Raw genomic sequence first — 57,671 nt, 5'->3', positions numbered from 1 at the left:
AAACGCCGGACCCCCGCGCTGTAGCCGCGGCAGCCAAGCGTGGTTATGACCTTTCCGAGCTGATTTCACGTCAGGTTACCGCCGAAGACTTCCGCGACAGCGACATGATTCTGGCGATGGACTGGGACAACATGAGCCTGCTGCAACAGCAGTGCCCACGCCAGTACGCGCACAAAATCCAGTTGATGATGCGCTACGCCACTGAACACGACGAAGCCACGGTACCCGACCCTTACTACGGCGGTCCAGATGGCTTTGACACCGTGCTGAACTACATCGAAGACAGCTGCACCGGCTTGTTGGAAGTGTTGCGCAAACGCGTGTTTCAGTTTGCTGCTGCATAACTAATTCAAATCGCTTGCGCCAGCCTTGTGCGGGTGTGGACTGCAAAAACCGCTGGCCTTGGCTGGCGGTTTTTGTTTGCAGCCCACTTCTCACCACTGCTCCATCAAGGTTTTCCCTATTGCCCCGATTAGTTTGAATACTTGAGTAAAACAGTCAACTTTGCTATACTTGACTGAAATACTAGGAATTAAAAAGGGGTGCCATGCGTTTGACCACCAAAGGCAGATTTGCCGTAACAGCCATGATCGATCTTGCCTTGCAGCAAGACACGGGGCCTGTGTCGCTTGCCGGTATCAGCCAGCGGCAAAATATTTCCCTGTCCTATCTTGAACAATTGTTTTCCAAATTGCGCCGCCACGAGTTGGTGGAAAGTGTTCGCGGCCCCGGTGGCGGTTATCATATCGTCCGCTCCCTCAAAGAGGTGAGTGTTGCGGATGTGATTTTGGCAGTTGACGAACCCCTGGATGCAACCCAGTGCGGTGGAAAAGAAAACTGTACCGATGAAGGCCAATGCATGACGCACGACCTGTGGAGCAGCCTGAACACCAAGATGCTGGAATACCTGGGCTCAGTCAGCCTTCAGTGCCTGGTTGAAAAGCATCGAAAAAAAGACGCAGAAAAGACAATTCAGTTTCGTGAAAGGCCAGCGGCTCTTAATACCGCAGCCTCACAGCACACACATTAAACAATGCAGTTGATTGGAGTACACAGATGAACAAGATGCCGATTTATCTCGATTACAGCGCCACCACTCCGGTGGACCCGCGTGTAGCCGATGCCATGATCCCTTTCCTGCGCGAAAGCTTTGGCAACCCGGCATCCCGCAGCCACGCGTATGGCTGGACGGCGGAAGAGGCAGTTGAGAAGGCCCGTGAAGACGTGGCTGCACTGGTGAATGCCGACCCACGCGAGATCGTCTGGACCTCTGGCGCAACCGAGTCAAACAACTTGGCCATCAAAGGCGCAGCACTGTTTTACGGTGAAACCAAGGGCAAGCACATTATTACGGTGAAAACCGAACACAAGGCAGTGCTGGACACCTTCCGCGACCTGGAACGCCATGGCTTTGAAGCCACTTACCTGGACGTACAGGAAAACGGCCTGGTGAACATGGACGCATTGAAAGCCGCCATTCGCCCAGACACCGTGCTGATTTCAATCATGTACGTGAACAACGAAATTGGCGTGATTCAAGACATTCCAGCAATTGGTGAGCTGTGCCGCGAAAAAGGCATCATTTTTCACGTGGATGCAGCTCAAGCCACTGGCAAGGTTGAAATCGACCTGCAAAAGCTGAAAGTGGATTTGATGAGTTTCTGTGCCCACAAAACCTACGGCCCCAAAGGCATTGGTGCTTTGTATGTGCGCCGCAAGCCACGCATTCGCATTGACGCACAAATGCACGGTGGCGGCCACGAGCGCGGCATGCGTTCAGGCACTTTGGCAACCCATCAAATTGTGGGCATGGGTGAAGCATTCCGCATCGCCAAGGAAGAAATGGCAAGTGAGTTGCCCCGCATGAAAGCCCTGCGTGACCGCCTGCTCAATGGCCTGAAAGCGATTGACGAAATTTATGTCAACGGTGACCTGGAACAGCGCGTACCGCACAACCTGAACGTCAGCTTCAACTTTGTGGAAGGTGAATCCCTGATCATGGCTGTGAAAGACATTGCCGTGTCCTCAGGTTCTGCCTGTACATCGGCCTCGCTCGAGCCCTCGTACGTGTTGCGCGCCTTGGGCCGCAGCGATGAATTGGCGCACAGCTCAATCCGTTTCTCGATTGGTCGTTTCACGACTGAAGCGGACGTGGATTTCACCATTGAACTGATGAAAGCCAAAGTGGCAAAACTGCGCGAATTGTCCCCATTGTGGGAAATGCACCTGGACGGCGTTGACCTCAGCACCGTTCAATGGGCAGAGCACTAAAATATTTGAATATTCAGGAGAAGTACCATGGCATACAGCGACAAAGTTCTAGACCATTATGAAAACCCCCGCAACGTGGGCTCCTTTGAAAAAGGCGACGACGAAGTAGGTACCGGCATGGTGGGTGCACCCGCTTGTGGCGACGTGATGAAGTTGCAAATCAAGGTGGGCTCAGACGGCTTGATCACCGATGCAAAGTTCAAAACCTACGGTTGCGGCTCGGCCATTGCGTCGTCTTCACTGGTGACCGAGTGGGTCAAGGGCAAAACCCTGGACCAGGCTTTGGAAATCAAGAACACCGCCATTGCAGAAGAACTGGCTTTGCCACCCGTGAAAATTCACTGTTCCATTTTGGCCGAAGACGCCATCAAGGCCGCAGTGGAAGATTACAAAAAGAAGCATGCCTGATCAGGCTGTTTCGTTGACAAGTTGTTGAATAGGAATTGAACACCATGGCGATTACATTGACAGAGCGCGCCGCCGATCACATCAGCAAGTTCCTGACCAAACGTGGCAAGGGAATAGGCTTGCGCATCGGTGTGCGCACCACCGGTTGTTCTGGCATGGCGTACAAGCTCGAGTTTGTAGACGTTGTTGCAGATGAAGACAATGTATTCGAGGCCCATGGTGTGAAGCTGTTTGTTGACCCAAAAAGCATGCCCTACCTTGAAGGCATTGAATTGGACTTCGCTCGCGAGGGCCTGAACGAAGGCTTCAAATTCAACAACCCCAACGAGAAGGCACGCTGTGGCTGTGGTGAAAGCTTCACCGTTTAATGGTCAACCCAGTGATCAACTCAGTATTTCAGTTAAGCGACAGCGATTTCGACATTTTTGGGTTGCCCTGCCAGTTTGAACTGGACAGCGCAGCCCTTTCTGCATCTTATTTGCGCCTTCAAAGCCAAACCCATCCAGACCGTTTTGCGAACGCCAGTTCACAGGAAAAACGGCTGGCTGTGCAATGGGCCACGCGAATCAACGAGGCGTACAAGCGCCTTCAGAAGCCGATGGAGCGTGCCATTTACTGGTGCGAACTGAACGGGGAAAATCCGCGCGGGCAACAAAGCAACTTGCCCCCAGCCCTGTTGACGCAGCAAATGGATTGGCGTGAACAGCTTGAAGAGATTGAATCAGCGCATGAACTGGAAGACCTGATTGACTTGGTGGCAGCCGAGAAGAAACGCTGCCTGCGCGTGATCGCGGACCAGATCGATCAGGACAAAGATGCGAAAGCCGCCTGCAACACGGCGCAAGCGCTTCTTTTTATCGACAAATTCATGTCCCAGCTCAACAAGAAGCTGGAACAGATGGAGGACGCCAGCTAATGGCCTTGTTACAAATTGCCGAACCCGGCATGTCCACTGCGCCGCATGAACACAGGCTCGCAGTGGGTATCGACCTGGGCACCACGCATTCCTTGGTGGCCAGTGTGCGAAGTGGCAGTGCGGAATGTTTGCCTGATGCATCAGGCCGGGTGATTCTGCCCAGCGTGGTGCGTTACGGTGAAACCGGTGTGAAAAATATGGGCGAGGATGCCTTGGCGTGTGCCGACACCGACCCGTTCAACACCGTGTTCTCGGTCAAGCGCCTGATGGGTCGTGGCTACAAAGATGTTCAAGGGTTGAACCTGCCCTACCGTGTGAAAGATTCCGGTGGCATGGTGGAAGTTGAAACTGATTTTGGCGTCAAAAGCCCGGTTGAAGTGTCTGCCGATATTTTGCGCGCCTTGCGCAAGCGGGCCGAAGCAACCTTGGGTGGCGAACTGGTGGGTGCGGTGATTACCGTGCCGGCCTATTTTGACGATGCACAACGTCAAGCCACCAAAGACGCTGCTCAACTGGCAGGCCTGAATGTACTGCGCCTGATCAACGAGCCCACAGCCGCTGCTGTGGCGTATGGCCTGGACCAGAAGGTGCAGGGCCAGTTCGTGGTGTTCGACCTGGGTGGCGGTACCTTCGATGTATCGATCCTGCGTTTGCAGGCAGGCGTGTTTGAAGTGCTGGCCACGGGTGGCGATTCTGCACTGGGTGGCGATGACTTTGACCGCGCGATGGCAGACCACTTCATTGCCACACACGGCTTTGAAGAATTGAATCCGCAACAGCGTTCACGCCTGGTGATGGCGTGTCGCCGTGTGAAAGAACAGATTTCGCATGAACACACGGCCTTTCTCAGCGTTGAATTCAAAAGCGGCGAGACCATTGCTGAAACCGTGACTGCTGAACAATTTGAAGCCATCGTTGAACCCTTGGTGAAGCGAACAATTCAGGCTGCCCGCAAAACATTGCGGGATGCAGGCTTGAGCATTGATGACATTGAAGGTGTGGTGATGGTGGGCGGTTCAACCCGCATGCCAGTTATTCGCAAAGCCGTGAAAGCGTTTTTCGGCAAAGACCCCCTGGTGAATTTGAACCCGGATGAAGTCGTTGCCATTGGCGCCGCCATTCAAGCGGACACACTGGCCGGCAACCGCAGTGAAGACGACCTGTTGTTATTGGACGTGATTCCGCTCAGCCTCGGCCTTGAAACCATGGGCGGCCTGACTGAACGCGTGATCAACCGCAACAGCACCATTCCGGTGGCCCGAGCACAGGAATTCACCACATTCAAAGACGGGCAAACCGCCATGGCCATTCACGTGGTGCAAGGCGAGCGCGAACTGGTGTCCGAAAACCGTTCACTGGCCCGCTTTGAATTGCGGGGTATTCCCCCCATGGTAGCCGGTGCTGCGCGCATTCGCGTTACCTTCCAGGTGGATGCAGATGGTCTGCTGGCTGTGAATGCCATGGAAACCGGCTCAGGCGTTTCGGCAAACATCACCGTGAAGCCCTCTTATGGCCTGGACGACGATCAAATTGCCGGCATGCTGAAAAACAGTTTTGAGTTTGCAGAAGCTGACATGGAAGCACGCCAGTTGCGTGAGCAACAGGTGGAAGCCCTGCGCCTGGTGGAGTCGGTTGAGGCTGCCATCGCCAAAGACCGCGACCTGCTTGAAGCCGACGAACTGACAGCCATTCAGGCGAGTATCGAGTTAATGCGCGAGCTGGCCCAAAGTACCGATGTGCGCGCCATTGAACAAGGCATTGAAGAGCTTGGCCACCTGACCGAGGACTTCGCTGCCCGCCGCATGGACGCCGGCATACGCAAAGCCCTGACCGGCAAAACAATCGACACTGTCAGCGCCACCCTGGGCGGCGCCACGAAGTAACAGCGACACAACAAACACGAGAGATTTACAACATGCCGATTATCAAGATTCTTCCCCACGAAAGCCTTTGCCCGGAAGGCAAAACTTTCGAAGCAGCCACGGGTGCCCAGCTGTGCGAAAGCATTCTGGCCAACGGCATTTCATTGGAACACGCCTGCGAAATGAGCTGTGCCTGCACCACTTGCCACGTGGTGATCAAGGAAGGCTTCAACAGCCTGAATGAGAGTGATGACGATGAGGATGACTTGCTGGACATGGCCTGGGGCCTGACACCGCAAAGCCGCCTGGCTTGCCAGGTGAAAGTTGCGCAGAAAGACCTGGTGGTGGAACTGCCCAAGTACACCATCAACCACGCCCGCGAAAACCACTGATCAAGGACACCCGCCATGAAATGGACAGACACGCTGGATATTGCGCTGGATTTGATTGAAGCCCACCCAGATGTTGACCCCCAATACATACGCTTTACCGACTTGCACAAGTGGGTATGCGCCTTGCCCGGATTTGACGACAACCCGGAAAAATCCAACGAAAAAATTCTGGAAGCGATCCAGATGATGTGGATTGAAGAACAGGACTGATTGGGCAGGATCAAACCCACCTGCCCTGCCTTGATGCCTGTCACAACAAATCGTTGATGGGCAGCAGGGAGAAAAAGAACACCACAACCCTGCGCCACACAGTGGCCTTGGGTTCAAGCTCGTGCTTTGTGAGCTTTTCGCCTTCACGTTCTATCCACACCAGCGAATCTTGCTCGTCCAGAATCACCTCGTACGCGGTGGTCGGCAAGGTTTTGAAATCCCGATCGATCTGCACAGCCAGACTTTTGCTATTGATCAGAAAGCCCATTTCCGTGTTGAGGTTGACCGACCTGGGGTCAAAATTGAATGACCCCACAAACACCCGGTTGCCATCCACAGAAAACATTTTTGTATGCAGGCTGGAGCCCGAGCTACCCAGCATCGTGTTGCGCTTGTTTTGCCGGACATTCTCAATCCGTGGCGTTTTGCGCATCTCGAACAACTTCACGCCTGCTTTCAACAAATCAACCCTGCTTTTGGCATAACCGGAATGCACAGCAGCCACATCGGTGGCTTCAAGGGAGTTGGTCAATATCTGAACCTTCACACCCTGTTGCGCCAACTGGGAAAAAAACGCCACACCCTTTTCAGTGGGCACGAAATAAGGCGATACCACGTTCAAGACCTGCTCGGGTTGACCGATGAAATCGCGCAACTCGCCAACGAGCAAATCTTCTTGATTGGCCTGATCCAGGCCCTTGGCCGGGTCATCACTGACCATGCGCGCAGTAGCCCAGTGCAGGGGCAAACTGCCGTTCATCAGTTTCTGAAAAAAAGCTGACTCGCGAACTTGCGTGACATAGCGGGCAGCCGGTTCCGACTGCTCAAGTTGTGACCAATCAAGTTTGATTAGATCAATTGCAGACTGGTCTGTAGGTACCAGCACCTTAACCACCGGGTAAGCCGAATCACTTTGCCAATAGGCATCAAAGTCAGCAGATACATCGCGGACTACCTCGCCAATGCACAGCACATCAAGGTCGGTAAACAGGGTGTCCACGGTGGCGCCAAAGTATTCATCACCGATGTTACGACCACCCGCAATCGTCACCTGGTTGTCAACCGTGAATGTCTTGTTGTGCATACGCCGGTTTGCACGCTTGAAATCGGTGAGGTAACCCAGCCATTTGGGTTTGCGAATCACAAAGGGATTGAACAGACGAACTTCGATATTGGGATGGGCGTCCACGGCGTTCAGTTTGTCATCCAGGCCAGACACACCGTTGTCATCAATCAACAACCGCACCCGCACGCCTCGGTCAGCGGCATTCAGCAACTCATTCAAGATGAGATTGCCTGTGGTGTCGTTCCGCCACAAATAAGACTGTATATCGACAGTACGTTCAGCGTTGCGCACCAGCGCGACGCGGCTTGCATAGGCTTCGCGTGGGTCTTGAAGTGGGTAAATTCCCACTTGTCCCGGTTTGGCTTGAAGTTGAGGTGCAAGGCTACTTGCCATGCGCGTTTCGCTGGCCTTGTGTACGGGCAAGGCACTTGACGATGTGCGATCTTCCAGATGAGGAAGGGCGCAACTGCACAGCAGGCTCAAGGTGGGAACCACAAACAGACTTTTAAGTAGTTTGATCATGGTTGCCTGATCCCTTAGCGTGGCTTGGTTGTTCGAGATTTCCGTTGAAATTACCGGGTCGAAGTGTGGCGGGCCACTGCCTTGCTGACTTCCTCGTTGCTCAGCGTGGTGGAGTCGCATTTGGCATAACCGGTTCTCTCGGTCACCAGATAACGCACACCACCGCTGTTCTGCAGACCCGTGTCCCGTTCTGATTCACGAACAGACAACTCATCGTATTCCGCGGAACCACAGGCCCTTTCCGCGCCGTTGCGCCAAGTGGTTCTGGCAGCGTCGTAATTGGCCCAGGGGGCATGGTTGGAACGGGCATACAGGTGAAACAAGCCTGGACCCAGTTCGTCCTGCTTGTAACCACCGCCCAGCATGTTTGAGCCTTGGGTCAAATCATGATTGGAAGCGCATGCGGACAAACCAGACAACAAAATGAGATAAAAAAACTTGTGCACGCGCTTGCTCCCGGGCAGGTGTGAATGTGAGGGGCACATTGTGCACCAACCCGGGGCGCGTTAAACGGCTTTTCCGTCAAAATCGCTGGCGCTGTGTCTTTCTGGTACCTGCTCACCGGGTTCACCCCAAGTACGGTTGACCATCCTGCCGCGTATCACTGCCGGGCGGTTCGCAATTTCATGGGTCCAGCGCAACACATGGGTGTAGGTGTGGGTTTCCAGAAATTCGGCGGCTTCGTACACCTTGTTGGTGACCAATGCGCCATACCAGGGCCAGATTGCCATGTCGGCAATGGTGTATTCATCGCCAGCAATGAACTGGTTGTTGGCCAACTGACGGTCCAGTACATCCAGCTGCCGCTTGACTTCCATGGCGTAGCGATTGATGGGGTATTCAAACTTTTCAGGTGCATAGGCGTAAAAATGGCCAAAGCCGCCGCCCAGAATTGGCGAACTTCCCATTTGCCAGAACAACCAGGACATGACCTCGGTTCGTTTGCTCAAATCGGTGGGCAAGAAGGCTTTGAATTTTTCAGCGAGATACAGCAGGATAGAAGCCGATTCAAACACTCGGGTGGGCGGGTTGGTGCTGTGGTCCATCAAAGCCGGAATTTTACTGTTCGGGTTCACTTCCACAAAACCGCTGCTGAACTGGTCGCCACTGAGAATATTGCACAGCCATGCATCGTATTCAGCACCAGTGTGGCCAAGGGCCAGCAACTCTTCCAGCATGATGGTCACTTTCACCCCATTCGGCGTGGCCAGTGAATACAGCTGCAAGGGATGTTTGCCGACGGGCAATTTCTTGTCATGGGTTGAGCCCGCAATCGGGCGATTGATGCTGGCAAACTTGCCGCCATTTTCCTTGTCCCATACCCAGACCTTAGGCGGAATGTACTGACTGTCGCTCACGTGGTTCCCCTGTTTGTTCTGCGGTCAACATGACCTACAGTTCAAGCATAACAAACCCGCGAGAAAAATTGACGATACGCCGCAGGAACCCTAGAGAATGTAAGTCTCGAAGAGTGCGACAACCGCGGCATCGTTGTTTTGCAGGCCTTGCGCCAACTGCGTCATGCTGGAGCCACAACCCATCACAGCGCTAAGAACGGCCATGGCTTGGCTACGTCCCAAGTTATAGCGCTGAGTAAGATGGTCAAGAATATACGCTTCAGATGCAGAATCGTCCTGTTGTTCGTGACGGGTTTTTTCATCGTTGTAACCGGAAATTGCGCCCATCCCGGTGATGTGTTCAATGGACATTTGACCTCCTTGGATTGGTTTCAGGGCACATCAAGACACCGCAAACTTCCCGGTTTTCTATTTTTGTGAGAATTCAATCCAGTTGGTTCAATAAAACTATGGCACAAGTCCTTTTTCAGTCCAGTCACCGCTGGCAGAAGGAGAAAAGGCAAGGCGAACATGGCCATCACGATCCAGCCGCAATAGTTCTATCTGTTGAACAACTACATTCAGCGCCACAAAATTGCTTCGAGCCATGGAAAGGTCCAGGCATGAATTTGCTGAATCGAGTGCAGTGCCGGGGGCACTTAAGGTAGCGTAATCTTTGCGGGCATAGTCCGGGATTCGCTCCCAATGACCGTTCACAATCAATTCACTGGCTTCTGGCGCTGCATTGCCACATACTCGCAACTGCGTGTTGCTTCGGGGGTTCCAGAACAGCAGTGCCACGCGCGCATCGTGTGCAATTTCTGCCATTTTCTGGCTGCGTAAATCGGTGAAAAACAGAAGTTGGCGTTCTGCTGGTTTAACGCCCCTGAGAATCACCGAGCGCACCTGCGGGCCATTGGGGCCCGAGGTACTGAAACCCACGACACGCCAAGGGTGCTTTTTGTCCACGGTGGCGCGCACCAAAGTTTTCCAGATTTCTTCGGCATGGTTCATGCTTCTCTCCGTGCCATACAAAGGTTTTGTTCTTTCAGCTTCATTTTTGGGAATACACAGTGTCTATTCACGTTGCCCTGCGCCATATTACACGCTACCGCTACGACCGCCTGATCAATCTGGGCCCCCAAGTGGTGCGCTTGCGCCCTGCCCCGCACTGCCGCACGCGCATTTTGAGTTACAGCATGAAAGTGCTGCCTCAAACCCATTTCATTAACTGGCAGCAAGACCCTCAAAGCAATTACCTGGGCCGCCTGATTTTCCCTGAACCCACGGAGATGCTGGAAATCGCGGTGGACCTGGTCGCGGAAATGTCGGTGTTGAACCCGTTCGATTTCTTCCTTGAAGAGGCTTCCGAGTTTTTCCCCTTTAAATACGACGAATCGCTGGATCAGGAACTGGCCCCTTACCTGGTGCCATGTCACACAGGCAAAGCATTCAACGCCTACATGGCGGACATGAACCTGAGCCGGGTAAAAACCATCGATTTTCTGGTGGGCTTGAACCAAGATCTGGCGAACAAGATCAAGTATTTGATTCGCATGGAGCCAGGCGTACAAACACCAGATGAAACACTGAACACCGGTTCTGGTTCCTGCCGTGACACGGCTTGGCTGATGGTGCAAATTTTGCGCCGCTTGGGCTTGGCTGCTCGTTTTGCATCAGGTTACCTGATTCAACTGACCAGTGACGTGAAGGCCATCGATGGGCCAGATGGCCCGGAAAAGGACTTCACCGACCTGCATGCCTGGTGTGAAGTGTATTTGCCCGGCGCAGGCTGGATCGGTTTTGACCCCACTTCCGGCCTGTTGGCCGGTGAAGGCCATATTCCACTGGCGTGCTCGCCAGAGCCGGGCAGCGCTGCCCCAATTACAGGCGCACTCGATGAATGCGAGGTGGAGTTCGAGCACGAGATGAGCGTGCAGCGGGTGTATGAATCACCCCGCACCAGCAAACCCTATACCGAAGAACAATGGAAGGGAATTGAGGCCTTGGGCTTTGAAGTGGACAAGGCGCTGGAAGCATTGGATGTGCGCCTGACCATGGGCGGAGAGCCCACTTTTGTAGCCAACACCGACCGCGGCGCAGCGGAATGGAACATCGACGCATTGGGCCCAACCAAGCGTGAGTACGGCATCAAGATGCTGGGCAAGCTGAGTAACTACTATGGCAAGGGTGGCTTCTATCATTTTGGCCAGGGCAAATGGTACCCCGGCGAGCAATTGCCACGGTGGGCCTTGTCACTGTATTGGCTTAAAAGCGGTGAACCGATCTGGAAAAACCCGAAGCTGTTAAGCCGTGAACCGAAAGATGGAAAAGCCACCAACGCGACGGCCAAAAAATTCATGGAAGGCCTGTGCAGCCGCCTTGGACTTCATTCACGGTATGTGATGCCTGGCTTTGAAGACGCCTGGTATTATATGTGGCGTGAACGCAAGCTGCCTGTTAACGTGGACCCGTTCGACTCCAGGCTTGACGACCCGCTGGAACGCAAACGCCTGAACAAAGTGTTCACCCAAGGCTTGACTGAAGAAGTTGGCTACTGCATACCGATTCAGGCACACAAAGGCCAGTGGAGAACTGGCCGCTGGTTCTTGCGTGATGAACGCATGTACCTGATACCTGGCGACTCGGCCATGGGTTATCGCTTGCCCTTGGACTCGCAACCTTGGGTGGCTAAAAAGGATTACCCGTACACGATTCCTGCCGACCCATTTGCCCCCCCTGCCGCTGCGCGCGTGGCCGTGCAAAAGCCAGGCGGCATTGCGGGCAAAACTGCTGTTGCGGACGACACAGCACCGGTCATGAAAGAATCAGCCACCCACATTGTGCGAACCGCCATGTGCGTTCAGGTTCGCAACGGGCAACTGTACGTGTTCATGCCACCGCTTGAATCGCTGGATGACTACCTTGAACTGATCGCCAGAATTGAAGACACGGCACAGGCCATGAATCAGCCTGTGGTGATGGAAGGTTACACGCCCCCGCGCGATGCACGCATGACCATGCTGCAGGTCACCCCCGACCCGGGCGTGCTTGAAGTGAACGTACAGCCCAGCAAAACCTGGGCAGAGTTGCTGCACCTGACAACCAACCTGTACGAAGAGGCGCGGCAGATTGGCCTGTCGAGCGAAAAGTTCATGCTGGATGGCCGCCACAGCGGAACGGGTGGAGGCAACCATTTCGTGATGGGTGGTGAAACACCGGAAAACAGCCCATTCCTGCGACGCCCAGACCTGCTGGGCAGCCTGCTGCGCTACTGGCACAACCACCCCGGTTTGTCTTACCTCTTCTCTGGCCTGTTCGTAGGCCCGACCAGCCAGGCACCCCGTGTGGACGAGGCCCGTACCGACCAGGTTCATGAACTTGAACTGGCCTTGACCGAGCTGGATCGGCAGATGCAAAAGTATTCGGGCAACCCGCCACCGTGGATTATTGACAGGCTGTTGCGCAACATCCTGATTGATGCCACTGGAAACACCCACCGAAGCGAATTCTGCATCGACAAGCTTTACAGCCCAGACACCTCGACAGGTCGTCTGGGCCTGCTGGAGCTGCGTGCTTTCGAAATGCCGCCCAACGCGCAAATGAGCCTTGCCCAGCAATTGCTGCTGCGCACGCTGATCGCCAAGTTCTGGAAAACACCTTACACGGCACGACTTGTGAAATGGGGCACTCGGCTTCATGACCAGTACATGCTGTCCACCTTTGTCAAAAACGACATCACCGATGTGGTGGCCGATTTGAACGATGCAGGGTTTCCATTCAAGCTGGATTGGTTCAACCCCCACTTTGCCTTCCGCTTCCCAAAAATGGGCGACTTCTCAAGCCGGGGCGTGGAAGTGGAAATTTTCAGTGCGCTCGAGCCATGGCATGTTCTGGGTGAGGAAGGTGCGCCTGGCGGCACTGTGCGCTATGTGGACTCGTCGCTGGAACGTGTAGAGGTGAAGGTCAAAAACTTCGTGGACGAACGATATGTTTTAACCTGCAACGGCGTGAAGGTTCCCTTGCACAGCACAGGAACAGTAGGTGAATACGTGGCTGGGGTTCGCTACCGTGCTTGGCAGCCACCCAATGCACTGCACCCCACCATCGGTGTGCACACCCCGTTGACCTTCGACTTGATTGACACGTGGAATGGACGCAGCCTGGGAGGATGCCAGTACCATGTGGCTCACCCGGGCGGCAGAAATTATGACCTTTTCCCGGTGAATGCCTTTGAAGCAGAAAGCCGCCGATTGACTCGATTCTTCCGCATGGGCCATACCCACGGCAAGGTTAGTGTAAAAAGCCCATCAGGAAGACCCGAGTTCCCGATTACTCTCGACCTAAGGTGGTGTTAGGCATTTACAATGGGTCTCCGTATTTCATGCAGTGAATCGCTTTGAGCGCAAACCCGAATCCCAACCTTGCGAACGCCAACATACCCTGGCAACAAAGCATCCTGAAGGGCACCAGCGCCTATTACAGCGAACTGGCAGGCGCTGGGGTGTTGCGCCCTGCCTGGGCAGAGTTTGTAAACCGACTGCCCGCAACAGGGCTTGGTGAACACCTGGACGGCAAAAAAGCCGCGCTGGCCAAGCAGATTCGCGACAATGGAATTACCTACAATGTGTATGCAGACCACGCCCAGGGCACATCACGCCCCTGGTCGCTGGACCTGCTTCCTTTCATCATCGACCAGGCCGACTGGGCTGTGTTGCAAGCCGGTGTGGCACAGCGCGCGCAGCTGTTGAACGCCATGATGGGCGATGTGTATGGCCCACGTGAACTGCTTTCAACAGGCCTGTTGCCAGCCGACCTGGTTTACGGGCATTCAGGGTACTTGCCGCAAATGCAAGGTATGCAACCGCCCAACAAGGTTTGGCTGCACATGGTGGCGTTTGACCTGGGCCGAAGCCCCGACGGCAAATGGTGGGTAATCACCCACCGCATTCAAGCCCCTTCTGGCCTGGGTTATGCACTCGAAAACCGCTTGAGTATTTCGCGCAGCTTCACACGCAACTTCCGCGACATGCAGATCCAGCATCTCGCTGGTTTTTATCGCGACTACATTGACGCCATTCGAAGATTGTCACCAAAAGGTGATAACGCACGCATTGCCCTGCTGACACCGGGCCCTTACAACGAAACCTACTTTGAACACACCTACTTGGCCCGTTATTTGGGTATTTCGCTGGTCGAGGGCAATGACCTGACCGTGCGAAACAACAAGGTATTTCTAAAAACAGTCAATGGTCTTGAACCCATTGATGGCCTGATTCGCCGAACTGACGACCAGTGGCTTGATCCACTTGAACTTCGTGAAGACTCTCAATTGGGCGTACCGGGTTTGATGCAGTCCATTCGCACCGGGGGCGTGGTCATGGCCAACATGCCGGGTGCCGGCTGGCTGGAAAGCCCTGCCATTCACGGCTTCATGCCAGGCCTGGGCAAACATTATCTGAACGAAGAATTGCTCTTGCCCAGCGTGCCAAGCTGGTGGTGTGGTGAGTCGCCTGCATGGGCGCAGGCTAGCGAACGCCTGAATAACCTGGTGATCAAGTCGACAGGGCCCAACAGACGAGGCAAAACCATGGACTCCATCATGGGGTCCGAGCTGGACGAAATTGAAAAACGCGCCTGGCTGTCGAAAATCAGCCAGCGCCCATCCCAGTACACGCTGCAGGAATTGATTCCCCTGTCGCGGGTTCCGATCTGGAATGGCACAGGCGGAATTGAAGAACGCGCCATGATGCTGCGCCTGTTTGCCGTCACCGATGGCCAGGGCAATTACACGGTGATGCCCGGTGGTTTGACCCGTGTGGCAGGCGACCAGCATGGCATTGTCAGCATGCAAAAAGGTGGCACCAGCCTGGACACCTGGGTTCGCAGTGGCGAGCCTGTTGAACGCACCACCAATCTGAAAGAAAAGCTGCAAGCCAAAGACCTTCAAGCCTTGCGCAGGCCAGTATCCAGCCGTGCAGCCGAACACTTGTTCTGGCTGGGCCGCTACACAGAACGGGCCAGTTTTTCCCTGCGTTTGCTGATGCGTACCCAACTACTGCTGAACGAAGAAGAATACCTGGACCACACAACCTTAGGGCTGCTGCATGAATTGTGCGGCAAACAGGGCATTAGCGATGAGTTCGATCCTGCTGAACCCAAAACCCAGGACGAGTTGGAAGCGAATATTCTGGAAAGGCTATGGTACAAAACCGGTTTTGATGCGCCCCCCGCTGAAGGCCTGGCTGGACAACTGAACGGGCTGGCCAGTGTGGCTGGGCAACTTCGTGAGCGCTTGAGCAGTGGCCATTGGCGCTTGTTGAATGATTGCGCCAAGGTGCTGACCGAACCTGAACATGCCCGTTTTCAACGTATCTTGCCCACTGCATCGCTTGAGCAGGTACAGTTGTACTTGCTGGCCATGCATGGTGAGCAAAGTGATCACATGACCCGCGACAACGGTTGGCGGTTTTTACAACTGGGTCGTCAGCTTGAACGCCTTTGCGGTGCCTGCGATTGCTTGTTGTCACTCACCAGCATGCCCGGTCGCGCTGGAGAACACGGCTTGGCCCTGGCGATTGCCTTGGCAGACAGTACCATCACTTACCGGTCGCGTTACCAGCACCGGTTTGAATGGTTGCCCACGCTGGATTTGCTGATTTTCGATGAAGATGCGCCTTATGCCATCCGAAGGATTTTGTACAAGCTGGACATTGTCATCGACAGGTTACCTGGCGACACCAGCCAGATTCGTCAGCTATTCGACAGTGTTTATCAATCGGGTGAGATGCCCGAGGGCCTGAGTCTGGAAGGTTTGCAGCCTCCTTTCCCGGCAGAAACGGGCCGCAAATTGCGGGCATGGCTACAAGAATTGCTCGACACCGCTTACAAGGTTTCTGACCTGGTGGGCGCCCAATATTTCAGACTGGCCGAATTACCAGACCAAGTCATTCAGGGAAGATAATCAATGACCTTCTCGGAAAGAAGAAAGGTGACCCATGTCACCGATTACGACTATCAACAGCCGGCAGAGTGTGCCCAGCAAATCTGTATCCTCCAGCCGCAGGAAGGCTTGAGCATGCAGGCGGGTCCGCTGCGCAAAGGCCAAAAGCTGGTTTCCCACACGCTCAAAATCCGGCCGAACCCGTCAACCGTGCAAAGCAACACCGATGCATTTGGCAATGTAGTTCACCATTTCGAGATGAATTACCCCCACGACAATCTTGAAGTGGTCAGCGAAAGTGAAGTCGAGGTCAGCAACTTTTTGCACACTGGCCCGATTGACGACTTGATCAGCCCAAGCTGGAACGAGCTGGTGGATCAGTTGCGCTATCAGGCCGGGCAAGCCATCTCCGATGACTACCAGTTCAGGTTTGAATCCAAGCATGTGCCGGTGCTTGATTCTTTGCGCGATTACGGCAGCCTCGATTTCTGGCCTGGCAGGCAAGTTGTCCATGCTGGCCAGGCCTTGATGCAGCGAATCTTTCGTGAATTCAATTACCAAAGTGGTTCAACCACCATCCACACCACAGTGGAAGAAGTGATGCAAAGCCGCGAAGGTGTTTGCCAGGACTTCGCACACGTGATGTTAGCGGTTCTGCGATCGCTGGGCCTTTCAGCCCGTTATGTCAGCGGATACATGCTGACCGAACCACCACCCGGGCAACCGAAGTTGCTGGGTGCAGATGCCAGCCACGCCTGGGTTTCGCTTTGGTGCGGCCCCGATGTGGGTTGGGTTGATTTCGACCCCACCAACAACCAGTTGCCGGACACGCGTTATGTGACGGTGGCGATTGGGCGTGATTATGCGGATGTACCGCCGATGCGGGGGGTGGTGCATGGGGGTGGAGAGCACACGCTGAAAGTGGCGGTGACGGTTTTTTGAGCCTGGCGAGCTTGACGCAGCTTATTAATAACTCAATGTACTTGTCGCGACATACCGCCTTGTTAATGCTCAATGTGCGTGTCGCGTCATCCCGCCTTGGCGGGCTTTAATCCCTTCTTGATTGCTGGCTCGGGGCATGCGAAACGCCCAAGGCGTGTTCGCATCGCTTCCTGACGGAATCGCCCCTCGACTGCGCATCAAGCGGGAAGCCCACCTGAATCGGCGGAATGATCGCAACACCGCACAGTGAGCCAAAGCTGCAGGTGAGTTGCCCGCAGCGAAGTTCGCAAGACCGCCAAGTCCGCCAAGTCCGCCAAGTCCGCGGCAGCTTGATCCCAGCCAGTTACGCGTGCAAGCCCTCAGCAGCCACAAGCACCAATGCTGGCACGTCACAGCCGTCTTCGCGCGAGAAGCCTTGCCAATGTCACTTGGGCTCGATATTCAAGACACGCCCGCCGTTCCTGAACCGAAGCAATGGATTAGACGCGTAGCGGCTCCGCAAGACGCGCTAGCGTTTGCGGTATCCATTGCAAGGTGGAAGAGGAACGGCCACCGCCACAACTTTCACGTTGGGCGGGGCTGTCGAGACAAGTGCATGGCAAGGCTTTGAAACGCGAAGCGACGCAGACAGGACTGGTGACATAAAGAGGCTTTGAAGCGCGAAGCGACACTGTCAGGAAAAGTGACACGGTAGGAGGGCTTGAAGGTGCTGAACGCCAACGAGATGGCAAGCCTTCGAATAGCCAGCTAAACAGCGCATCGAGGTTCGTCAAGGGTACAGTCAAGAGTGATGCTGAACAAGGTATGAATTTTGTTCGTTCTTCACCCTTGTCTACACTGTTGTTTTATTCAGTGAGACTCAAAAATGGCGCCATCTGAAAGTAGTTTGTTTTGCTCTCCCACGGGTTCAAACAATGTCCGGGGAAGCGATCTGTTCGGTCGCGGACATTTCGGCGCACCACGCGGTGTGCGACTACACAAGGGGGTGGACTTCAATATTGAGGCGAACTCTCATGTTTATTCTCCGGTGTTTGGCAAAGTAGTTCGAATCGCTGCGCCTTACAAATCGGATGATCGATTCAAAGGTCTTGTAATAGAGGGGTTGGGGCGCTATGAGGGATACCAGATAAAACTTTTCTACGTAGACCCGCACAAGGAAATAGTTGGCAGAACAGTAAAACAAGGCGAAACGATTGGTACTGCCCAGGATTTGACGATCAAGTACCCAAGCATTACAAATCATGTGCATTTCGAAATCACATTAAACGGCGAGCAAATTGATCCATCACGCTTTCTCCAAGAGGAAGCATTGTGCAAAAATTAAAAACAATTTGCTTTTTTGTGCTCATAGTCACTGCGAGTGCATGCTCGCAACCTGTGGAAACACTGCCCACGAAATTAACCCTGCATTCAAAAAATGAATGTGAATTGATATTCAAGTCTGACGATGCAAGTGTGGTTGAAAACTTTTGCAATATCCGTCAGAAACCAATTTTGATTCAGCTTGAGGATCAAAAAATCGAGATGACGTGGATTGACGAGAAAACCAGTCGCTTCCTGTTTCAAGAGGGCTGCGCAGAACAATCCAAATGCTTTTATGAGTTAAGGAAAACAAGGTATGGCCTGTCTGGCCGCTTTTTTTACCTGATTAACTTGACTGAAGGTGAGTACAGTTTTGAGGTTGACACACATGGTGCAATCAAACTGATTTCAGCATCATCGAAAGACCTTCCTTCGTGAACCTGACAAACCCAGGTGAGATCAATTCAGGCTTCAGCATTGGCATCGCCGCTGCTGTCGCGCGAGAAGCCTTGCCAATATCACTTGGTCTCGACATTCTAGACCCGCCCGCCGTTCCCCAACTCTGCAATGGATTAGACGCGAAGCGGCTCCGCAAGACGCTTTAGCGTTTGCGGCATCCATTGCAAGGTGAAAGAGGAACGGCCACCGCCACAACTTTCACGTTGGGCGGGGCTGTCGAGACAAGTGACATGACGAGGCTTCTAAAGCGAAGCGCAGCGAACGTATGAAGACGCCTCTAGGTCTGAACCTTGATGCGACTTAGTCTTCGCGCCTCAAGTGCGGAAACAGAATGACGTCCCGAATATTAGGGCTGTCAGTGATCAGCATCATCAAACGGTCAATGCCGATACCACAACCACCGGTGGGTGGCATGCCATATTCCAACGCACGAATGAAGTCGGCGTCGAAGAACATGGCTTCGTCATCGCCCGCTTCTTTTGCTTCAACCTGCTTCTTGAATCGGTCGGCTTGGTCTTCCGGATCGTTCAATTCAGAAAAGCCGTTGGCAATTTCGCGGCCGGTAATAAACAACTCGAAACGTTCGGTGATTTGTGAATCAGCGTCCGACGCACGAGCCAAGGGAGACACTTCAACAGGATAGTCCACAATGAAAGTAGGTTCCCACAACAGGCTTTCAGAGGTTTCCTCGAACAGGGCCAATTGCAATGCGCCCTTGCCTGCATTTTTCAGGGCAGGCTCTTTGTCCACATGCACACCCTTCTTGGCCAAGGCCTTTTTCAGGTAGTCGATGTTGTTCAAATCGTCCGTGGCGTATTCAGGGAAATACTTCTGAATGGCTTCAACAATGGTCAGGCGTGCAAAAGGCTTGGACAAATCCAGCTCGCGGCCCTGGTAAGTCAGGTTGGCGCTACCAGTGGCGGTCACGGCTGCATGCTGAATCACCTGCTCGGTGAAGTCCATCAGGTCGCGGTAGTTCCAGTATGCCGCATAGAATTCCATCATGGTGAATTCAGGGTTGTGGCGCGGGCTGACCCCTTCATTGCGGAAGTTGCGGTTGATCTCGAACACGCGCTCAAAGCCGCCCACAATCAGGCGCTTCAAATACAGTTCAGGCGCAATTCGCAGGTACATTTCCATGTCCAGCGCATTGTGATGGGTAATGAAAGGCTTGGCCGATGCGCCACCGGGAATGGGGTGCAGCATCGGGGTTTCCACTTCCAGAAAACCGTTGTCGCTCATGAAATTGCGAATTGAGGACATGGCCCTGGAACGCGCAACAAAGGTGTTGCGGGTTTCCTCGGTCACGATCAAATCCACGTAGCGCTGGCGGTACTTGATTTCCTGATCGGCCAGGCCGTGAAACTTGTCTGGCAATGGGCGCAGGCTTTTCGCCAACAAATGAATTTCCGTGCAATGCACGCTCAATTCGCCCTTGTTGGTTTTGAACAGTTTGCCCTTGGCGGCAATGATGTCGCCCAAATCCCAGTGCTTGAATTCGCCGTGAACGTCTTCGCCCACACCTTCGTTGTTGATGTAGAACTGGATGCGGCCTGTGCCGTCCTGCACAGTTGCAAAACTGGCCTTGCCCATCACGCGTTTAAGCATCATGCGGCCGGAGACCGACACCTCAATGCCTTGCGGGTCCAGTGTTTCCTTGTCCAACAAACCATAGTGCGCATGCAGGTCAGCAGCGCGGTGCTCGGGCTTGAAGCTGTTGGGGAAAGGCTGACCCTTCTCGCGCAATTTGGCCAGCTTGCTGCGGCGTTCGGCAATAATCTGGTTCTCGTCTACGGGCAGTTCGGTGCCAGCTTCTTGTGTTTTGTCGTTCATGATTTAAATGCCTTGCTTCAAGCTGGCTTCAATAAAGGGGTCGAGGTCGCCGTCGAGTACGCGCTGGGTGTTGGAAATTTCAACACCGGTGCGCAGGTCCTTGATTCGGCTGTTGTCGAGAACATAGCTGCGGATTTGGTGACCCCAGCCCACATCGGTCTTGGTGTCTTCAAGCGCTTGTTGTTCAACCATGCGCTTGCGCATTTCATACTCGTACAGTTTGGCTTTCAGCATGCCCCAGGCTTCATCGCGGTTACGGTGCTGGGAACGGTCGTTCTGGCACTGAACCACAATGCCGGTCGGAATGTGGGTCAAGCGAACGGCTGAATCGGTTTTGTTAATGTGCTGACCACCCGCACCGCTGGCGCGATAGGTGTCGGTTCGCACATCAGCTGGGTTGATTTCAATCTCGAATGAATCATCCACCTCCGGGTACACAAACAGGGAAGCAAATGACGTGTGGCGACCACCGGAAGAATCAAACGGCGACTTGCGAACCAGGCGGTGCACGCCAGTTTCCGTGCGCAGGTATCCGAAGGCGTAGTCGCCTTCCACCTTGATGGTGGCGGATTTGACACCGGCCACTTCACCGTCGGATTGTTCCATGACTTCGACCTTGAAGCCTTTGCGTTCGCAATAGCGAAGGTACTGGCGCAACAGGATGCTGGCCCAGTCTTGCGCTTCAGTACCGCCCGCACCGGCGGTGATGTCAATGAAGCAATTGGACGGATCGGCCGGGTTGCTGAACATGCGGCGGAATTCAAGGTCGGCAATGACCTTTTCATACTCAGCCACATCGCCTTCAATGGCTTCAAGCGTGTCGAAGTCGCTTTCGGCCTGCGCCATTTCAACCAGTTCCTGTGCGTCGCTGATGTTGGACTGCACCGTGTTCATGGTGACCACGACGCCATCCAGCATCTTTTTCTCTTTGCCCAGCTCTTGCGCATGTTTGGGGTCGTTCCAAACATTGGGGTCTTCCAGTTCGGCGTCAACTACCGTGAGTCGTTCGGCCTTGCGGTCGACGTCAAAGATACCTCCGCAACTGGCCTGCGCGGTCGGCAAGGTCAGTCAGGGCGTTGATGATGGCATTCAGGCGTTCGGCTTCCATGTCTCTCTAAGCTATTGAATTTGCGTAACCCAATATTGTAGCGCAATCAAGCAGGTTTCAGCGCGATGGCCTAACACCTGTCCCCGACGCCCCCTGTTTAAAGCATATGCTCTACGATAATCTGCACTGCATCGCCACCAGTGAAAGTATCCCTTTCAAAGCGGTAAGCCAGTTTCACTTTGGCCGGCAATGCCTCCACTGCCCTCCAACGCAAAGCCACAAAGGTTTTGCCGTCGCGGCGCAAGGTGAACTTGCTGTGGGCGTTTTTGAGCAGGCGGTGTTCAAGCACTTCAAATTCATCACAAAACAGGGGCGCGGGAAAGCCCTGGCCCCATACCTGGGTTTCCAGCAGGTCGGCTGTACTGGCCGCAATGTAGTCTGCGGGAATTGAACCGTCTGTTTCAACCACTTGGGTCAAGGCGCTGGGGTCGCTCAAATCCACAATGGCCTGGGCAAACTCAATCTTGAATTGCTCAATTGCACCCTCTGCAATCGTCAGGCCAGCTGCCATGGCGTGGCCGCCAAACTTTGGCATGCTGCCTTCAGGCAGGCGCTTGCACACCAGGTCCAGCACATCGCGCAAATGCACGCCCTGCACAGAACGGCCACTGCCTTTCCAGAAGCCATCGTCGCCGGGGGCCAGGGCAATGGTGGGGCGGTACAGCCTTTCCTTGATGCGTGAAGCCAGAATGCCGATGACACCTTGGTGCCAGGTGCTGTGCGCCACCACAATGCCGGCAGCAGGTTCATCTTGGCTGATGAATTTTTCAATGTCTTCCAGCGCATCGCGTTTCATGTCGGCTTCAATGCGCTTGCGCTCTTCATTCATTTTGCCCAGTTGCGCTGCCAGTGCACTGGCCTCGGCGGCATCATCGGCCAGCAAGGTGCGAATGCCAATGGCCATATCGGCCAGTCGGCCCGCAGCGTTCAAGCGTGGGCCCAACGCAAAGCCCATATCGGCTGCCGTGGCCTTGCGGGGGTCACGACTTGCTTCATGGAAAAGGGCCAAAATACCGGGTTGGGCACGGCCTGCGCGAATTCGCTGCAAACCGTGGGCAACTAGGCGGCGGTTATTCGCGTCAAGCTTCACAACGTCAGCAACCGTGCCCAAGGCCACAAGATCGAGCAAGGAATCAATTCGGGGCTGGCTTGCTGCGTCAAAGGCACCCCGTTCGCGCAATACGGCACGTGTCGCCAGCAGCACATAGAACATCACGCCCACGCCGGCAATCGACTTGCTGGGGAAGGTGCAGCCTGGCTGGTTGGGGTTCACAATCGCCATGGCGGCGGGCAGTTGGTCGCCGGGCAGGTGATGGTCGGTGACCACTACACCAATGCCCAGGTCGTTGGCTTCTTGCACACCTTCTACGCTGGCGATGCCGTTGTCCACGGTCACCAGCAGGTCGGGCTCGAACTGTTGCGCAACCAGCTGGACAATTTCAGGGCTCAAGCCATAACCGTATTCAAACCGGTTGGGCACCAAAAAATCGATGTGGTACTTGGCGGCCTCTTCATCGGCACCCAGGCTTTGCAGCAACATGCGCAAGCCGCGCACGCCCACTGCCGTGGCTGTGGCACCGTCGCAATCGTAATCGCCCACAATCACGATGCGAGCGCCCGCTTCCAGCGCATCCGCAAGAATTTCTGCAGCCTGGGCAATGCCCTTGAGTTCGGAAGGGGGAATCAAATCGGCCAGCTTTGTTTCCGCTTCGGCGTGGGTATCTATGCCCCGGGCTGCCATCAGACGAGCCAGCAAGGGGTGCATGCCCTGCCCGCGCAGCAAGGCTTCAATTTGCGGGCGCGGGGTTCTCACGCGGTGCATCAGTGGGGTGTTCAGGGGTGAATTAGCGGTGCTCATTAGCGGCCATCCCAGTCGGCTTGAATGTTGTCGTGGTCGCGTTGCCCCTGTTGCCAAGCAGCTTGCAAGTCTTCTTCTGTGGGGCCAGCCAGGGCCTCTGGTTCGCCCAGCACAGCCCAATTCGGAGTGTTTTGCCAAAACTTGAATCGGTTCATCCAGCTGCTTTTCAAAGTTTTCCAGCCATTGTTGCCTAAAAGCACCCAGTTGAATGCCAAACCCGCCAGGCGCATGGGCTGCAACACCTCAGTTTCCAATGTATTGAATACGCCCACGTTGCCACCCCAGCCCTGGAAGTTCACGCAATAGACGTTGTCAGGCTTGATACTATGTTCGTCTGCAGGACCCTGCAGCGGTTTAAGCAATTGGGTCCAGAACACAAAGCGGTTCAGTGCTTCGTCTGCGCCGTCAGTCATTTTGACAGCATCAAAAACTCCGTCTTCTGACACCGACTTCACGCGGGGCAAGACCACCTCTGCTTCCCAGGGTTCCCCACCCCCCCAAAACCACAATGCATTCAGCGGTTTGAGGCCTTTTTGTTCACGGGCCTTGTTGAACTCGGCATTGTGCAACTCCACCTGCATGTTCAGCCACATGCGCCGCCAATCGCTGCATTCATGGCTCATAGGCAGGTAATCCGTCAGGCGGATATCCTGTACCGACCAAGGCGATGCTTGCTCCATGGGCACTGGCGTGGGATTACTCAGCAGCGTGTGAAAATTTTCCGGTGAATTCAAGGCCCAGCCGTGTTTGTGCAGCAGGGGTTGAACCACGGCCCAGAACTCCAGTAAATCAGATTGACTGACCTGCAGCACTTCGGGTGGGGAAAAACGTACACCATCGCGTTCAATTTCAAGACAGCCCACAGTGCCCCAAAAACGGGTAAAAGACTGCGGTTCTTCATCGGCTTCCTGGCTCATCATGGCCCACGCCGGGTATTGATCGAACTTTGCGTGCGCTTGTGGATCCAAGTAGCGCAACAGCCAGGCTTCGATTCGATCCAGACCAAGGCTGGCCTCATAAGTTGGTTCGGGGTTTCTGGCCAGGGTTTGCAGCAAACCAGCGGGCAGCACCGAAAAAGAGCGGGCCCGCGCATCGGCAGACAGTCTTTCCAATGCCATTTCGGGCACGAGAATGTTGGGAACGAACACCCACAAAGGCGCATTGACAGGTTTGGACACGGTTTTATTCACACTACAATGAGAGCGCTTTGAAACTTCAACAGCGCGATTGAACAATTCGGGACAATTTGTGATTAGTTTACCCTTTGATGTTGAAATTGCACTGCGCTATGTGCGCGGTGGTGGCCACAGAAGCCGGGACAAGTTCATTTCTTTCATTTCCGGCCTGTCCATGGCGGGCATTGGACTGGGCGTGGCCGCACTCATTGTTGTGCTGTCGGTCATGAACGGTTTTCAAAAGGAAGTGCGAGACCGCATGTTGTCCGTGATTGCCCACATCGAAGTGCTAGCCCCGCAAGAAGGCTTTGACAACCCTGAAGCCTTGATTGAAGCCATCAAAAGTGCAAACCCGAAGGTAATTGGTGCAGCCCCGTATGTGGCGGGTGAAAGCATGCTGGCCCACGGCGACCTGCTTCGGCCAGCCATTGTGCGCGGCATTGACCCGGCCCAAGAGCAACAGGTGTCAGAGTTCAAGGAACTGATTTCAGGAAGTCTTGAAAACCTGCAAGCCGGTGAATTCAGGGTGGTGTTAGGCATTGAGTTGGCCAAGCAGATTGGGGTGAGTGTGGGCGACCGCATTACCCTGATCGCTCCTTCCGGCCAAATGACCCCGGCAGGCATGATTCCACGCTTGAAAGCATTCGAGATCACCGCCTTGGTCAGCACAGGTCACTATGAATATGACAGCGGCCTGGTGCTGATGAACATTGACGATGCAGCCCGTTTCTACCGCAGCATTGGCCCCACGGGTATTCGTGTGAAGCTGAACGACATGGACGCGGCGCCTTTTGTGGCACGCGACATTGAACGCCAACTGCCACCCACCGTGTGGGTACGGGATTGGTCGGTACAAAACCGCACCTGGTTTGCAGCCGTGCAAACGGAAAAGCGAATGATGTTCATCATTCTGACGCTGATCATTGCGGTGGCTGCTTTCAACCTGGTGTCCATGCTGGTGATGACGGTGAAAGACAAGCGCGGTGAAATTGCAATTCTGCGCACATTGGGTGCAAGCCCGTTTGCCATTCAGCGTATTTTCATGTTGCAAGGTGCCTTGGTGGGCTGGATTGGTACCTTTCTGGGTGTAACCGCCGGTTGGTTGCTGGCCATTAACCTGGGGGTGATTGTGCCCGCAATTGAACGCGCCCTGCAGGTTGAGTTTTTACCCAAATCCATTTATTTCATCAGCCAGTTGCCCTCTGACCCGCGCGCCAGCGACGTGGTCACCATTGTGACAGTGGCCTTGGTGTTGAGTGTGCTCAGCACCATTTACCCAAGCTGGCGTGCCTCGCGTGCCGAACCTGCGGAGGCCCTGCGCTATGAGTAATGTTGTTCTGGAAACCAAAAACCTCAGCAAGGCATTCAGCGGCATCACCGCCAATGACAAGGTCACACAAGTAATCAAGAACCTGAACTTTCAAGTACTTGCAGGCGAAACCGTGGCGATTGTGGGTGCTTCAGGTGCAGGCAAAAGCACCCTGCTGCATGTGCTGGGCGGCTTGGAAAAAGCCGACAGCGGTTCGGTGCTGTGGGCGGGCCAGGCCATCGAGCCGTGGTCGGTCCGCAAACTGGGCATGGAACGCAACAAAACCCTGGGGTTCATTTACCAGTTCCACCATTTATTGCCCGAATTCAATGCCTTGGACAATGTGGCCATGGCGTTGCGCATCGGAGGTGAGAACAAAAAAATTGCGCAGGAAAAAAGTGCGGTGTTGCTGAAACAGTTTGGGCTGGAGCACCGCTTGAATCACCGCCCTGCTGAATTGTCAGGCGGTGAACGCCAGCGTGTGGCCATTGCGCGCGCGATGGTGACCAACCCAAAGGCAATTCTGGCCGACGAACCCACGGGCAACCTGGACCAAGACACCGCCGACCAAGTGTTTGAAAGCCTGATCCACAGCAAGGCTGCCAACAAGTCTGCCCTGATCATCGTGACCCATTCCATGGAATTGGCGCACAAGTGCAGCAAGGTGCTGCGCCTTGAAAAGGGTGAATTGATTCAGTGTGACTAACTCAAGCGGGTTTTTGAAAAACCCGCTTGCGCCTGCGAGCCACGGCAATTCGAACCCCGATGTTCCAGGCCAGGCGCACGCTGCAGTAACCCAGCACGGACAATGTAACCATCAAAGCGGGCAATCCCACCGCCAGTGAAGGCCCCATGGACCACATCCAGTCCAGCATGGCGTGGGTGGAGCCTCCCCAATCAGACCAGTTCCAGTCGGGCACAGCGCTGACTCGAGCTTCGCCGATTTCACCCAGCAAGAACTGTCCATAAGCGACCGCGATCAAATACAAGGGCACAATCGTGATGGGATTGGTGTACAGGGTGGTCACAAATGCCACAGGCATGTTGACCTTGGCAACCAGCACCCACATCAAGGCACCCAATATTTGAAACGGACCGGGAATCAAGCCGCAGAACAGCCCGGCCGCCACGCCGCCTGCAACGCTTTTTCGGTTCAAAGCCCAAATATTGGGGTGCGCAAGGAACCGCTTGAACGGTCTTGCCCAAACCAGTTGGTCAAAGTGTTCTGGCGTTGGCAGGTATTGGCGAATTTTGCGACGAAACATGGCAAACTTTAAAGTATGTGGACCGACACGCACCTTCATCTTGATGCTTCTGAATACGACAGCGACCGGCTGGAGGTGGTTCAACGTGCGCAAGTTCTGAATGTTACCCGCTTTGTGTTACCAGCCGTAGGGGCATTCAACTTTGATGCGGTAAAGCGGTTGGCCCACGACATACCGGGGGCGGTGTACTGCCTGGGCATACACCCGGTGTTTGTGGACCGGGCGCATGACAATGATCTTCAAATCTTGCAACAGAAAATCAGGGAATCACTGAACGACCCGAAATTCGCCGGCATCGGTGAAATCGGCCTGGACGGCTTTGTACCTGGCTTGAACTGGGACAGGCAGGTGATGTTTTTCAATGCCCAACTGAAAATAGCCCGCGACTTTGATTTGCCCTTGGTCATGCATGTGCGAAAGGCGCTGGACCCCGTATTGAAAAGCTTGCGCATCTACAAACCACGCAGTGGAATTGCACACGCCTTCAACGGCAGTTTTCAGCAGGCTGAACATTTTTTGAAACTTAACATGTGCATGGGGTTTGGCGGGGCCTGCACCTTCACGCGCGCCCTGCAATTGCGGCGATTGGCCAAAGACCTTCCTGAACACGCCCTAGTATTGGAAACCGATGGCCCCGATATCGCGCCGGAATGGATTAACAAACAGCGCAACGCGCCTGAACATTTGCCGCGCATCGCTCAAACCATTGCAGAACTTCGCAATGTTTCTTTGAACGAGCTTTCAAGAATTAGCCAAGCCAACGCAGTGCGAGCCTTGCCCGCCCTAATCCACTCAACCTAATCCACTCAAGTTAACCGGCCCAGTCACCCGCAGGCCATCACCATTGGTGTTCCAGCAAGGCTTACTGCACTCTTCGAGGCTATCTGTTACTGAATTGCTTCGCCTTTGCCCTCCCTATCCCTGTTCAGCCTGGCTTACCTGCTCAGTTTGTTGTTGTTTCACAGCCAAACTGACCTGCCCGCCATTTGGCACACATTGAACCAGGTAAGTGGTGGGCCAACCGTTCCATTAATAGCCTGCTGGGCCCTCGCACTGACCCTGCTGGCGAAGCAAGGCGGCATTTGCCATTCCAGAACACAGCAAGCCATTTGCCTGTTGGCCGCCTTTGCATGCGCGCAAACCACCGCTGGCATTCAGGCAGCAGCCCATCAACAGCAACAGGTTCCATTGAACTGCAACAAGCAAAGTATGGAGTCTGAGTTTCGCTTGGTCGAAAAAACCTTTCGGGACAAAGGGGCGCAAACCTGGTTAATCGAGCACACGCCCTTCGATGTACAAAAAACCAGTAAATGCCTGAAACCCGATGCGCGTCTGCAACTGTTTGTTGAAAACGCTGATCTTTATCGCGAAGTCACACCGAGCCAACAGTTTCGAGCTGCACTGCGCATCAAACCACCGAAAGGCACCTTGCAACTGGAAGGCTTTGATGTACACCGGCATTGGTTTGCCAATCGAATTGCGGGCACGGCGCAGCTCAAGGGCGGTATTCAATTCATACCCACACCTGCAAGCTGGAGCCCTTTGATCTGGATGGAGCAACTTCGATTACACATTGCCAACTGGATCATCGACACGCTGCAAGGTCACCCAGAACAGGCATTGGTACTGGCCATGGTTGTGGGTGATCAAGGGTTGATTTCACCAGAAGACCGCGACATGTTCAACACCACCGGCATCGCGCACTTGGTGGCAATTTCCGGCCTTCACATCACCTTGTTTGCCATGTTGGCCGGCAAACTCGCTAGCAACCTTTGGCGCCGCTCGAGTTCGCTTTGCCTGCGGGTTCCCGCGACGTTGGCTGGCAGCCTGTTCGGTTTGCTGTTTGCGATACTTTATGGGCTGGTAGCAGGTTGGGGGGTGCCTGCACAACGCACGGTGTTCATGCTGTTTGCGCTTTGCGTAGGGCAACTGCGTGGTGGGCTGCAAAGCAGTTGGGACACTTTTTTCCTGGCACTGTTCCTGACCCTGGCCTTTGACAGCTGGGCCGTGCTGGACGCCGGTTTCATGTTGTCATTTGGCGCCGTGGCCACTCTGATATTTGTCACACAAGGGCATGTTTACTTCATCAAGCCGCGGCATGAATTTGTGGCGAATGCAATCAAGGCGCAATACGCTGTGACTGTGGGCCTTATTCTGCCTTGCGCCATCTTGTTCAACCAGCAATCGTTAGTCAGCCCGGTGGCCAATGCCCTCTCGATTCCCTGGATGAGTTTTGTCAGCACCCCACTGGCATTGCTGGGCGGGCTGTTCCAACACACATGGGCAATACAGTTGGCAGCCGACAGCCTGCAGGTACAACGCAAATGGCTTGGTGTGCTCAATGAATTGAGCTGGGCTGCACTGCCTGTTCACAATCAACCATTGTGGATCAACACAGTGGTTGCACTGGGCTGCCTTGTGCTGCTTTTGCCACCGGGCCTTGTCAGCCGATGGATTGGCTTGGCTCTGGTTGCAATGCTGGCATGGCCGGCGCCCCGCCCTGCTGAAAACGATTTCTGGATGACATTGATGGACGTGGGCCAAGGCACGGCCATCGCCATTCAAACCCACCGGCACCTGTTGATTTACGATGCAGGGCCCGCCTTCAATGACCGCTCCAATTCCGCCCGGCGAGTGTTGCTTCCCTGGCTTGCAGCCCATGGCTACAAAAAGCCCGATGTGTTCATGCTGTCGCATGACGATGCAGACCATTCAGGCGGAGCGCCCCTGATGCTTTTAAAGGCACCGCCCGTGACATTCATATCATCAGTTGTCAGTACGCACCCATTGAATCAACAGGCCAGGCTTCAGAAAAGTAAAGTGCATGATTGCCACCACATGACAGGATGGATTTGGGACGGAGTGCGCTTTGATCCCATTCCAATCAATGCGGACCAACATGCACCCTCAAAACTGCTGGCAAAAAACAATCAAAGCTGCGTATTGAAAATCAGCACGGCAACACACAGTGTGCTGTTGACCGGTGACATTGAGGCCATTTCGGAAATGCAATTGCTGACTACGCACGGCGCCCATCTGCTTCAGTCCAGGGTGCTGGTTGCACCACACCACGGTTCAAAAACTTCGTCGACTGAACCATTTCTGGAAGCAGTTCAACCTGAAATCGCCCTTATTCAAGCCGGATGGCAAAACCAGTTTGGCCATCCTCACCTGCAAGTGATCACCCGATTTAATTCAATGGACATTGATGTGTACAACACGGCCCAAAATGGTGCAATGAAATGGCATTTCCAGTATAAAGAGGCCACTCCCAGTGTGACCCTCGCAGCGGAAACCCGCCGACGCTACTGGCATACGCACGAAAACAGTGCGAAAGCACCCTGAGACTGTTAACTTTACATTCAAGCGCGTCACAATCCATCTGCGGGGGCTTGGCATGCTTCTTGTTACTCACAACCCATACAGAACAGGAACAATCAACTTATGTCAGCAATCCCCTTCGATGAAATGAACACTTCTGGCGGCGAAGTGCGCCACCACTACCAGGATTTCTCACGCTGGCTTGAACACCAGGCCCCGGAGCGTTTGCAGAACAAGCGCGCAGAAGCCGACCTCATATTCCGCAGGGTAGGAATTACCTTTGCGGTGTATGGCGAGGAGTCAGGAACTGAAAGACTGATTCCATTTGACATCGTGCCCCGCGTGATCACTGCGGCCGAATGGAAAATACTGGAAGCAGGCCTTCGCCAACGTGTTCAAGCATTGAACATGTTTTTGAAAGACATCTACAACGAGCAGAAAATTCTGGCCACTGGCCTGATTCCGCCCGAACAGATTTTCAACAACGAACAATACCGCCCTGAAATGCAGGGTGTGAAAGTGGCGGGCGACATTTATGCCCACATTGCCGGTGTGGACGTGGTGCGTGCTGGTGAAGGCGAGTTTTACGTGCTGGAAGACAACCTGCGCGTGCCTTCTGGTGTGAGCTACATGCTTGAAAACCGCAAAATGATGATGCGCCTTTTCCCGGAATTGTTTGCCCGCAATCGCGTGGCACCGGTTGAACATTACCCCGATAACCTGCTGGAAAACCTGCGCTCGGTGTCGCCGCAAAACAGCACCGACCCCACAGTCGTGTTGCTGACCCCCGGAATGTACAACTCCGCCTATTTTGAACACGCCTTTCTGGCCCAGCAAATGGGCATCGAACTGGTGGAAGGCAAAGACATGTTTGTGGATGAGGAAGTGCTGTACATGCGCACTACTCAAGGCCCCAAACGGGTGGATGTCATTTATCGCAGGCTCGACGATGATTTCCTGGATCCGCTTGCATTCCGCGAAGACTCCCAATTGGGCGTTCCCGGTTTGCTGTCAGTGTACCGCGCCGGTAACGTGACCCTGGCCAATGCAATTGGCACCGGTGTGGCCGATGACAAATCCATTTACCCTTACGTGCCAGACATGATCCGCTTTTACCTGAGTGAAGAGCCCATCATCAAGAACGTGCCTACCTGGCAGTGTCGCAAGCCCGAGCACTTGAAAGAGGTGCTGTCCAAACTGCCTGAACTGGTAGTGAAAGAAGTGCATGGTGCAGGCGGCTACGGCATGCTGGTTGGACCTGCCTCAACAAAAGAACAAATCGAGGATTTCCGCCAAAAACTGATTTCAGATCCGGCGAAATTCATCGCGCAACCCACTTTGGCGCTGTCCACCTGCCCCACCTTTGTGGAATCAGGGCTTGCACCCCGCCACATTGACCTTCGGCCCTTTGTGTTATCAGGCAGCAAGGTCAGCCTGATTCCGGGCGGTTTGAGCCGCGTGGCCTTGCGCGAAGGATCACTGGTGGTGAACAGCAGCCAGGGTGGCGGCACCAAAGACACCTGGGTATTGGAACGATAAGGAGCAAATATGCTGAGTAGAACTGCTGACCATTTGTTCTGGATGGCCCGTTACATTGAACGCGCCGAAAATACCGCACGCATGCTGGATGTGAATGTGCAAACCGCCCTGCTTCCACAGGATGCAGAAAATGCTGAACAAGGCTGGCGTGCCATGTTGTCGATCTGCGAACTGACCGAAGCCTTTGCAAAGCGTCACGACGATGTGAGCGCCGAGGCGGTGATCGATTTCATGGTCAAAGACCCCACCAACCCATCAAGCATTTATTGCTGCCTGCAAGGCGCACGTGAAAACGCGCGGGCTGTGCGGGGCGCATTGACGACCGAAGTTTGGGAAACCAACAACACCACCTGGCTTGAATTGAAAAAGGTGTTGGCTGACGGCACGGTTGAACGCGACCCGTCCGAGTTTTTCGAATGGGTAAAGTTTCGTAGCCATTTGTCACGCGGGGTAACCATTGGCACCATGCTGAAAGACGATGCCTTCCGCTTCATCCGTTTGGGCACCTTTCTGGAGCGCGCTGACAACACCGCGCGCTTGCTGGATGTGAAATTCCACAGCATGCCATTCAGTCCACTGGCCAATTTAAGTACGGCCGACCCACATGCCGATTATTACCACTGGGCGGCAATTTTGCGTTCCGTGTCAGCATTTGAAACCTACCGCAAAGTTTACCGGGATGTGATTACACCAGATCGTGTTGCGGAACTGTTGATCCTTCGAGACGACATGCCACGTTCATTGCTGGCTTCATTGAACGAAGTGTGCATCAACCTCGAAATGATCAGCAACGACTACTCGGCCAACACCGAGCGGCGTGCCGGAAAGCTGCGAGCAGAGTTGCTGTACAGTCAGATTGACGACATTTTGCAAATGGGCTTGCACGCATACCTCACCAATTTCCTGGAACGCGTCAATGACCTGGGCAACCGCATCAGCAAAGACTTCCTGGTGCCGCTTGAGGCATGAGACTGCGCATTCAACACCACACAGCCTACAGCTACACCTGGCCCGTGCTGTACAGCATTCAGCACGTGCGTTTGACACCGCAACAGGATTACAGCCAGCGAATACTGGACTGGAAAGTCAAAACACCTGCGCGGCAACACAGCGCACAGGATCATTATGGCAACACGGTTCTGACCTTCTCGGTGAATCAGCAACACCGGGAACTCAGCGTTCTGTCCTGTGGCCATGTTGAAATTGATGAACTGCAAGGTGGCTACTTGCCAGCCGTCAGCGACACACTGAATCCGCTGGTTTACACCCCCGCCACCGCGCTGACCGGCTTCAATGACGAAATGAAAGACTTCGCCAGTTTTGTGACCGACACAAATATCCCATTTGATCACCGTGTGCTGACACTGGCCAACGCTGTGGCAGACCGCGTGGCCTATACCAAGGGAAGCACGACAGTGGCAGACTCGGCGCTGGAGGCCTTCGAGAACGGACAAGGGGTATGTCAGGATCACTCCCATGTAATGCTGGCCTGTCTGCGCGCCCATGGAATTCCTGCCCGATATGTCAGCGGCTACTTTTTTAATCCGAATGTTGAACAGCACGACAGCCATGCCTGGGTTGAAGTGTTTGACAAAGACCGGGGACAATGGCTTGGGGTGGACGCCACGCACAAGGCCTTGGTGCGGGGCAACCATTGCAGGCTTGCTGTGGGCAAAGACTTCACGGGTGCGTCGCCGGTTCGTGGCATACGAACCGGGGGTGGGCAGGAAAGCCTTGAAGTTTCAGTGACCATTCAGCGCGTGGACTGACCACCAAGTTGTCATGTGCCCATTCAGCGCGAATACAGTCACTGTAGCGGTTTTGATGCTCATTTAGCGCGAATTCCAATCGCCCGCCTGAAAACCTGTTAATCCCTTTTTGAATTCACACTGACTCAACACACTCGACAAAAGAGACGGTCGAGTGTGTTGTCGGCTGATCGCCGAACGTGGCGTGTGAATTAAAACGGGCAGGTTTTCTTGAATGGCGGAACGATTGGAAAATCGCTGCTGAATGGGCTGAACCTGACAGTGAATCATCGCGCGGGTGTGCATGGACGAACCGTGGTGGTTGACTGCACACCAGCGCGGTGGACCTAGATCTGGATCTGACTCCAAATGGTGGCAAATGCGCAGTGCACGACGCGAGTCGATACACCTGCTGAGTTGGTGCGCCATTGCGTGGCTTAAATACCTCCTACGCGCCCGAACAGGCTTCTTCAAGGCCTCCCCAGCAGTGCGGAATGGGTAAGCCACGCTGGGTAGGCTAAACAAGAAGCAAACACACTGCGCGTAACGAGCAAGCCGCTTATTGCGCCACCCAACCACCATCCATGTTCCACGCCACACCACGCACTTCATTTGCATCTTCCGAGCAAAGGAACACCACCAAACCTCCCAACTGTTCAGGCGTCACAAATTCCTGGGAAGGTTGCTTTTCACTCAACAAATTGATCTTGGCTTCTTCAATCGTGATGCCCTCTTTGTGCGCGCGTGCATCAACCTGTGCCTGCACTAGCGGGGTCAGTACCCAACCCGGGCATACAGCATTGCAAGTCACACCCGTTTTGGCATTTTCCAAAGCCACCACTTTGGTGAAACCCACCACACCGTGCTTGGCAGCCACATAGGCGGATTTGTTGGCTGACGCCACCAAGCCATGCGCGGAAGCAATGTTCACAATGCGCCCCCAGTTTCGGGATTGCATGTTGGGCAGCACCAGGCGCGTGGTGTGAAATGCGGCACTCAGGTTGATTGCAATCACAGCATCCCACCTGGCGGGGTCAAAACTCTCTACCGGCGAAACATGTTGAATGCCGGCGTTGTTCACCAACACATCCACGCGGCCAAACAATTCTTCGGTACTTCTTACAAGGTCTTCAATTTCTGCAGGTTTGCTCAGGTCTGCGCCGTGATAACCCACACGAACACCCAGAGACGAAATACTTTCCTTGGCCGCCTCAATTTGCTCCGGTGTACCAAAACCGTTGAGCATGACATTCATGCCCTTGGCGGCCAGACGTTGGGCAATCCCCAAGCCAATCCCACTGGTCGAACCGGTGACCAATGCATTCATGCTCTTAAAATCCACAGATGAACCTCTTTCAATGAATAAACTCTGAAATACTGAAAGCAACAATTAAACGGAGGGTATTGAACAATGCTGACAGCGCGCTTGCACAAGGTCCAATGGTTAAGCCCACAAGGTCTACATCAACTAGCCTACCGCGAATGGGGAGACCCCGACAACCCACATGTGTTGTTGTGCGTACATGGTCTGACCCGCAGCAGTGCCGATTTCGACGCTATGGCCCAAGACCTTGGAAAGGATTTGCGAGTGGTGGCCGCAGACATGCCGGGGCGCGGTGCATCCGACTGGCTGCCCGACCCGGCCCTGTATGCGGTATCCACCTATGTCAGCGCCTGCGTGGCACTGGTCGCCCGTTTGAACCCTGAAGTGCTGGACTGGTTTGGCACCTCCATGGGTGGCTTGATTGGCATGGGTTACGCCTGCTTGCCCAACAACCCGATTCGAAAACTGATCTTGAACGATGTCGGTCCCACCCTGAACTTCAATGCATTGCAACGCATCGGCGAATACGTCGGAAAACCGGTTCAATTTCAAACCCTTGACGAAGCACGCAATTACATACGCACCATTTCTCAACCCTTTGGGCCCCACACCGAAAGTCAATGGAGTGCGCTGACCGATTCAGTGCTGGTTCAAAAAGACCAGTACTGGATACCCCACTACGACCCCGCCATTGGGCAGGCATTCCAGAATCTGTCAGAATCCACCACCTTGATGCATGAAGCAGCCTTGTGGGCAGCCTATGATGCAATCAAGGCTGACACGCTGGTGGTTCGCGGGGAACATTCCGATTTGTTGAACCACCTAACTGTTGAAAACATGCGTCAACGCGGTCCCAAAGCACGCGTTGTGGAAGTGCAAGGCGTAGGACATGCGCCCACTTTTGTGCAGAACGAGCAAATTCATCTTGTTCGTGATTTTTTGCTTTAAACTGGCTTTAACAAAGTTACCCAAGCACACATGGTTTCAGTTTCATCAACATTGGGTTCTGAGAACACAGGCAGTGGCTCGGCGCCAGCGTTGGTGCTGCTCAACAAGTTTGACGCGGCCCGCGTTGAAGAGGCCCTGAACTACGCCCGCATTCACGGCGCAGATCGCATTCTGGACACCCAGGAATCGGCCATTCAGCACATGCTGGCTGTTGCTGACCTGCTGGCGGAATTGCGTGCCGACGCCAACACCCGAATTGCTGGTGCCTTGGGCCCCTTGGTGTTTTTTGACAAGCACCTTGAAAGTCAAATGGAAAAAAAGTTTGGCGACGAAGTGGGCCGCATGCTTGCCAGCTTGCGCAAGCTGTTCAAGATGCGATCCATGGTGGGGCCCAGCGCCACGCGCACCACCATTGAAACATTGCGCTGGGCGGATCAGATTGAAACCCTGCGCAAAATGCTGTTGGCCATGTCAACAGACATTCGCGTCATCATGATCCGTTTGTGCTCGCGACTTCAAACACTTCGGCATTTCACGAGCCACCAGGACATCAAAAACGAAAAAGGCCCGCTTTGGCCCTATGCAGTGTCGCATGCACAGGAAACACTGGATCTGTACGCGCCGCTGGCCAATCGTTTGGGCTTGTGGCAACTGAAATGGGAACTTGAGGATTTGTCGTTCCGCATTTTGCAGCCCAACACGTACAAGAACGTGGCCAAAATGTTGGATGAAAAACGCATTGAGCGTGAGGCGTTTATTGAATCCGCCATGGCCAGCATCAAGGAAAACCTGTTGCTTGCCGGCATTCACTGCGAAATCAGCGGGCGCCCCAAACACATTTACAGCATCTGGAACAAGATGCGCGGCAAGGGCTTGAGCTTTGACAAGTTGTATGACGTCCGCGCCTGCCGCGTCATCGTAGACTCGGTCGATGACTGCTACACCGCCTTGGGCATTGTTCACAATTTGTGGACCCCCATTCCCGATGAGTTTGATGACTACATCAGCAAGCCCAAACCCAACGGATATCAAAGCCTGCACACCGTGGTGCAGGACAGCACAGGCAAAACGCTGGAAGTACAAATTCGAACCGAAGGCATGCACCAGTTTGCCGAGTACGGTGTCGCTGCGCATTGGCGCTACAAGGAATCAGGCAAAGACGGCTATTCCGGTGAAAGCCGCGCCGAAGGCGAGTTTGAAGAACGCATTGCCTTGCTGCGCCAATTGTTGGCTTGGCAAAAAGACGTGACCGACACCATGGGCGAGGCCAGCGACTGGGCCCAGGAAATGAAAACCAGCGCCCTGAATGACCGGGTGTACGTGTTCACGCCCCAGGCCAAAGTGGTTGAACTTCCTACTGGAAGCACACCACTTGATTTTGCTTACCACGTACACACCGAGCTTGGTCACCGTTGTCGTGGCGCCAAAGTGAACGGGCAAATGGTTCAGTTGAATACCGCGCTGGACAACGGCCAAACCGTTGAAATTGTCAGTGCACGAGGCGACGCTGCAACCGGACCATCGCGTGACTGGTTGAACCCCACGCAGAAGTACCTCATCAGCCACAGGGCTCGCCAAAAGGTCAAGCAGTGGTTTGCACAACAGGAACGCAAGGAAACGCTGGAGCGGGGCCGCGCAATCGTCGAACGCGAATTGCAACGCATAGGTCAAACCGCGCAAAATCTTGAATTACTGGCTCAAAAACTGGGGTATGAAAAACCCGACGACCTTTACGTGGCACTGGCCCGTGAAGAAATACGCCCACGTGTAATTGAGAATGCGCTGCGCAGTGAACAGCAGCCCGGCGGCCCCCTGTCCGAAGAAGAACAGATTGAAATTCTCAACAAGCGCAGGCCTGGCTCGTTGGGTAACACGGCAGGAAAAGAATCAGGTGTGCTCGTAGTTGGCGTCAGTACGCTGATGACCAACCTCGCACGCTGCTGCCGCCCTGCCCCACCCGATCCAATTATCGGATTTGTCACCCGAGGCAAAGGCGTGTCTATTCACCGTCTGGGTTGTTCAAACCTGGCTGAAGTCATGCGCCGCCAGCCTGAAAGACTGATTGAAACCACTTGGGGAGAATCGTCAGGCCTTCATTACCCTGTGGACATTTCAGTGGCAGCCAATGACAGGCAGGGCCTGCTGCGCGACATCACCGAAGTGTTTTCAAAAGACAAAATCAATGTCATCGGTGTGCAAACCGAAACCCAGCGCGGCGTGGCCAAAATGCAATTCACCGCAGAGGTCAGCAGCGGCGAGCAGTTGCGCGCCGCACTGTCGCACCTACTGGAAATCAACGGCGTGTTTGAAGTCCGCAGGCGATAACCCCCCGATTCATTCAATCACTAATTGTTACGGACGCTCTTCATGGGGAGTCTCCGAACTCAAGGTTTTGGGTGATGGCTCACCGTGGTGTTGGTCACTGTGGTCACCGTGGTAACCGTGGTGGAATTCGACAATGTTTTAACCTGTTGTGTGCTGGTCGAGTTGGGGATTTTAGGCAACGTTATTGATGCGACTGGATGAACGGTTGCTGTTTCGTTTGAAGATTGAACCGCCGCTGCGGGCACAAGCGCCTGACTGGTATTGGAAGCAGCTGGCCCAGCCCCAGTGGCGGTGTTATTGGCGGCAGCTTTTGCTTCATTGGCCTGAACTACAGCCAGTGTCGGAAAGTGCTTGCAGCAATCATCGGCCTCTTCGCGGCTGTCACGAATACGACTTCTGATGGTGGCATAAACACCACCACAGATGGTGGTGGGCAGCAAAGCCACCCCTGCCAGGGAAATAGAAATAGCCGACATCACTGCGCCAGGCCCTGTGCATCCAATCAACGACGCCAGGCTGACCCCCGTCAATGCCCCGGACAAGCTTCCGCTGCCGGTGTAACACCGTTTCAGCAGAGCGAGCGGTTTGCTGTCCTTTATCTTATCGATCGCGGTATTTTCTTCGACCAGGCAATCTTCATAACTCATGCCTTTGGCATAGTGATCAATGATGCCGGACTCGCACAGCGTTTTGTAGCCATACGGTGAGTGGTAATCGCCACCGTTTCCATCCTGATTCAAATTTCGGGCGTGGGAAAAACTGTCCATCGGTCGGGCTTGCGCACCGCCGCTCAAAGCCAAGGCCAAGACACCGGCTGTTTTCAAAATTTGACCAAGGCTCGCGGAATGACGAGACGAACCCTGACGGGATGAAGCGCTTGAATCGGTGTTGCTAACAGACTGCACGCCAACATTTGAAATGGTTGTCATCGAGGTTTCCTTAAACAGTATCAAAAGGAAACCTCAGTTGCGCTCAATCAATACACAGTTCCCACTGTTTCACCGATTCAGGGAAGACTGGTTGAAGTGGGTTCGTTCTGTCCGCTGAAGTTGGTAGACAAAGAACTCAACAGGTAAACCTGCGAATTCACCCGGCGTGCGCCGGTCGGCTTTTTACGGGTGTAGTTTCCTTGCGCATCCATCACCCAAGCCAGAATGTTGTCCGCCAGCAAGGCTTTCAAACCCTCGTCAATCACACGCTTTTTCAGCTTTTTATCGGTGATGGGAACGGCCAGTTCAACACGGCGGAAGAAGTTTCGGTCCATCCAGTCGGCGCTGGAAATGAACACCTCTTCTTCACCATCGTTGCTGAAATAAAATACCCGGCTGTGTTCCAGCAAACGCCCCACCACTGACCGCACAGTGATGTTGTCGCTCAGGCCTGCCACACCAGGGCGCAAGGCACACACGCCTCGAACAATCAGGTCAATTTTCACACCCGCTTGCGAAGCGGCATAAAGCTCATTGATCAAATGCGGTTCAAGCAAGGCGTTCATGCGCGCCATGATGCGGCACTTCTTGCCAGCCCTGGCCAGCTCCGCTTCCTTGCGAACCGACTGCACCACGTTGCTGTGAAGATTGAACGGTGAATTCCAGATCTTGTTCAACTTGCGTGCACGACCAAGGCCGGTAAGGTGATTGAAAACCTCGTGCACATCCTGCCCCAGCGCTTCATCACAGGAGAACAAACCAAAGTCGGTGTACAAACGCGCGGTTTTCGGGTGGTAGTTGCCTGTACCTAGGTGCACATAACGGCGAAGCACCACCTTGCCTGTTTCCGTTTTCTCCCGGCGAACAACCATCAGCATTTTTGCGTGGGTTTTCTGCCCCACTACACCGTACACCACGTGGGCCCCAACACGTTCCAGCTTCGAAGCCCAGTTGATGTTGGCCTCTTCGTCAAACCGCGCCATCAACTCAAGCACCACGGTCACTTCCTTGCCGCTGCGTGCTGCTGCAAGCAGGCTTTCCATCAGCACCGATTCAGTACCTGTGCGGTAAATGGTTTGCTTGATGGCTACCACCTCCGGATCAGTTGCCGCCCGTTTGATGAACTCAAGCACCGGGCTGAAACTTTGGTAAGGGTGATGCAACAGCACATCGCCTTTTTGAATGGCCTTGAAGATGTCGGACTGTTTGGCCAATGCGTCTGGCAGGCCCGGCGTAAACGGCGTGAACTTCAGGTCCGGGCGGTCGACCCAATCCGGCAATTGCATCAAACGCACCAGGTTGACTGGGCCGTTTACGCGGTACAGCGCCTGCTCGGGCAAGCCGAATTCCTTAAGCAAACGCGCTGTCATGTCAGGCGACGTTTGGTCAGACACCTCCAGGCGAACTGCATCACCGAAATGCCGTTGCGACAATTCACCTTGCAAAGCCACACGCAAGTTGGTGATTTCCTCCTCATCCACATACAGGTCGCTGTTGCGTGTGACCCGGAACTGGTACACACCATGCACTTCCATGCCGGGAAACAACTCGGGAATGAAGGCTTGCAGAATAGAGGTCAACATGACGAAGCCATGTTCATAGCCCGACAGGTTGGATGGCATCCGGATCAGGCGTGGCAATGCGCGTGGGGCCTGCACAATGGCCACATTGGATGCTCGACCAAACGCATCGTGACCAGTCAACTCCACTGCGAAGTTCAGTGACTTGTTCAACACGCGGGGGAACGGATGTGCGGGGTCCAGGCCAATCGGTGTCAGCACAGGCAGCACTTCATTGCGGAAGTACTGCCGCGCCCAATGCGCCTGCTCTTCATTCCAGGTGGCCAGGGTCATTAGTGCAATGCCCTGCTCCCGCATGGCAGGCAATACGGAATCATTGAAAAGGCGATACTGAAGTTCCACAATTTCCTGGGATACAGCTGAAACCCGGTGGAGAGTTTCAAGTGCACTCAATCCGTCCTTGTCCCTGAAATCGGGATTTTGACGAATTTGCTCCTGCAGACCCGACACACGAATTTCGAAAAACTCATCCATGTTGCTGGACACAATACACAGGTATTTAAGCCGTTCCAGCAAAGGTACGCTTTCATCCTCGGCCATGGCCAGCACGCGGCGGTTAAAAGCCAATACGCCCAGTTCCCTGTTCAGGTACAGGTCTTTGTTGGGTGCAACGTCGAGGACAGCGGCAACTTTCAAGGAAAACTCCAAGTTTGGATTAGATACCGTGGATGGTATTTCAAAATTGTGACAAACATTTGAAAGTGTTCAAATGGATACAAACAAAGCCAGGGGGTCTCATTTGTGGCATCCTAGCGCCTGACCTGAAACACAGCACACACAATGTCCAAGCCTCGCCAGTTAATTGCAGCCGTCGACATGGGTTCCAGCAGTTTTCGCATGATTGTTGCCCGCGTTGAAGAGCTGAACAAGCAATCCCAAATTTACATCATCGATTCCTTGAGGGAACCCGTCCGATTGGGGGCTGGCCTGAATGAGCACAAGCAGCTGGATGAAGCCAGCCAAGAACGCGCACTGAATGCCCTCAGCCGCTTTGGGGAACGCCTGCGCTCCTTCAAGCCGAGCGAAGTAAGGGCAGTAGCCACCAACGCAGTGCGGGTGGCCCGCAACGCCTCTGAATTCATTGCCAAAGCAGAAGAAGCCCTCGGATTTCCGATCGACGTCATTTCCGGCGTTGAAGAAGCTCGCCTGGTGTACTGCGGTGTGGCACACCAATTGCCCATTGGCCAGGGCAAACGCCTGGTCGTGGACATCGGTGGTGGCTCCACCGAATTCATCATTGGCGATGACTACGAACCCGATGTGATGGAAAGCCTATACATCGGTTGTGTGAGCACGGCGCAACAGTATTTCGCAGATGGCAGTATCCAACCCAAGGCGATGAAAAATGCCGTGATGGCAGCCCGCAAGGAAGTGGCGGTGCTGCGTCGCCAAATGATTGACAAGGGTTGGACCCATGCCATTGGTTCATCGGGTACAGCCCGTGCCTTGGCAGAAATCTGCGTGGCCAACGGATTCACCGAACATGGCATTTCGGCGGAAGGATTGCGGCTGATCCGAGAACACGTCACCGCGGCGGGTCATTTGGACCAAGTAACGCTGGAAGGCCTGAAGCCAGACCGCCTGCCCATGATGCCCGGAGGGCTGGCTGTGATGAGCGCCGTGTTCGAGGAACTGGAACTGGAACACATGGATGTGACCGACGGCGCATTGCGCCAAGGTTTGCTTTACGACATGCTGGGCCGGCAACACAATGACGACATGCGGGAAATTACCGTTGCGCAATTTTTGCATCGTTACAAAATTGATACGCAACACGCCGAGAAAGTCAAAGTTCTTGCAGAAATGCTGTTCAGTCAACTGCTGAAACAGCAACCTTTGTTGAAAAGACAGTTGCCCATGTTGAGGTGGGCTGCCATGTTGCATGAAATTGGCCTTTCCATCGGCCACAACGGGCACCACAAGCACGCCGCGTACATTCTAAGTAATGCAGACATGCCCGGCTTCTCGAAACGCGAGCAGTTGCTACTGTCTACTTGGGTGCTAGCCCACAACGGCAAGCTGGGCAAAGTCAGTGAAATTGCAAATACAGCGATTCAGTGGGCGGCACCCATGTGCTTGCGACTGGCGGCACTGTTCCTTCGTCGCCGCGAAGTTGAAGCCTTGCCAGAACTGAGGGTGAAACTGCAGGAGCAAGGGGTACAGCTTAGCGTGCCCAAAAATTGGTTGCTGGATCACCCGTTGACCCAATACAGCCTGGAAACCGAGTTTGAGCAATGGCAGCGTATTGGGTTGAATCTGGAGCTGGTCACGCGCAGGCAGTAATTGCGGTTACATGCGGTTTTTGCGCCCAACCGGCGCGAGCTCCAGTCAGATACTGTTTTTGCGCCCACCCGGCGCGAATTCCAGTCCCTCGCCAGAAAACCTGTAAGTCCCTTTTTGAAATCCACATTGACTCAACAGACTCGACAAAACGGATGGTCGAGTCTGTTGTCGGCTTTACGCCGAACGTTGCATGTGAATTCGAACGGGCAGGTTTTCTTGAATGGCGAAACGACTGGAACCTCGCTGCCGGGCGGGCTTGGAACTGGTAATGACTCATCGCACGCAAGTGAGCAGGCGATGAAGCTCACTAAGCCCCAGTAGGCTGCGCACTGAGGCGCTGCTGCTGGCCTTACTGCAGTGCACTTGCATGTTCGGCACATTCAGAAAAGCCGTCCCGTTGAACAAGGCTTCAAAGCTCGTGCGCAGCGCGACGCCGAAACCCGACCGTCTTTTTTGTCGGGTTTCGGTGAATGCAAAGCCGTCGTTCAAAAAGGGATCAGCGGCTTTTCGTGCCAAATCGGGCAAGGCACGCCGAGGAGGCAAAACCACGCACGTAGATGCCAAGACAGGTACAACCAACGGACTTAGATGAACCCGAAGTGCCTCGCATACCGCGGGCTCATGCGGTCAATAGAAAGCAGCATCATGAAATCAGCTGTATTGAAATCCGGATCCCAAGCTGGTTCGCCGCACACCACCGCACCCAGGCGCAAGTAGCCTTTCACCAAGGGAGGCGGTTCAATTTCCACATCACAGCGCAAGCGCTCAACCGGCAGGCGGTTTTTGGGGAAAACCTGACAACTGGCTTCAGCCAGATGGGGCTCAAGCTGTTTGAACAGGCTTGCAGCCTGATGGCCGCCGTCGCGAAGGCTCACGCTGGCACAGCCGATCAAGTGCTTGTAGCCGCCATGCTTCATGTACTGGGCAATACCGCTCCACAGCAGCATGATGGCCGCACCATTGCGGTATTCAGGGTGCACACAGGAACGCCCTACTTCCACGGTGCTTTTGCGCAAACGCTCAATGCGATTCATGAAAAACTCGGTTTCGGAATACCAGCATTTCAAACGTGCGGCGTTTTCTGGGGCAAGAATTCGGTACGTGCCGACCACCTCACCCGTTTGGCTGTTTCTGACCAACAAGTGATCGCAATACGCATCAAACACATCGTGATCAATGCCGTTGGTGCCCAAGTCCGCACCATATTCTTCAGAAAATATATTAAATCGCAGCTTCTGGGCCTCAAGTACTTCAGCAGCGGTTTTAGCCAAGCAAACCTCAAGTGACGGCCCCTGTGCGCGAGCGGGGCTGCTAAGGTACACCGCATTGCGCAAGGCGTCTTGTTTGCTGAGTTCGTGCTTGATTGCGTCCATAACCTGATCCGTTTTTCATTTCGATGACACGAAATCTACGGACTGGACGTGACAGATCTATAAAAGAAATATGAAGAAAAAGTGACTGAATCGAAAATGGTGCTTGACATAGCGTGGGAAAAGCCTAAACTGACTTCAGCAAAAAAAATTTGGCGCTACTTCAGGTCAGTTCAATTCAGGCAAACCGCTTAAGCAATAGTTCTGTTTCTCGAATTTCACCCAGTTTTTTAGCTATTTTGTTCAATTCAGAAATCCAGGATATTGCTATGTCTGATACCGTAACCGGTCAAGTTAAATTTTTCAACGAATCCAAAGGCTTTGGCTTCATTTCCCGTGAAAACGGTCCTGACGTGTTCGTACACTTCAGCGCCATTCAGGGCAACGGCTTCAAAACCTTGGCTGAAGGCCAGAAAGTGTCTTTCACTGTGACTCAAGGTCAGAAAGGCCCACAAGCTGAAAACGTAACAGCGCTGTAATTCACGCGTCTGTGAAAAAAAGCCGCCTTAGGGCGGCTTTTTTTATATCCTAAACGGTTTCATGACCATCCTTCCATGACTTGGCGCCTCTTATGAAGATTCTGGGTCGACCTTTCCACATTTCCTTTCCAACCCTCAATTTCCAAAGCAATTTTCGCAGCACCCATGAATATCAATGCCGGAACAGCCACCACCAACATTTGTGCTGCTGTACTGATAATGGATATTGGAATACTGACGGTGCCCACAGGAATGTGCAGAGGAAACTTGACGGCAGTATCAGCCTCTCGGCCATTGAAACCGATGCCGTCGCCCCTCGCAAGGCTCATAAACACCAAAACCTCCACAACTGCCCAAGTTGCACTTGATAAAAAACGCCCAATGCTGAAACTGGTGCATCGGGAATTGGGTATTTTCAGTGCCCCTTCAGTGATGCGACCGCTAAGCCACGCAATTGGGCGAGTTAACTGGTAGTTGAACGACAACAAAATGCTGTGATTAACCACCCTACAAAATTCTGCAGCTCGGGTGAGATATACGGTTACAGGGCCATATTGATGTGACTTGTCCAGAATGTTCTGGGCTGAACGATAGTACTTGTGAGCAAAGAGCGGGTTTTTTCGACGCGCCTCTTTCATTTCCAGATACTCCGGGCTTGCTTTCAAAGCCGCACGTTCGGCTATTTTATTAGCACCAATGAACTTCAGCAGTTTGCAGCCCAATCTTTTCTCAGGTGCTCCTTCGTGCAGCTTTTCGAAACCTCGTTCGATGGAGTTGCGAGTATCCCGAAAAATGGCGTCTTTGTTGCCATCGATTGCAGAGTGCTCAATCAGATTGGTCAATGCAACCAGATGATTTTCTCGCCGTAACAGCTCAGAGTTGCTGGTTTTGGGATCCAACAATTCCCCAGTGGTGCAACCTGTGGGGTCGACCTCAGTCAGGTACGAACCAATTGTTTTTTCCATGGCCTGTATGGCAACTGTGTGAGAGTCTGCTGCTTTTACATCAGACATCAATCGATGAAGCAGGATCGGGGTTTTATCCGACAGGCGATAGTCTTTGCCTACGCCGCGTTTCATGGCTTTCATCAACAATGTTTGGGCCGTGGGCTTGTTCTTTGCATCGTTCAAAATCAGGTAAAGCCTTTCAATGTGCTTGCTTTTGTTACCTTGAATGCTATCCACGAGCCTTTTATCTAACGGAGCTTTGGCCGCTGCAATCGCGCTGCAGCCAGCAAAAGCAAGAGAAAACAAGGAAGCCGCGGCGGCGATTGTACTGAACGATGCCGCCAAAAATGACGCATCTTTTTGAAGAGAAGCTGACGCCCAGGTACCCATTCTTCCCAAGGTTTCGCTAAGAAATTTACCCGTTAGTGTCACCGTAGTGAAAACCGCAAACAGTGAGCCGAAAATTCGCCAATGACCACGCTCGGTTTTGTCGTCAAACTTTGGATTGGACATTATTTTGATGCACTTTTGAGTCATGCCGGTGGGCGCAGCACCGAGCTCTGTAATGCCATTGGCATGGTGAGCCCAGCGAGAAAACCGCATGGCCCATTTACCATGTTTGGACAAGGTTCCGTTTTTGGAATCAGTGCGTACCGCCTTGTTAAACCGAATATTGTCTTGACGCCAAAAACGGTTTTTGACATGGTCGTTATTGGTCAAATCCAGTTCGACGGAGTCGTCCGGGCTGGATACATCTGCCCTGTATTGCTCGGACAATATTGCAGCCGTAACCCGTTGACTACCCTCAAAGGCACAACGTCGGTAGCGATCTACCGCAGTATTGCCATCAATAACAGTGCGAATCCGGTTCATTACCGTTTTTTTGGCTACAAAGCCTGGGGCAATTTGCTTGAAATTGGCCCTGCGTGTGATGTGCGCAGTCGTTCTGTTCAGTGAAAAAACATCTCCACCGCCACCGCTATTTTTTGGTGCAATTGATTGGCAATTGGCCATTACAACATCCTTCTGTCTTGTTTCAATGTGTCAAGCCAAAGGAGAAACAGGTCTATATTTTTTCTTAAATTGCCACGAAACTGTCACATTGACAAAAAACGTGGTTTCACCTAACTCTATAGAGGGATAGCACTACTCAAGATGGATCATTTCAAACAAATCACGACATTTGCTTCGGTAGCCAGCAAAGGAAGCCTGTCTTCAGCAGCCAGAGATGAAGGCGTGGCGCCTGCAGTCATTAGCCGCAGGCTTGACGCATTGGAAGCTCGCCTGGGGGTGAAATTGCTGCAGCGCAGCACTCGCTCGCTGAGCCTGACCCACGAAGGCGCCGCTTTCCTTGAAGACTGTCAACGGATCCTGAATGACCTGTCCAACGCTGAGGCCAGCGTCAGCCTGGGTGGAATCAAAGCCAGCGGACACTTGCGTATTTCGGCACCAGGTGGGTTTGGTCGGCAACATGTGGCGCCCCTTGTGCATGAATTTGTACGTGAACATCCGGAGGTGACGGTGTCGCTTGATCTGTCCGATCGCGTGGTGGATCTGCTCAATGAAAACATGGACTGTGCCGTGCGCATCGGGGTTTTACCCGACTCCAGCCTGATCGGGGTGAAATTGGCCGAGAATCAACGGCTTGTGGTGGCCAGCCCGAATTACCTTCGACAACACGGGGTACCGAAGCACCCCCAGGACTTGAATGCCCACAACTGCCTTAATCTGGTCAGCTCGGGTGCACCCAGTGGCTGGCTGTTTACAATCGACGGCGCAGCCACGCCTATTCGTGTCAGCGGCAACTTGGCTTGCAACGATGGTTCATCCATTCTGGACTGGATTTTGAACGATGCCGGGCTGGCCTGGCGAAGTCGTTGGGAAGTGCAACAACATTTGAAAAGTGGTCGGCTTGTGTCCGTGCTGGATGATTTTGTGGCACCACCCAATGCAATCTTTGCCGTTTTCCCGGACAGGAAATACCTTCCCCTGCGGCTTCGCCTCTGGATTGACTTCCTCAAAACCCGCTACAGCGTTGAATCCTATTGGGATGCGTGAAACTTGATTCCAATAAGGTGGGGAAAGGCCCCCTTTATCCTTGAATACCCCCGAAATTTGGTAGGCCACAATGTTGATGGGTCGCTATGCCCGATGAACCAACAACTTTTACCTTTGCCGCAGGCTATTTCGTGTGACTATCCGCAAAAACCGCTACCAATGGACTTTAGCAAGCGCGCTGCTGTGCATGCTCGGCCTCGCGTTGCTTGCAATCGCACTAACAGACCTGCGTCGAATCGATCAGTCGGTCAAAGACAGTTCACAAACACAGCTACGCCTGTTGCACAACATACTCAATGATGAGCTGGTTGCAGTCATTCGATCTTTTGACGCGGCATCCATTCAGATGGCCGATCAGATTTCTTCCGGAAATCATCTTGAAATCAGCAAACGGCTTGAGCTGATCAATAGTGCCCTGCCAGGGATGAAAACAATACTGACCCGAGACATTTCAGGGCAGGTGCTTGCACAAACCAGCGCAGACCGCGAATTGATTGACACACAAGCTGTTTTCACCCCCAAGTCCACACACGACCACAACGCCAGACTCGTCTCCTTCTCCAAGCGGTTCACTTCGACTCAAGAGTTGGTCCTCGTGCTCAACTACCAAGTGAAAAGCAACAGCGGGGAAGTACTTGGCGTACTTCAAGGGCGTGTCGATCCAGTGTATGTGCAGGAAAAGTTCCGGCACCTGAAGTTGAATGAAAACATCAAAACCGGTCTGGCTTTTGAAGACGGTTCGATATTGATTATTGAGCCAAAGCTTGCGGAAGTACTGGATGTAAAGGTGACCCAATTCGGCAACCCCACCCAGAAAACTGATTCAGAGATATTCTCTGATCACTTTTTTGCCAGTGAAGTGCTGAGTGTTCCACCTGAAATGGACATCCAGATTCCACTTCACCTGGTGACCTGGGCAGACGCCAGTCCACTGCACGCGCAGTGGCAAGACGACACCGTGGGCATGTTGACGGCCTATCTCGCTTTTTGCGGACTGGCCTTGCTCTTGGTGAAAGCCAATGTGAATCACCAGGCAAGACAACTTGCAGCTAAACAGAAAGCGCTGGAAGAAAAGCAGTTCAACGATGAGCGTTTTCAGTTGGCTACGGAAAGTGCCGATATTGGCGTGTGGGAATACACGATCAAAGACCGGTTGCTTCGTTGGGACAAGGCCATGCGCACTATTTATGGCGTAGGCGACGAAAGCGAGTTGATCACCTTTCAAGAATGGCTTGGTCACGTGTTGCCTGAAGACGTGGACAAACTGAAAAATGTGCTGGCCGACGCAGAAAAAAACAAAAACGGGCTGGAATTCAACTTCAGTATCCGCAGGGTCAGCGATGGTCGCGTTCGGCACATTCAAGCGCGAGCCAAAACACACCGAGACGCCCAAGGAGCCCCCGACCGCGTGATTGGCGTGAATGTGGACGTCACCGTTCAACGAGAGTTTGAGAACGCACTGCGAGATGCTGAAGAGCGCTTCCGTACCTCATTTGAATGGGCGGCGATTGGCATGGCCATGCTGAACTGCAACGGGAAATTTTTGCAGGTCAACAGGGCGTTGTCGGATATTCTGGGCTACAGCGAATCTGAACTGCTTGGCTTCAGTTTCGACGCGATTACCCACCCACAGGACACCCGGCAACACACCCACCTGGTTCGCGATGTACTGAAAGGCAGGCGACACAACTACCAGCTGGAAAAGCGCTACATTCACAAGGATGGTCACGTGGTGTGGGCGTACCTGTCAGTTTCAGCGGTGCGAAATGACAAGAATCGGGTCATTTACTTCATATCCCAGATACAGGACATCACCGAACGCAAACGCAATGAGGCAACCCTGATTGAGCGGGAACATTTTCTGCGCACGCTCTCCGAATGTTTGCCAGGTTTGGTTTCCTATTGGAGCACGGACCTTCGCTGCCACTTTGCAAACAAAAATCACGAAAAATGGTCCAGTGTTCCAGCCGACAAAATGCGTGGTCAACACATGCGCAAGGTGCTGGGTGAAGAGTTGTTCCTGCACGACCATCACTATGTACTTGGAGTGCTAAAAGGGGAAAAACAGCGGTTCGAGCGCAGAAAGCCATTGCTGACCGGTGGCTATGCCGACATGCTGGTGCATTTGATTCCAGACGTGCTCTACGGAAAAGTCGAAGGGTTCTTCTCGATCTCAACCAACATTACCGACTTCAAGGCCCAGCAGCGAGAGCTGGAACGAATCAATCTGGTGCTGACCGACAGAACGGCTCAGGCCGAGGCGGCGAGCAAAGCCAAGGGTGCGTTTTTGGCCAACATGAGCCATGAAATTCGCACCCCAATGAATGCAATCATGGGCTTGCTCCAGCTTCTTGAAGACACAGATTTGCAGGCCAGGCAACGTGATTACCTGAGCAAGATCGGCTCAGCTGCCGATGTGCTGTTGAATGTACTGAATGACATTCTGGACATTTCCCGGGTTGAGGCCAACAAGCTGGAACTGAGCACCAGTCGATTCCTGCTGGACCACGTCTTGAGCAAGGCCACAGACCTTTTCGCCTACCGCGCAGAAGAAAAAGCGATTCAGCTTTACTGTACGAAAGACGCCAATTGCCCGGTCAGCCTGAAAGGTGACAGGCTGCGTTTGGCACAAATCCTGAACAATCTGTTGTCAAACGCCCTGAAATTCACTGACAAAGGACGTATTCACCTGCAGGTTCAAAGCGTGCAGCAAGGCAAGCAACTGCAGTTCAGTGTCAAGGACACAGGCATCGGCATGAGCAAGGAACAATGCGCCGAACTGTTCAAGCCATTCAGCCAGGTAGATGACAGTTCATCGCGCCGTTATGGTGGAGCCGGTCTGGGCTTGTCCATCTGCAAAAATCTGTTGGAACTGATGGGTGGCGCCATCTGGGTTGAAAGCACGGTCGGCGTGGGTACCACCTTCCACTTCACCGTGAATTGCATTGAACCCGACTTCCAGGTGCGACCCGAAGACCAACAAGCCCTGAAGCTGTTAAGTCAGCCAGCCTCCATTCAAAATGGACCAGAAACACCGCCCATGTTGAACCGGCATGTGCTGGTGGCAGATGACCACAAGCTGAACCGCATGGTGGCCTCGGAAATGTTGAAAAAATGGGGGGCACGCGTGACCTTGGCAGAGAACGGCAAGGAAGCAGTAACGGCCTGCCTGGCGGAAAAATTCGACATCGTGTTGATGGACCTTCAAATGCCTGAAATGGATGGTTATGAAGCTACAGCCCAGATTTTGAAGTTGCTAGGCAACGAAGCACCTCCCATTGTGGCAGTTACCGCTTCTGCCAGCGAACAGGACAGGCTGGAAATCCTGAATGCTGGCATGTGCGAGCACGTCATCAAGCCATTCAAGAAAGAAACGTTGATCCAGATCTTGCTGGATATCAAAGGGCATCCAGCCTGAAAACTCGGGCAATGCGAAGCCAGGATCAAGATTTAAAGAAACTTAACGGTTTGTTATTAGTCTATCGGGCGGGCACGGGCAATACGCACTTGCTATCATTAAAAACAACAAAAGGATCGCCCCCACTATGCCACATGACGTTTCCCTGATCGCCACACTTGCCTTTGGTTTTGGCTTGGCGCTGATTTTCGGTTTCATCGCTGAAAAGTTGAAAGCACCCGCCCTGCTCGGCTATCTGGTTGCCGGCTTCCTGATTGGCCCGGCCACCCCCGGCTTCGTAGCTGACCCGGCATTGACCAACCAGCTTGCTGAGGTGGGTGTCATGTTGCTGATGTTTGGCGTGGGTATGCACTTCTCATTGAAAGATCTGCTGGCCGTGAAGAAAATTGCGGTACCTGGTGCAATTGTGCAAATGGGGGCAGCTACCCTATTGGGTATGGGCGTGGCGCACTTCTGGGGCTGGCCAATGGGCCAGAGCCTTGTTTTTGGCTTGGCTTTGTCGGTGGCCAGTACGGTGGTGTTGCTCAAGGCGCTTGAAGCACGTGGCATGCTGACCAGTGCGAATGGACAAATTGCAGTGGGCTGGCTGGTTGTGGAAGACCTCGCCATGGTGCTGATTCTGGTGCTGCTGCCCCCACTGGCCGGTATTTTGAAAGGCGGAACGCTGGATCCGGAAACCAACCTGGTTTTTGACATCGGCCTGACCTTGGTGAAGGTTGCCCTGTTTGTAGGACTGATGCTGGTGGTGGGCAAACGGGTGATTCCCTGGATGCTTTGGCACATTGCCAAAACCGGTTCTCGTGAATTGTTTACCTTGTCAGTGATTGCACTGGCAATCAGCCTGGCCTTTGTGGCGGCAGGCCTATTTGATGTGTCGTTCGCCTTGGGCGCATTTTTCGCAGGCATGGTCATGCGGGAATCGGAATTGAGTCACCGCGCCGCTGAGGAATCCCTGCCGCTGCGTGACGCCTTTGCCGTGTTGTTCTTTGTGTCTGTGGGTATGCTGTTTCAGTTTGACGTGATTGTTGAACACCCACTGCGCGTGCTGGCGGTGGTGGCCATTATCGTGGTGGGCAAGTCACTGGCTGCCGGTGCACTGGTTCTATTGTTCAAATACCCGTTGAAAAGCGCCCTCATTATTGCGGCAAGCCTGGCGCAAATCGGCGAATTCTCGTTCATTCTGATCGGGCTTGGGCTTTACCTGGGGCTTGTCACACTTGAGGTTCAAAGCCTTGTCGTCTCAGGGGCAATTCTGTCGATTGCCCTGAACCCGGTTGTGTTTTCGATGGTACCCAAATTGAATGACCTGATGGTTTCGAAATTCCAATGGGTGCGCAATCTGAATGCAAGAAGCCACACCATGGAAGAGCTGCCGCAGCAAACTGACGGACGCTTTCTGGGCGGGCATGTGGTGCTGGTGGGGCACACCGAGTTGAGCAAACGGATTGCGCAGTCGTTGAAAAGCCGTGATGTCCCCCATGTCATTGTCGACACCAGTCGGGAAGTAGTGGCCAAGCTGCGCAAGAATGAGATTGCTGCTGTTTCAGGCGAATACGCGGACCCCGTTACGTTGGTGCAGGCGCACGTGAGCAATGCCGATTGCCTGGTCATTGCGACCGGGGACACGCCCGGGCTGACACAAATGATCGAAAACGCGAAAATGCTGAACCCGGCTATTCGCGTTTTTGTGCAGGCTTATTCAAAGGAAGAAAAACAATTGCTGAATGCAATTTCAGATGTGCGGGTGTATCGCTGGGAAGACACGCTGAGTGACGCCATGGTGCACGACATCCTGAAGAACAAATTGCATTGACGCGAGCCAAATAAAAAGCCCGGCAAGTTTCTTACCGGGCTTCAGCACTCGCTGTTGGGCCTTTTGTAAAGGCCCAGCAAGGGGAAAAATACTCTGATTTGGAATTATTGAGCTTGTCTCCTCTCCCCCTCCGTCGGTCAACCTATCCACCCCTCCTGGGGTGGGAGACTGCCAAGATTGCCGACAAATTCAGTTCAACCAACAGATCAGTGGAACTGCTCTTCTTCTGTAGAGCCTTTCAAGGCTGTTACTGAAGAGGCACCACCCTGGATCACAGTTGTTACGTCATCGAAGTAACCTGCGCCAACTTCCTGCTGATGTGATACGAAAGTATAACCCTGTTCGCGTGCTGCGAACTCAGGTTCTTGTACCATATTTACATAATGCTTCATGCCTTCGCCTTGTGCGTAAGCATTTGCGAACTTGAATGTGTTGTACCAGTTGACGTGGATACCGGCCAATGTGATGAACTGGTACTTGTAGCCCAGCGCTGACAGGTCTTCCTGGAAAGAAGCGATCTGGCTGTCGTTCAGGTTTTTCTTCCAGTTGAAAGAAGGTGAGCAGTTGTAGCTCAACAGCTTGCCTGGGTTCTTTTCCAGAACGGCTTGCGCGAATTCACGGGCAAAACCGATGTCAGGGGTACCTGTTTCACACCATACCAAGTCAGCGTAAGGGGCGTAGGCGATACCACGGGAAATCGCTTGTTCCAGACCGTTCTTGACGCGGTAGAAGCCTTCAGGAGTGCGCTCGCCAGTCAGGAATGGCTGGTCGTTTGCATCGAAATCAGAAGTCAACAGGTTTGCAGCTTCAGCATCGGTACGGGCCAACACGATTGAAGGAACGCCCATTACGTCAGCGGCCAAACGTGCGGAAATCAGCTTTTGAATGGCTTCAGCAGTTGGAACCAGAACCTTGCCACCCATGTGACCACACTTCTTTACAGCGGCCAATTGGTCTTCGAAGTGAACACCAGCTGCACCAGCGGCGATCATGTTCTTCATCAATTCGTAGGCGTTCAGAACACCACCGAAACCGGCTTCACCGTCAGCAACGATAGGCAGGAAGTAGTCGATTGCGTCTTCGGACTTCATCTTGCCGTCGCAAATGTTCTTCCACTGAATTTCGTCAGCGCGCTGGAATGTGTTGTTGATACGACGAACCATTTTTGGCACTGAATCGTATGCGTACAGAGACTGGTCTGGGTACATTGTTTCGGAGCTGTTGCCGTCAGCAGCAACTTGCCAGCCTGACAGGTACACAGCTTCCAAGCCGGCTTTGGCTTGCTGCATGGCTTGACCAGCAGTGATCGCGCCAAACGCGTTTACATAGCCTTTCTTGGCTGTACCGTTTACTTTTTCCCACAGCTTTTCCGCACCGCGCTTGGCCAGTGTGTACTCAGGCTGCAGTGAGCCGCGCAGACGTACTACGTCTTCGGCCTTGTAGCCGCGCTTTACCAGTTTCCAACGTGGGTTGGTTTCCCAGTCTTTGTTCAGTTCTTGAACCTGTTGGTCAAAAGTTTTCATGGTGATGTCCTCAAAGGCAATAGAGAAAAAGAAAACGGTTCGCTTGATGGTTATCTTGCCGTGCCAGCGTTTATTACCGCGGTATCACTAAGGCAAGTGGTATCGATCAGGTGATGACCGTATCTTACAGATCATTTCGCAGAGCAACAAGAGTTATATCTTATACAAGACTTTTTTTCGTATCGTTAATAATCAATAACTTAGGCTTATTTATTCACGATGCGAAATACATTTTCTCTAAATGAAAAAGAGGACATGCTCTAAACCATGCAAGTGCACATTGCCCATCAGATCAGATTGGTGTCTGAAATCAGGACACCGTCTTCATCGACATACACCCAGTCACCAGGACGAACCACTGTGAAATCTAACGCCACATCAATATTTTCATGCCCGACACCCCTTTTCTGACTTTTCATCGGGTGGGCCGCCAAGGCACGAATACCCACTTGGCATGAATTCAGTTCCAGGGTGTCACGCACACAGCCATAAACTACGATACCTGCCCAGTTGTTTTTGTCTGCCAACAGGCCAAGGTTTCCACCGACAAGCGCACAGCGGGTACTTCCGCCGCCATCCACCACCAGCACTTTACCCCGTCCGTCCTTTTCCAGCGCGCTGCGAACCAGGGAATTGTCTTCGAATACTTTGAGGGTGTGGGCCTGCCCCATGAACTGGGTACTTTTTCCCCAGCTTTTGAATATAGGGGCAACCACACGCAAGGTGCCGGCTGCGATTTTGTCTTCGTTGGCGTCGCAAATGTCGGTGGTGGGGATCATGCAAAACTCCGTATCACAATGAATTTCAAAATTTAACCACGAAATTCGGGTGTGATTGAACCGGCGACCGCCTCAAGTTTGCTGATTTCTGAACTCCCGGGGCGATAACCCTTGCCACTTGACAAAGGCACTGGTGAAGCTTCGACGGTCGGAATAGCCTAGATTGGCGGCAATGGTTTCAATGTCCATTACCGAGCCCTTTAGCATTTCACAGGCGAGCTCATGGCGCACTGAACTCAAGAGGTCAGCATACGATTTGCCTTCAGTCTTTAACCGGCGCTGCAGGGTTCGTGGGTGAATATCCAGGGCTTCGGCGATATGTTCCAGCGGAGAACCCAATAAGCTGAGGCGAGACTTCAACAAGCGGCGAATTTGGCAATCAAGGGTCTGCTCCTCCACATCCGGAAGCAGACGATCCAGAATGACCGCTTGCGCCTTGTGATGGGCAGAGGGTATGCCGCCCGGCAAGGGGCGGTCTAATGCCGAGGAATCAACGACCAGCCGGTTGTGACCTTGCTCAAAGAGCACCTTGGTTTTCAAAAGGGCTTGATATTCCTCAAGACTAGCCGATGCAGTGTGTTTGAACTCCACGCGCTTGATCAGCTGTTCATGTGGGCTTAGCAAGCGGATGAACTTCAGGACGGCAGACAGGGAGGCCTCCACAAAACCTGGCAAGTCAGTGTGAACACCGGCAGGGTCGGAAACTGAAACCTCCAGAGCCAATTCCTGACCAAGATTCAGGGTTTTGAAATACAGGTTGGGATGCAGCAGTTTGGGCGACCAATCCAGTACACGCATGGCCTCTTGCGGGGTAGAGGCGCTGGTGACAAAAGTAGCCAACTCGGGAAGCCCATCGAAGTTGAACGAATCGCCAAACACCAAGGGAAAGTGGTGGCTTGGCTTTCGAACATTCACTGCATTGAACAGGGAATTAAAGCAGGACAGTGACATTCGCCTTCGGGGGTCGCCACTCATGTCAATTTCAAGCTTGAGTTCCTGCATGACGCCATTGAGGTCAATGTCGCACCGCCTCGCTGCATTGGCCAAGCTGGCAAGCATTTGAAAGTTGATGGTTTCCACTGTCGTCTCCAGACACCCTTTTCGCACAATATGTCGCGAATTCTTCCTTTTTTGTCATTTCAAATCATATCGTGTGCCGGGCTGTTTCTGTAATCTTTAATCACACAATGCAGCAGGAGACGGCAATGACAACAACATCGTTCAAAGAAGACATCGTGGTTCGCAAAGACCTGGACTTTGGCATCATGGATGCGGACATTCCCAAATACTGGATGGACGGCGATGCCTTCAAGACCCGGGTGATCGATGGGGTGCAGATGAGTTTTCCGGATGGCGAACGCTACTTCATCTCCAGCGTGCGCAACTTCAAAGAAAAGATCACGGACCCCGAATTGCTGAAAGCGGTGAAAGATTTTTCTTTTCAGGAAGGCCAACACGGCAAGGTGCACACCGACTACAACCAGCGGTTGAAGAAGCAAGGCGTGCCAGTGGACAAGATGTTGCATGTGATCACCAAGATCATGAACCGCAGACTGAAGGTGCTGTCGCCTGAATACAACCTGGCCGTGACTGCTGCGCTGGAACATTTCACCGCCATGATGGCAGAAATGTTTTTTGCACGAAAAGAGGTAATGGCAGGTGCCGACCACCGCGTGCGCGCCATGCTGGCCTGGCATGCGATTGAAGAAATGGAACACAAAGCTGTGGCGTTTGACGTGTTGCAAAAAGTGGCCAAGGTCGGTTATTTCAAGCGCTGCCTGGCCATGGCACACGCCATGTTCAATTTCACTTTGCACACGTTGGTATTCACCTGGATCATTCTGGGAACTGATGGATTCAAAGGCTGGACCCGTTTCAAGATGTACAGCAAGGGCCTAGTTTGGCTGCTTGGACCAAAAGGCTTGTACAGCAGCTTGCTGCCCAAGCTTTTGAATTATTTCAAACCGGGTTTTCATCCCTGGCAAGACCCAACGGTGCACAACTACGGCGTTTGGCTGGAAGTGTTCAACAAGACTGGGAACCCGGTTGAGGCTGGCGAGGCAATGTACGCTGCGGCGCATTGAGCGATTTGCTGATGCTCACCGCGGC

Annotated in this window: 47 protein-coding genes (1 of these 47 cut by a window edge); 29 read left to right on the top strand and 18 right to left on the bottom strand. The window is 53.5% G+C overall.

Annotation, left to right across the window (positions count from 1 at the left end; genetic code table 11):
* From RGQ30_RS05765 to iscX, 9 genes are all read left to right on the top strand, one after another.
* On the top strand, positions 1-344 hold the 3' portion of the coding sequence (locus tag RGQ30_RS05765; RefSeq protein ID WP_130556827.1) for a low molecular weight protein-tyrosine-phosphatase. The gene continues 148 nt to the left of window position 1, outside the view; the window shows 344 of its 492 coding nt (coding positions 149-492); the start codon falls outside the window, past its left edge; it ends in the stop codon at positions 342-344.
* A gap of 203 nt (positions 345-547) precedes the next feature.
* Entirely contained in the window at positions 548-1,030 is a 483-nt protein-coding gene (gene iscR, locus RGQ30_RS05760) for a Fe-S cluster assembly transcriptional regulator IscR (RefSeq protein ID WP_130556828.1), read from the top strand.
* Positions 1,031-1,056: 26 nt separating this feature from the next.
* Complete coding sequence (locus RGQ30_RS05755; protein WP_130556829.1) at positions 1,057-2,271, top strand: IscS subfamily cysteine desulfurase; 1,215 nt, start codon at positions 1,057-1,059, stop codon at positions 2,269-2,271.
* 27 nt (positions 2,272-2,298) lie between these two features.
* Entirely contained in the window at positions 2,299-2,679 is a 381-nt protein-coding gene (iscU, locus tag RGQ30_RS05750; RefSeq protein WP_130556830.1) for a Fe-S cluster assembly scaffold IscU, read from the top strand.
* Positions 2,680-2,723: 44 nt separating this feature from the next.
* Positions 2,724-3,047: an iron-sulfur cluster assembly protein IscA gene (gene iscA, locus RGQ30_RS05745; RefSeq protein ID WP_130556831.1), complete on the top strand. Its 324-nt coding sequence runs from the start codon at positions 2,724-2,726 to the stop codon at positions 3,045-3,047.
* 11 nt (positions 3,048-3,058) lie between these two features.
* Entirely contained in the window at positions 3,059-3,595 is a 537-nt protein-coding gene (hscB, locus tag RGQ30_RS05740; protein ID WP_298217640.1) for a Fe-S protein assembly co-chaperone HscB, read from the top strand.
* On the top strand, positions 3,595-5,478 hold the full coding sequence (gene hscA / locus RGQ30_RS05735) for a Fe-S protein assembly chaperone HscA (RefSeq protein WP_130556833.1): 1,884 nt from the start codon (positions 3,595-3,597) through the stop codon (positions 5,476-5,478). Before hscB ends, hscA begins: the two co-directional genes overlap by 1 nt.
* A gap of 32 nt (positions 5,479-5,510) precedes the next feature.
* On the top strand, positions 5,511-5,849 hold the full coding sequence (fdx, locus tag RGQ30_RS05730) for an ISC system 2Fe-2S type ferredoxin (protein WP_130556834.1): 339 nt from the start codon (positions 5,511-5,513) through the stop codon (positions 5,847-5,849).
* 15 nt (positions 5,850-5,864) lie between these two features.
* The gene (gene iscX, locus RGQ30_RS05725; protein ID WP_130556835.1) at positions 5,865-6,059 is read left to right on the top strand and encodes a Fe-S cluster assembly protein IscX; all 195 of its coding nucleotides are present in this window, start codon (positions 5,865-5,867) and stop codon (positions 6,057-6,059) included.
* Between the two features lie 40 nt (positions 6,060-6,099).
* On the opposite strand, the gene RGQ30_RS05720 is transcribed toward iscX, so the two are convergent.
* The 5 genes from RGQ30_RS05720 to RGQ30_RS05700 form a co-directional block, all read right to left on the bottom strand.
* A complete protein-coding gene (locus RGQ30_RS05720; RefSeq protein WP_130556836.1) occupies positions 6,100-7,647 on the bottom strand; it encodes a phospholipase D family protein in 1,548 nt (515 codons plus the stop codon).
* Between the two features lie 50 nt (positions 7,648-7,697).
* A complete protein-coding gene (locus RGQ30_RS05715; protein WP_130556837.1) occupies positions 7,698-8,093 on the bottom strand; it encodes a hypothetical protein in 396 nt (131 codons plus the stop codon).
* A gap of 60 nt (positions 8,094-8,153) precedes the next feature.
* A complete protein-coding gene (gene yghU, locus RGQ30_RS05710) occupies positions 8,154-9,005 on the bottom strand; it encodes a glutathione-dependent disulfide-bond oxidoreductase (RefSeq protein WP_130556838.1) in 852 nt (283 codons plus the stop codon).
* A 90-nt stretch (positions 9,006-9,095) separates the two neighbouring features.
* Positions 9,096-9,356 (bottom strand): hypothetical protein, encoded by a 261-nt coding sequence (locus RGQ30_RS05705; RefSeq protein WP_130556839.1) that lies wholly within the window; start codon positions 9,354-9,356, stop codon positions 9,096-9,098.
* 96 nt (positions 9,357-9,452) lie between these two features.
* Entirely contained in the window at positions 9,453-9,998 is a 546-nt protein-coding gene (locus RGQ30_RS05700; RefSeq protein ID WP_130556840.1) for a pyridoxamine 5'-phosphate oxidase family protein, read from the bottom strand.
* Between the two features lie 59 nt (positions 9,999-10,057).
* Here RGQ30_RS05700 and RGQ30_RS05695 point away from each other — a divergent pair, with 59 nt between their 5' ends.
* From RGQ30_RS05695 to RGQ30_RS05680, 4 genes are all read left to right on the top strand, one after another.
* A complete protein-coding gene (locus RGQ30_RS05695; RefSeq protein WP_130556841.1) occupies positions 10,058-13,342 on the top strand; it encodes a transglutaminase family protein in 3,285 nt (1,094 codons plus the stop codon).
* A gap of 41 nt (positions 13,343-13,383) precedes the next feature.
* Positions 13,384-15,948, top strand: coding sequence for a circularly permuted type 2 ATP-grasp protein (locus tag RGQ30_RS05690; protein ID WP_130556842.1), 2,565 nt, complete (start codon positions 13,384-13,386; stop codon positions 15,946-15,948).
* A gap of 3 nt (positions 15,949-15,951) precedes the next feature.
* Positions 15,952-16,869: a transglutaminase family protein gene (locus tag RGQ30_RS05685; RefSeq protein WP_130556843.1), complete on the top strand. Its 918-nt coding sequence runs from the start codon at positions 15,952-15,954 to the stop codon at positions 16,867-16,869.
* Between the two features lie 865 nt (positions 16,870-17,734).
* Complete coding sequence (locus RGQ30_RS05680; RefSeq protein WP_130556844.1) at positions 17,735-18,193, top strand: M23 family metallopeptidase; 459 nt, start codon at positions 17,735-17,737, stop codon at positions 18,191-18,193.
* Positions 18,194-18,930: 737 nt separating this feature from the next.
* Here the strand turns inward: RGQ30_RS05680 and lysS are convergent.
* From lysS to RGQ30_RS05660, 4 genes are all read right to left on the bottom strand, one after another.
* A complete protein-coding gene (gene lysS, locus RGQ30_RS05675; protein ID WP_130556845.1) occupies positions 18,931-20,463 on the bottom strand; it encodes a lysine--tRNA ligase in 1,533 nt (510 codons plus the stop codon).
* A 3-nt stretch (positions 20,464-20,466) separates the two neighbouring features.
* Positions 20,467-21,571, bottom strand: a protein-coding gene (prfB, locus tag RGQ30_RS05670; RefSeq protein ID WP_130556846.1) for a peptide chain release factor 2 whose coding sequence is annotated in 2 segments (ribosomal slippage) — positions 20,467-21,489 and positions 21,491-21,571 — 1,104 coding nt in all. Because the reading frame shifts where the segments join, the coding sequence is not laid out codon by codon here.
* 97 nt (positions 21,572-21,668) lie between these two features.
* Complete coding sequence (gene recJ, locus RGQ30_RS05665) at positions 21,669-23,393, bottom strand: single-stranded-DNA-specific exonuclease RecJ (RefSeq protein WP_338284877.1); 1,725 nt, start codon at positions 23,391-23,393, stop codon at positions 21,669-21,671.
* Between the two features lie 35 nt (positions 23,394-23,428).
* The gene (locus RGQ30_RS05660; RefSeq protein WP_338284835.1) at positions 23,429-24,607 is read right to left on the bottom strand and encodes a hypothetical protein; all 1,179 of its coding nucleotides are present in this window, start codon (positions 24,605-24,607) and stop codon (positions 23,429-23,431) included.
* A gap of 73 nt (positions 24,608-24,680) precedes the next feature.
* On the opposite strand from RGQ30_RS05660, the gene RGQ30_RS05655 reads away from it, so the two are divergent.
* Together RGQ30_RS05655 and RGQ30_RS05650 are read left to right on the top strand one after the other, a co-directional pair.
* Positions 24,681-25,934 (top strand): lipoprotein-releasing ABC transporter permease subunit, encoded by a 1,254-nt coding sequence (locus RGQ30_RS05655; RefSeq protein ID WP_130557014.1) that lies wholly within the window; start codon positions 24,681-24,683, stop codon positions 25,932-25,934.
* Complete coding sequence (locus tag RGQ30_RS05650; RefSeq protein WP_130556848.1) at positions 25,927-26,619, top strand: ABC transporter ATP-binding protein; 693 nt, start codon at positions 25,927-25,929, stop codon at positions 26,617-26,619. Before RGQ30_RS05655 ends, RGQ30_RS05650 begins: the two co-directional genes overlap by 8 nt.
* A gap of 1 nt (position 26,620) precedes the next feature.
* Here RGQ30_RS05650 and RGQ30_RS05645 read toward each other — a convergent pair whose 3' ends face one another.
* The gene (locus RGQ30_RS05645; RefSeq protein ID WP_130556849.1) at positions 26,621-27,178 is read right to left on the bottom strand and encodes a DUF2062 domain-containing protein; all 558 of its coding nucleotides are present in this window, start codon (positions 27,176-27,178) and stop codon (positions 26,621-26,623) included.
* A gap of 15 nt (positions 27,179-27,193) precedes the next feature.
* Between RGQ30_RS05645 and RGQ30_RS05640 the strand changes: the two genes are divergently transcribed.
* The 5 genes from RGQ30_RS05640 to RGQ30_RS05620 all read left to right on the top strand — a co-directional run bounded on the left by RGQ30_RS05640 (position 27,194) and on the right by RGQ30_RS05620 (position 33,807).
* Complete coding sequence (locus RGQ30_RS05640) at positions 27,194-27,979, top strand: TatD family hydrolase (RefSeq protein ID WP_130556850.1); 786 nt, start codon at positions 27,194-27,196, stop codon at positions 27,977-27,979.
* Between the two features lie 105 nt (positions 27,980-28,084).
* Positions 28,085-30,523, top strand: coding sequence for a DNA internalization-related competence protein ComEC/Rec2 (locus tag RGQ30_RS05635; protein ID WP_130556851.1), 2,439 nt, complete (start codon positions 28,085-28,087; stop codon positions 30,521-30,523).
* 99 nt (positions 30,524-30,622) lie between these two features.
* Entirely contained in the window at positions 30,623-32,038 is a 1,416-nt protein-coding gene (locus RGQ30_RS05630) for a circularly permuted type 2 ATP-grasp protein (RefSeq protein ID WP_130556852.1), read from the top strand.
* Between the two features lie 9 nt (positions 32,039-32,047).
* Positions 32,048-33,007, top strand: coding sequence for an alpha-E domain-containing protein (locus tag RGQ30_RS05625; protein ID WP_130556853.1), 960 nt, complete (start codon positions 32,048-32,050; stop codon positions 33,005-33,007).
* Positions 33,004-33,807, top strand: coding sequence for a transglutaminase family protein (locus tag RGQ30_RS05620; protein WP_130556854.1), 804 nt, complete (start codon positions 33,004-33,006; stop codon positions 33,805-33,807). Before RGQ30_RS05625 ends, RGQ30_RS05620 begins: the two co-directional genes overlap by 4 nt.
* A gap of 538 nt (positions 33,808-34,345) precedes the next feature.
* On the opposite strand, the gene RGQ30_RS05615 is transcribed toward RGQ30_RS05620, so the two are convergent.
* Complete coding sequence (locus RGQ30_RS05615) at positions 34,346-35,113, bottom strand: 3-hydroxybutyrate dehydrogenase (RefSeq protein WP_130556855.1); 768 nt, start codon at positions 35,111-35,113, stop codon at positions 34,346-34,348.
* A gap of 84 nt (positions 35,114-35,197) precedes the next feature.
* On the opposite strand from RGQ30_RS05615, the gene RGQ30_RS05610 reads away from it, so the two are divergent.
* The gene (locus RGQ30_RS05610; protein WP_130556856.1) at positions 35,198-36,058 is read left to right on the top strand and encodes an alpha/beta fold hydrolase; all 861 of its coding nucleotides are present in this window, start codon (positions 35,198-35,200) and stop codon (positions 36,056-36,058) included.
* A 30-nt stretch (positions 36,059-36,088) separates the two neighbouring features.
* Complete coding sequence (locus tag RGQ30_RS05605; protein WP_130556857.1) at positions 36,089-38,383, top strand: RelA/SpoT family protein; 2,295 nt, start codon at positions 36,089-36,091, stop codon at positions 38,381-38,383.
* Between the two features lie 59 nt (positions 38,384-38,442).
* Here RGQ30_RS05605 and RGQ30_RS05600 read toward each other — a convergent pair whose 3' ends face one another.
* Positions 38,443-39,312: a hypothetical protein gene (locus RGQ30_RS05600; protein WP_130556858.1), complete on the bottom strand. Its 870-nt coding sequence runs from the start codon at positions 39,310-39,312 to the stop codon at positions 38,443-38,445.
* Between the two features lie 77 nt (positions 39,313-39,389).
* On the bottom strand, positions 39,390-41,528 hold the full coding sequence (gene ppk1 / locus RGQ30_RS05595; protein ID WP_130556859.1) for a polyphosphate kinase 1: 2,139 nt from the start codon (positions 41,526-41,528) through the stop codon (positions 39,390-39,392).
* Between the two features lie 144 nt (positions 41,529-41,672).
* Here ppk1 and ppx point away from each other — a divergent pair, with 144 nt between their 5' ends.
* Entirely contained in the window at positions 41,673-43,175 is a 1,503-nt protein-coding gene (gene ppx, locus RGQ30_RS05590) for an exopolyphosphatase (RefSeq protein WP_130556860.1), read from the top strand.
* Positions 43,176-43,759: 584 nt separating this feature from the next.
* Here ppx and RGQ30_RS05585 read toward each other — a convergent pair.
* Positions 43,760-44,548, bottom strand: a complete 789-nt coding sequence (locus tag RGQ30_RS05585; RefSeq protein WP_130556862.1) for a GNAT family N-acetyltransferase — start codon at positions 44,546-44,548, stop codon at positions 43,760-43,762.
* A gap of 266 nt (positions 44,549-44,814) precedes the next feature.
* Between RGQ30_RS05585 and RGQ30_RS05580 the strand changes: the two genes are divergently transcribed.
* The gene (locus tag RGQ30_RS05580) at positions 44,815-45,024 is read left to right on the top strand and encodes a cold-shock protein (protein ID WP_008251850.1); all 210 of its coding nucleotides are present in this window, start codon (positions 44,815-44,817) and stop codon (positions 45,022-45,024) included.
* 59 nt (positions 45,025-45,083) lie between these two features.
* On the opposite strand, the gene RGQ30_RS05575 is transcribed toward RGQ30_RS05580, so the two are convergent.
* Positions 45,084-46,208, bottom strand: a complete 1,125-nt coding sequence (locus RGQ30_RS05575) for a hypothetical protein (RefSeq protein WP_130556863.1) — start codon at positions 46,206-46,208, stop codon at positions 45,084-45,086.
* Between the two features lie 234 nt (positions 46,209-46,442).
* Between RGQ30_RS05575 and RGQ30_RS05570 the strand changes: the two genes are divergently transcribed.
* The 4 genes from RGQ30_RS05570 to RGQ30_RS05555 all read left to right on the top strand — a co-directional run bounded on the left by RGQ30_RS05570 (position 46,443) and on the right by RGQ30_RS05555 (position 53,260).
* Positions 46,443-46,928, top strand: a complete 486-nt coding sequence (locus RGQ30_RS05570) for a hypothetical protein (RefSeq protein WP_130556864.1) — start codon at positions 46,443-46,445, stop codon at positions 46,926-46,928.
* 198 nt (positions 46,929-47,126) lie between these two features.
* The gene (locus RGQ30_RS05565; RefSeq protein ID WP_130556865.1) at positions 47,127-48,029 is read left to right on the top strand and encodes a LysR family transcriptional regulator; all 903 of its coding nucleotides are present in this window, start codon (positions 47,127-47,129) and stop codon (positions 48,027-48,029) included.
* Positions 48,030-48,162: 133 nt separating this feature from the next.
* Positions 48,163-51,447 (top strand): PAS domain S-box protein, encoded by a 3,285-nt coding sequence (locus tag RGQ30_RS05560; RefSeq protein ID WP_130556866.1) that lies wholly within the window; start codon positions 48,163-48,165, stop codon positions 51,445-51,447.
* Positions 51,448-51,574: 127 nt separating this feature from the next.
* Positions 51,575-53,260: a cation:proton antiporter domain-containing protein gene (locus RGQ30_RS05555; RefSeq protein ID WP_130556867.1), complete on the top strand. Its 1,686-nt coding sequence runs from the start codon at positions 51,575-51,577 to the stop codon at positions 53,258-53,260.
* Positions 53,261-53,466: 206 nt separating this feature from the next.
* On the opposite strand, the gene aceA is transcribed toward RGQ30_RS05555, so the two are convergent.
* The 3 genes from aceA to RGQ30_RS05540 form a co-directional block, all read right to left on the bottom strand.
* Entirely contained in the window at positions 53,467-54,783 is a 1,317-nt protein-coding gene (aceA, locus tag RGQ30_RS05550) for an isocitrate lyase (protein ID WP_298217697.1), read from the bottom strand.
* Between the two features lie 287 nt (positions 54,784-55,070).
* Entirely contained in the window at positions 55,071-55,562 is a 492-nt protein-coding gene (gene rraA, locus RGQ30_RS05545) for a ribonuclease E activity regulator RraA (protein ID WP_130556869.1), read from the bottom strand.
* 72 nt (positions 55,563-55,634) lie between these two features.
* A complete protein-coding gene (locus RGQ30_RS05540) occupies positions 55,635-56,642 on the bottom strand; it encodes a helix-turn-helix domain-containing protein (protein WP_130556870.1) in 1,008 nt (335 codons plus the stop codon).
* 125 nt (positions 56,643-56,767) lie between these two features.
* On the opposite strand from RGQ30_RS05540, the gene RGQ30_RS05535 reads away from it, so the two are divergent.
* Positions 56,768-57,646, top strand: a complete 879-nt coding sequence (locus RGQ30_RS05535; protein ID WP_338284833.1) for a metal-dependent hydrolase — start codon at positions 56,768-56,770, stop codon at positions 57,644-57,646.
* The last annotated feature ends 25 nt before the right edge of the window (positions 57,647-57,671 follow it).

This window comes from Limnobacter thiooxidans, from assembly GCF_036323495.1.
Classification (GTDB): Bacteria; Pseudomonadota; Gammaproteobacteria; order Burkholderiales; family Burkholderiaceae_B; genus Limnobacter; species Limnobacter thiooxidans.
This window is presented reverse-complemented; position numbering and strand designations above follow the sequence as displayed.

What these genes read in the sequence shown, in the direction of transcription:
- RGQ30_RS05555 (WP_130556867.1), top strand. Translation starts at nt 51,575, where the DNA reads ATGCCACATGACGTTTCCCTGATCGCCACACTTGCCTTTGGTTTTGGC.
- RGQ30_RS05640 (WP_130556850.1), top strand. Translation starts at nt 27,194, where the DNA reads ATGTGGACCGACACGCACCTTCATCTTGATGCTTCTGAATACGACAGC.
- RGQ30_RS05625 (WP_130556853.1), top strand. Translation starts at nt 32,048, where the DNA reads ATGCTGAGTAGAACTGCTGACCATTTGTTCTGGATGGCCCGTTACATT.
- RGQ30_RS05570 (WP_130556864.1), top strand. Translation starts at nt 46,443, where the DNA reads ATGACCACGCTCGGTTTTGTCGTCAAACTTTGGATTGGACATTATTTT.
- aceA (WP_298217697.1), bottom strand. Translation starts at nt 54,783, where the DNA reads ATGAAAACTTTTGACCAACAGGTTCAAGAACTGAACAAAGACTGGGAA.
- lysS (WP_130556845.1), bottom strand. Translation starts at nt 20,463, where the DNA reads ATGAACGACAAAACACAAGAAGCTGGCACCGAACTGCCCGTAGACGAG.
- RGQ30_RS05600 (WP_130556858.1), bottom strand. Translation starts at nt 39,312, where the DNA reads ATGACAACCATTTCAAATGTTGGCGTGCAGTCTGTTAGCAACACCGAT.
- RGQ30_RS05535 (WP_338284833.1), top strand. Translation starts at nt 56,768, where the DNA reads ATGACAACAACATCGTTCAAAGAAGACATCGTGGTTCGCAAAGACCTG.
- hscA (WP_130556833.1), top strand. Translation starts at nt 3,595, where the DNA reads ATGGCCTTGTTACAAATTGCCGAACCCGGCATGTCCACTGCGCCGCAT.
- RGQ30_RS05605 (WP_130556857.1), top strand. Translation starts at nt 36,089, where the DNA reads ATGGTTTCAGTTTCATCAACATTGGGTTCTGAGAACACAGGCAGTGGC.
- iscU (WP_130556830.1), top strand. Translation starts at nt 2,299, where the DNA reads ATGGCATACAGCGACAAAGTTCTAGACCATTATGAAAACCCCCGCAAC.
- RGQ30_RS05755 (WP_130556829.1), top strand. Translation starts at nt 1,057, where the DNA reads ATGAACAAGATGCCGATTTATCTCGATTACAGCGCCACCACTCCGGTG.
- iscX (WP_130556835.1), top strand. Translation starts at nt 5,865, where the DNA reads ATGAAATGGACAGACACGCTGGATATTGCGCTGGATTTGATTGAAGCC.
- iscR (WP_130556828.1), top strand. Translation starts at nt 548, where the DNA reads ATGCGTTTGACCACCAAAGGCAGATTTGCCGTAACAGCCATGATCGAT.
- RGQ30_RS05645 (WP_130556849.1), bottom strand. Translation starts at nt 27,178, where the DNA reads ATGTTTCGTCGCAAAATTCGCCAATACCTGCCAACGCCAGAACACTTT.
- RGQ30_RS05630 (WP_130556852.1), top strand. Translation starts at nt 30,623, where the DNA reads ATGTCAGCAATCCCCTTCGATGAAATGAACACTTCTGGCGGCGAAGTG.
- RGQ30_RS05685 (WP_130556843.1), top strand. Translation starts at nt 15,952, where the DNA reads ATGACCTTCTCGGAAAGAAGAAAGGTGACCCATGTCACCGATTACGAC.
- RGQ30_RS05620 (WP_130556854.1), top strand. Translation starts at nt 33,004, where the DNA reads ATGAGACTGCGCATTCAACACCACACAGCCTACAGCTACACCTGGCCC.
- iscA (WP_130556831.1), top strand. Translation starts at nt 2,724, where the DNA reads ATGGCGATTACATTGACAGAGCGCGCCGCCGATCACATCAGCAAGTTC.
- RGQ30_RS05720 (WP_130556836.1), bottom strand. Translation starts at nt 7,647, where the DNA reads ATGATCAAACTACTTAAAAGTCTGTTTGTGGTTCCCACCTTGAGCCTG.
- RGQ30_RS05680 (WP_130556844.1), top strand. Translation starts at nt 17,735, where the DNA reads ATGGCGCCATCTGAAAGTAGTTTGTTTTGCTCTCCCACGGGTTCAAAC.
- RGQ30_RS05610 (WP_130556856.1), top strand. Translation starts at nt 35,198, where the DNA reads ATGCTGACAGCGCGCTTGCACAAGGTCCAATGGTTAAGCCCACAAGGT.
- RGQ30_RS05615 (WP_130556855.1), bottom strand. Translation starts at nt 35,113, where the DNA reads ATGAATGCATTGGTCACCGGTTCGACCAGTGGGATTGGCTTGGGGATT.
- fdx (WP_130556834.1), top strand. Translation starts at nt 5,511, where the DNA reads ATGCCGATTATCAAGATTCTTCCCCACGAAAGCCTTTGCCCGGAAGGC.
- RGQ30_RS05705 (WP_130556839.1), bottom strand. Translation starts at nt 9,356, where the DNA reads ATGTCCATTGAACACATCACCGGGATGGGCGCAATTTCCGGTTACAAC.
- ppx (WP_130556860.1), top strand. Translation starts at nt 41,673, where the DNA reads ATGTCCAAGCCTCGCCAGTTAATTGCAGCCGTCGACATGGGTTCCAGC.
- RGQ30_RS05650 (WP_130556848.1), top strand. Translation starts at nt 25,927, where the DNA reads ATGAGTAATGTTGTTCTGGAAACCAAAAACCTCAGCAAGGCATTCAGC.
- RGQ30_RS05580 (WP_008251850.1), top strand. Translation starts at nt 44,815, where the DNA reads ATGTCTGATACCGTAACCGGTCAAGTTAAATTTTTCAACGAATCCAAA.
- rraA (WP_130556869.1), bottom strand. Translation starts at nt 55,562, where the DNA reads ATGATCCCCACCACCGACATTTGCGACGCCAACGAAGACAAAATCGCA.
- recJ (WP_338284877.1), bottom strand. Translation starts at nt 23,393, where the DNA reads ATGCACCGCGTGAGAACCCCGCGCCCGCAAATTGAAGCCTTGCTGCGC.
- RGQ30_RS05565 (WP_130556865.1), top strand. Translation starts at nt 47,127, where the DNA reads ATGGATCATTTCAAACAAATCACGACATTTGCTTCGGTAGCCAGCAAA.
- RGQ30_RS05700 (WP_130556840.1), bottom strand. Translation starts at nt 9,998, where the DNA reads ATGAACCATGCCGAAGAAATCTGGAAAACTTTGGTGCGCGCCACCGTG.
- RGQ30_RS05585 (WP_130556862.1), bottom strand. Translation starts at nt 44,548, where the DNA reads ATGGACGCAATCAAGCACGAACTCAGCAAACAAGACGCCTTGCGCAAT.